At 32.3% G+C, this 57,671-nt stretch carries 49 protein-coding genes and 1 tRNA gene (2 of these 50 only partly in view); 21 read left to right on the plus strand and 29 right to left on the minus strand.

The window, feature by feature from the left end:
• From AB3G33_RS13375 to AB3G33_RS13430, 12 genes are all read right to left on the minus strand, one after another.
• Window positions 1–1,285: the 5' portion of a GH92 family glycosyl hydrolase gene (locus tag AB3G33_RS13375; RefSeq protein ID WP_367770366.1), read on the minus strand. 962 nt of this gene lie to the left of the window's left edge; 1,285 of the gene's 2,247 nt are visible here — the first part of the coding sequence; it begins with the start codon at window positions 1,283–1,285; the stop codon falls past the left edge of the window.
• 14 nt (window positions 1,286–1,299) lie between these two features.
• Complete coding sequence (locus AB3G33_RS13380) at window positions 1,300–2,784, minus strand: alpha-L-fucosidase (RefSeq protein ID WP_367770369.1); 1,485 nt, start codon at window positions 2,782–2,784, stop codon at window positions 1,300–1,302.
• 44 nt (window positions 2,785–2,828) lie between these two features.
• Window positions 2,829–5,138, minus strand: a complete 2,310-nt coding sequence (locus AB3G33_RS13385; RefSeq protein WP_367770370.1) for a GH92 family glycosyl hydrolase — start codon at window positions 5,136–5,138, stop codon at window positions 2,829–2,831.
• A 3-nt stretch (window positions 5,139–5,141) separates the two neighbouring features.
• On the minus strand, window positions 5,142–7,463 hold the full coding sequence (locus tag AB3G33_RS13390) for a family 20 glycosylhydrolase (protein WP_367770372.1): 2,322 nt from the start codon (window positions 7,461–7,463) through the stop codon (window positions 5,142–5,144).
• A gap of 2 nt (window positions 7,464–7,465) precedes the next feature.
• On the minus strand, window positions 7,466–10,612 hold the full coding sequence (locus tag AB3G33_RS13395; RefSeq protein WP_367770373.1) for a glycoside hydrolase family 2 TIM barrel-domain containing protein: 3,147 nt from the start codon (window positions 10,610–10,612) through the stop codon (window positions 7,466–7,468).
• Between the two features lie 13 nt (window positions 10,613–10,625).
• On the minus strand, window positions 10,626–11,642 hold the full coding sequence (locus AB3G33_RS13400) for an isoaspartyl peptidase/L-asparaginase family protein (protein ID WP_367753500.1): 1,017 nt from the start codon (window positions 11,640–11,642) through the stop codon (window positions 10,626–10,628).
• Window positions 11,643–11,655: 13 nt separating this feature from the next.
• Window positions 11,656–13,890, minus strand: a complete 2,235-nt coding sequence (locus AB3G33_RS13405) for a GH92 family glycosyl hydrolase (protein ID WP_367770375.1) — start codon at window positions 13,888–13,890, stop codon at window positions 11,656–11,658.
• 7 nt (window positions 13,891–13,897) lie between these two features.
• Window positions 13,898–14,983 (minus strand): putative glycoside hydrolase, encoded by a 1,086-nt coding sequence (locus AB3G33_RS13410; protein WP_367770378.1) that lies wholly within the window; start codon window positions 14,981–14,983, stop codon window positions 13,898–13,900.
• Window positions 14,984–14,990: 7 nt separating this feature from the next.
• Window positions 14,991–16,058 (minus strand): carbohydrate-binding family 9-like protein, encoded by a 1,068-nt coding sequence (locus AB3G33_RS13415; protein ID WP_367770381.1) that lies wholly within the window; start codon window positions 16,056–16,058, stop codon window positions 14,991–14,993.
• 8 nt (window positions 16,059–16,066) lie between these two features.
• Window positions 16,067–17,032: a glycosidase gene (locus tag AB3G33_RS13420; protein ID WP_367770384.1), complete on the minus strand. Its 966-nt coding sequence runs from the start codon at window positions 17,030–17,032 to the stop codon at window positions 16,067–16,069.
• Window positions 17,033–17,123: 91 nt separating this feature from the next.
• Window positions 17,124–19,001 (minus strand): sodium:solute symporter family protein, encoded by a 1,878-nt coding sequence (locus tag AB3G33_RS13425; RefSeq protein ID WP_367770387.1) that lies wholly within the window; start codon window positions 18,999–19,001, stop codon window positions 17,124–17,126.
• Window positions 19,001–21,250, minus strand: coding sequence for a GH92 family glycosyl hydrolase (locus tag AB3G33_RS13430; protein WP_367770390.1), 2,250 nt, complete (start codon window positions 21,248–21,250; stop codon window positions 19,001–19,003). Before AB3G33_RS13430 ends, AB3G33_RS13425 begins: the two co-directional genes overlap by 1 nt.
• Before the next feature lie 128 nt (window positions 21,251–21,378).
• Between AB3G33_RS13430 and AB3G33_RS13435 the strand changes: the two genes are divergently transcribed.
• Together AB3G33_RS13435 and AB3G33_RS13440 are read left to right on the plus strand one after the other, a co-directional pair.
• A complete protein-coding gene (locus AB3G33_RS13435) occupies window positions 21,379–22,437 on the plus strand; it encodes a sensor histidine kinase (RefSeq protein ID WP_367770392.1) in 1,059 nt (352 codons plus the stop codon).
• Window positions 22,438–22,505: 68 nt separating this feature from the next.
• Complete coding sequence (locus AB3G33_RS13440; RefSeq protein WP_367753516.1) at window positions 22,506–23,219, plus strand: LytR/AlgR family response regulator transcription factor; 714 nt, start codon at window positions 22,506–22,508, stop codon at window positions 23,217–23,219.
• A gap of 309 nt (window positions 23,220–23,528) precedes the next feature.
• On the opposite strand, the gene nagB is transcribed toward AB3G33_RS13440, so the two are convergent.
• The 4 genes from nagB to AB3G33_RS13460 form a co-directional block, all read right to left on the minus strand.
• On the minus strand, window positions 23,529–25,460 hold the full coding sequence (gene nagB, locus AB3G33_RS13445; RefSeq protein WP_367753518.1) for a glucosamine-6-phosphate deaminase: 1,932 nt from the start codon (window positions 25,458–25,460) through the stop codon (window positions 23,529–23,531).
• Window positions 25,461–25,575: 115 nt separating this feature from the next.
• The gene (locus AB3G33_RS13450) at window positions 25,576–27,705 is read right to left on the minus strand and encodes an alpha-L-fucosidase (protein WP_367753520.1); all 2,130 of its coding nucleotides are present in this window, start codon (window positions 27,703–27,705) and stop codon (window positions 25,576–25,578) included.
• 624 nt (window positions 27,706–28,329) lie between these two features.
• Complete coding sequence (locus AB3G33_RS13455; protein ID WP_367770394.1) at window positions 28,330–28,539, minus strand: hypothetical protein; 210 nt, start codon at window positions 28,537–28,539, stop codon at window positions 28,330–28,332.
• Between the two features lie 47 nt (window positions 28,540–28,586).
• On the minus strand, window positions 28,587–29,564 hold the full coding sequence (locus AB3G33_RS13460) for a hypothetical protein (RefSeq protein WP_367770396.1): 978 nt from the start codon (window positions 29,562–29,564) through the stop codon (window positions 28,587–28,589).
• A 453-nt stretch (window positions 29,565–30,017) separates the two neighbouring features.
• Between AB3G33_RS13460 and AB3G33_RS13465 the strand changes: the two genes are divergently transcribed.
• The 5 genes from AB3G33_RS13465 (at window position 30,018) to AB3G33_RS13485 (ending at window position 34,235) form a co-directional block, all read left to right on the plus strand.
• Window positions 30,018–30,740 carry a sensor histidine kinase gene (locus AB3G33_RS13465; RefSeq protein ID WP_367770398.1) on the plus strand — a complete coding sequence of 241 codons (723 nt, stop codon included), beginning with the start codon at window positions 30,018–30,020 and terminating at the stop codon, window positions 30,738–30,740.
• Window positions 30,713–31,423, plus strand: coding sequence for a LytR/AlgR family response regulator transcription factor (locus AB3G33_RS13470; RefSeq protein WP_367770400.1), 711 nt, complete (start codon window positions 30,713–30,715; stop codon window positions 31,421–31,423). The genes AB3G33_RS13465 and AB3G33_RS13470 overlap by 28 nt, the downstream gene beginning before the upstream one ends.
• Window positions 31,424–31,541: 118 nt before the next feature.
• Complete coding sequence (locus AB3G33_RS13475; RefSeq protein WP_367770403.1) at window positions 31,542–31,898, plus strand: hypothetical protein; 357 nt, start codon at window positions 31,542–31,544, stop codon at window positions 31,896–31,898.
• Window positions 31,899–32,192: 294 nt separating this feature from the next.
• Window positions 32,193–33,329 (plus strand): saccharopine dehydrogenase family protein, encoded by a 1,137-nt coding sequence (locus AB3G33_RS13480; protein WP_367770406.1) that lies wholly within the window; start codon window positions 32,193–32,195, stop codon window positions 33,327–33,329.
• A 195-nt stretch (window positions 33,330–33,524) separates the two neighbouring features.
• Complete coding sequence (locus AB3G33_RS13485; protein WP_367770409.1) at window positions 33,525–34,235, plus strand: GYF domain-containing protein; 711 nt, start codon at window positions 33,525–33,527, stop codon at window positions 34,233–34,235.
• 64 nt (window positions 34,236–34,299) lie between these two features.
• Here the strand turns inward: AB3G33_RS13485 and AB3G33_RS13490 are convergent, their stop codons facing one another.
• From AB3G33_RS13490 to AB3G33_RS13500, 3 genes are all read right to left on the minus strand, one after another.
• Window positions 34,300–34,893, minus strand: coding sequence for a 2OG-Fe(II) oxygenase (locus AB3G33_RS13490; RefSeq protein ID WP_367770412.1), 594 nt, complete (start codon window positions 34,891–34,893; stop codon window positions 34,300–34,302).
• A gap of 158 nt (window positions 34,894–35,051) precedes the next feature.
• Window positions 35,052–36,515 (minus strand): AAA family ATPase, encoded by a 1,464-nt coding sequence (locus AB3G33_RS13495; RefSeq protein ID WP_367770415.1) that lies wholly within the window; start codon window positions 36,513–36,515, stop codon window positions 35,052–35,054.
• Between the two features lie 126 nt (window positions 36,516–36,641).
• The gene (locus AB3G33_RS13500) at window positions 36,642–37,760 is read right to left on the minus strand and encodes a VWA domain-containing protein (protein WP_367770418.1); all 1,119 of its coding nucleotides are present in this window, start codon (window positions 37,758–37,760) and stop codon (window positions 36,642–36,644) included.
• 145 nt (window positions 37,761–37,905) lie between these two features.
• On the opposite strand from AB3G33_RS13500, the gene AB3G33_RS13505 reads away from it, so the two are divergent.
• Complete coding sequence (locus AB3G33_RS13505) at window positions 37,906–39,138, plus strand: ATP-binding cassette domain-containing protein (protein WP_367770421.1); 1,233 nt, start codon at window positions 37,906–37,908, stop codon at window positions 39,136–39,138.
• A 125-nt stretch (window positions 39,139–39,263) separates the two neighbouring features.
• Here the strand turns inward: AB3G33_RS13505 and AB3G33_RS13510 are convergent, their stop codons facing one another.
• Genes AB3G33_RS13510 through AB3G33_RS13520 form a run of 3 tightly spaced genes read right to left on the minus strand, consistent with a single transcriptional unit; the run spans window position 39,264 to window position 40,053 of the window.
• Entirely contained in the window at window positions 39,264–39,641 is a 378-nt protein-coding gene (locus tag AB3G33_RS13510) for a YchJ family protein (protein ID WP_367770424.1), read from the minus strand.
• Between the two features lie 23 nt (window positions 39,642–39,664).
• Window positions 39,665–39,895: a hypothetical protein gene (locus tag AB3G33_RS13515; RefSeq protein WP_367770426.1), complete on the minus strand. Its 231-nt coding sequence runs from the start codon at window positions 39,893–39,895 to the stop codon at window positions 39,665–39,667.
• Window positions 39,896–39,900: 5 nt separating this feature from the next.
• Entirely contained in the window at window positions 39,901–40,053 is a 153-nt protein-coding gene (locus AB3G33_RS13520; RefSeq protein ID WP_367770428.1) for a hypothetical protein, read from the minus strand.
• Between the two features lie 497 nt (window positions 40,054–40,550).
• Between AB3G33_RS13520 and AB3G33_RS13525 the strand changes: the two genes are divergently transcribed.
• Both AB3G33_RS13525 and AB3G33_RS13530 read left to right on the plus strand, forming a co-directional pair.
• The gene (locus AB3G33_RS13525) at window positions 40,551–43,241 is read left to right on the plus strand and encodes a PAS domain S-box protein (protein WP_367770431.1); all 2,691 of its coding nucleotides are present in this window, start codon (window positions 40,551–40,553) and stop codon (window positions 43,239–43,241) included.
• The gene (locus AB3G33_RS13530) at window positions 43,238–43,633 is read left to right on the plus strand and encodes a response regulator (RefSeq protein WP_367770434.1); all 396 of its coding nucleotides are present in this window, start codon (window positions 43,238–43,240) and stop codon (window positions 43,631–43,633) included. The genes AB3G33_RS13525 and AB3G33_RS13530 overlap by 4 nt, the downstream gene beginning before the upstream one ends.
• 6 nt (window positions 43,634–43,639) lie before the next feature.
• Here AB3G33_RS13530 and AB3G33_RS13535 read toward each other — a convergent pair whose 3' ends face one another.
• Complete coding sequence (locus AB3G33_RS13535) at window positions 43,640–44,182, minus strand: hypothetical protein (RefSeq protein WP_367770437.1); 543 nt, start codon at window positions 44,180–44,182, stop codon at window positions 43,640–43,642.
• Window positions 44,183–44,269: 87 nt separating this feature from the next.
• On the opposite strand from AB3G33_RS13535, the gene AB3G33_RS13540 reads away from it, so the two are divergent.
• The 6 genes from AB3G33_RS13540 to AB3G33_RS13565 all read left to right on the plus strand — a co-directional run bounded on the left by AB3G33_RS13540 (window position 44,270) and on the right by AB3G33_RS13565 (window position 47,171).
• Window positions 44,270–44,518: a hypothetical protein gene (locus tag AB3G33_RS13540; protein WP_367770440.1), complete on the plus strand. Its 249-nt coding sequence runs from the start codon at window positions 44,270–44,272 to the stop codon at window positions 44,516–44,518.
• Window positions 44,519–44,681: 163 nt separating this feature from the next.
• Window positions 44,682–45,122, plus strand: coding sequence for a KTSC domain-containing protein (locus AB3G33_RS13545; RefSeq protein ID WP_367753544.1), 441 nt, complete (start codon window positions 44,682–44,684; stop codon window positions 45,120–45,122).
• A gap of 164 nt (window positions 45,123–45,286) precedes the next feature.
• Window positions 45,287–45,520 (plus strand): hypothetical protein, encoded by a 234-nt coding sequence (locus AB3G33_RS13550; protein WP_367770443.1) that lies wholly within the window; start codon window positions 45,287–45,289, stop codon window positions 45,518–45,520.
• 232 nt (window positions 45,521–45,752) lie between these two features.
• Entirely contained in the window at window positions 45,753–46,508 is a 756-nt protein-coding gene (locus AB3G33_RS13555) for a DUF4369 domain-containing protein (RefSeq protein WP_367753546.1), read from the plus strand.
• A gap of 39 nt (window positions 46,509–46,547) precedes the next feature.
• Complete coding sequence (locus tag AB3G33_RS13560) at window positions 46,548–46,913, plus strand: TlpA family protein disulfide reductase (protein ID WP_367774151.1); 366 nt, start codon at window positions 46,548–46,550, stop codon at window positions 46,911–46,913.
• A 176-nt stretch (window positions 46,914–47,089) separates the two neighbouring features.
• A tRNA-Tyr gene (locus AB3G33_RS13565) sits at window positions 47,090–47,171 on the plus strand.
• A gap of 126 nt (window positions 47,172–47,297) precedes the next feature.
• Here AB3G33_RS13565 and AB3G33_RS13570 read toward each other — a convergent pair.
• Both AB3G33_RS13570 and AB3G33_RS13575 read right to left on the minus strand, forming a co-directional pair.
• The gene (locus AB3G33_RS13570) at window positions 47,298–47,987 is read right to left on the minus strand and encodes an SIMPL domain-containing protein (RefSeq protein ID WP_367770446.1); all 690 of its coding nucleotides are present in this window, start codon (window positions 47,985–47,987) and stop codon (window positions 47,298–47,300) included.
• Between the two features lie 55 nt (window positions 47,988–48,042).
• Window positions 48,043–48,681 (minus strand): rhomboid family intramembrane serine protease, encoded by a 639-nt coding sequence (locus tag AB3G33_RS13575; RefSeq protein WP_367770448.1) that lies wholly within the window; start codon window positions 48,679–48,681, stop codon window positions 48,043–48,045.
• A 114-nt stretch (window positions 48,682–48,795) separates the two neighbouring features.
• Here AB3G33_RS13575 and AB3G33_RS13580 point away from each other — a divergent pair, with 114 nt between their 5' ends.
• On the plus strand, window positions 48,796–49,680 hold the full coding sequence (locus AB3G33_RS13580; RefSeq protein WP_367770450.1) for a lysophospholipid acyltransferase family protein: 885 nt from the start codon (window positions 48,796–48,798) through the stop codon (window positions 49,678–49,680).
• 65 nt (window positions 49,681–49,745) lie between these two features.
• Window positions 49,746–51,314 carry a YdiU family protein gene (locus AB3G33_RS13585; RefSeq protein ID WP_367770453.1) on the plus strand — a complete coding sequence of 523 codons (1,569 nt, stop codon included), beginning with the start codon at window positions 49,746–49,748 and terminating at the stop codon, window positions 51,312–51,314.
• A 39-nt stretch (window positions 51,315–51,353) separates the two neighbouring features.
• Here AB3G33_RS13585 and AB3G33_RS13590 read toward each other — a convergent pair whose 3' ends face one another.
• The 4 genes from AB3G33_RS13590 to AB3G33_RS13605 form a co-directional block, all read right to left on the minus strand.
• Window positions 51,354–52,841: an aminotransferase class V-fold PLP-dependent enzyme gene (locus AB3G33_RS13590; protein ID WP_367770455.1), complete on the minus strand. Its 1,488-nt coding sequence runs from the start codon at window positions 52,839–52,841 to the stop codon at window positions 51,354–51,356.
• Between the two features lie 176 nt (window positions 52,842–53,017).
• Complete coding sequence (locus tag AB3G33_RS13595; protein WP_367770458.1) at window positions 53,018–53,599, minus strand: porin family protein; 582 nt, start codon at window positions 53,597–53,599, stop codon at window positions 53,018–53,020.
• A gap of 50 nt (window positions 53,600–53,649) precedes the next feature.
• Window positions 53,650–54,426, minus strand: coding sequence for a membrane metalloprotease (locus AB3G33_RS13600; RefSeq protein WP_367770461.1), 777 nt, complete (start codon window positions 54,424–54,426; stop codon window positions 53,650–53,652).
• An 87-nt stretch (window positions 54,427–54,513) separates the two neighbouring features.
• On the minus strand, window positions 54,514–55,557 hold the full coding sequence (locus AB3G33_RS13605; RefSeq protein ID WP_367770464.1) for a hypothetical protein: 1,044 nt from the start codon (window positions 55,555–55,557) through the stop codon (window positions 54,514–54,516).
• 400 nt (window positions 55,558–55,957) lie between these two features.
• On the opposite strand from AB3G33_RS13605, the gene AB3G33_RS13610 reads away from it, so the two are divergent.
• The 3 genes from AB3G33_RS13610 to AB3G33_RS13620 form a co-directional block, all read left to right on the plus strand.
• Window positions 55,958–56,473, plus strand: a complete 516-nt coding sequence (locus AB3G33_RS13610) for an RNA polymerase sigma factor (protein ID WP_367770467.1) — start codon at window positions 55,958–55,960, stop codon at window positions 56,471–56,473.
• A gap of 61 nt (window positions 56,474–56,534) precedes the next feature.
• Window positions 56,535–57,449 carry a FecR family protein gene (locus AB3G33_RS13615; protein WP_367770470.1) on the plus strand — a complete coding sequence of 305 codons (915 nt, stop codon included), beginning with the start codon at window positions 56,535–56,537 and terminating at the stop codon, window positions 57,447–57,449.
• Window positions 57,436–57,671: the 5' portion of a carboxypeptidase-like regulatory domain-containing protein gene (locus AB3G33_RS13620; RefSeq protein ID WP_367770473.1), read on the plus strand. 2,293 nt of this gene lie beyond the right edge of the window; 236 of the gene's 2,529 nt are visible here — the first part of the coding sequence; its start codon is at window positions 57,436–57,438; its stop codon lies off the right edge, out of view. Before AB3G33_RS13615 ends, AB3G33_RS13620 begins: the two co-directional genes overlap by 14 nt.

Raw genomic sequence — 57,671 nt, forward strand, 5'->3', positions numbered from 1 at the left:
TAAAAGTTTCGGTAGAATTCAATTCCCATTTAGGCAACCATGCATTTTCATCATACATTTCTAACATGCTTTTAATCATATTGGATTGTTGCTGTGGATAAGCCAATGACATTAATTGATGTAAATTCCGATACGTATCCCAAAGTGAAAAAACGGTATAACGAGTCCCATCTGTCTTCCCTATTTTCTCTCTTTTTATTTCAGGATATTCTCCGTTGACATCATTTAAAATATTGGGATGAATTAAAGTATGGTACAATGCGGTATAGAAAATAGTCTTATTCTCTGTGGATCCACCTTCTACTAAAATTTTAGAAAGTGCCTCGTTCCATTCGTCATAGGTTTCTTTATAAACCGTTTCAAAGGATTTGTTTGCAGTTTCTTTTTCTAAATTTTCACGCGCATTTGCAATACTTACATACGAAACTCCAATTTTAACTTCGACTGTTTCGGCTTTTTCAAATTGATAAGTAAAATAAGTTCCTATACTGTCCCCTACAACCATTTTGGTGGTATTATCCATCATTCTAGTTTTGCCATTGTAGGTCATCCATTGTGCTTCTACACCTTCATATTTGGATGGTTTTTTCCAAACTCCGAAAGTAGCTGCTGGCTTAGAAAATTTTGCAACAAAATAAACGGGATAAGCAGCTTCTGGACTATTGTAACAAAACGAACCAACGGAACGCATTCCTTCAATTTCAGTATTTGACACCACTTTTACCATCGCACCTTCTTCATTGGTTAAACCTAAACCTAGATTTAATAAAATATTGGATTGTCCTTTGGGAAAAGTAAACTTGCTTACTCCTACTCTTTTGGAAGTTGTAAACTCCGCTTTGATACCGTATTTGTCAATATTAAGTCCATAATACCCCGTTTTTGCCACTTCCTGAGAATAAGTTGAACCGTATTTTAAATGATTGATTTCTACAGCTCCAGTTGTAGGCATAATCAGTATTACCCCTAAATCGGGACAGCCTACACCGCTTAAATTTACTTGACTAAATCCTGTTAAAAATGTATTTTCATGAACATAGGAATTTGATAACCATCGACTGTCTTTTTCTAAAGGCAAATTTTGTGACCCAGCTACGTTGAACGGACTGATACTTGCCATTCCTCTAGGTGCAATAGGACCCGGAAAAGTAGCTCCATAATTAGAAGTCCCAATAAGTGGGTTTACAAAATCTGCTGGTTGTTGCCCGTACACACTACTACCACCAAAAGTCAGCAGTAAAATAAGCAGTGTATTGGGTATAGTAATTCTATTTTTAAAAAACATACATTTTAATTTTTCTATCGGTTAATCTTTTCAATTTTTAAAGTCCAAGCTTCTTTACAAGGTAAATTATTTCTTAAACTTTCTGGAATGATAACTCTAAATCCTTCGCCTAGTTTTGTCCATTTTAATTTTAATGAAGAACCTAACATTGTAATTTTTGTTCCTTTTTTTGGACTAATTGATTTTACCACAAGTTCTGAAGGAATTTTATTTTCTCCTGTTTTTGCCATATAAAACAAGAAAACATTTCCTACTTTGTTTTGAGTCATACAAATATTATTTTCCTTGTAAGGAGCAATAGGTTTCGTATTATAAATAGCAGTACTATTTACTTTCATCCAAGCTCCATATTGTGCTAATAAATCATAAGCTCCTTGCTGCCATTCTCCATCAGGACCTGGAGCTACATTTAATAACAAGTTTCCTCCTTTAGCTACAACATCTATCAACATTTGAATTCCTTGCCTTCCTGTCATGTATTTTGCGTCCGGAGTATAGGACCAACCACCACCAGAAGTGATACATGATTCCCAAGGATAAGGCAACGTTTTTTCGGGAACACGATTTTCAGGTGTCAAATAATTTTGATTTTTACCGTGAACCGCTCTATCTACTACAATCAATCCTGGCTGTTTTTGACGTGCTTCCACGACTAATTCATCCATTTTGATGTCTTGGTCAACTACTCTATGTTTTATAAATCCGTTTCCTGATTCATTCTCTGCAAACTTTTCAACATACCCTTTTTTCACTTCATTTTCTGGTGTTTTAGCAACCCAACCACCATCAAGCCATAAAATATCTACTTTACCATAATCAGAAAGCAGTTCTAAAATTTGGTTATGAGTAAAATCAGTATATTTTTTCCATTTATCTGGGTAAGTAGCTGGATCATAATTTACATTTCTGTCAAAAGGCGGGAAATAAGGATTCCAATAGTTTTTGTTATGCCAGTCCGGTTTAGAAAAATAAGCTCCAATCCACATTTTTTCTTTTCGAAAAGCATTAAAAACTTCTTTTGTAATGTTTGCTCTAGGGTTTGTACTAAAAGCACATTCGGAATCGGTTACTTTATAATCAGAATATTTAGTATCAAACATATTAAATCCGTCATGGTGTTTTGTAGTAAATACCATGTATTTCATACCAGCAGCCTTAGCTACTTTGGCCCATTTTTCAGGATTAAATTTCACTGGATTAAAAGTCTTTTTTAATCCTTCGTAATCTTTTACGTAAGTATTATAATTTGCTGGATCGCTTCCCTTTGTACGTTCACACCATCCATAATCTTCCGGGCAAATTGACCAAGATTCTACAATTCCCCATTCACTATAAGTTCCCCAATGCATCAACAAACCAAACTTTTTTCCTTGCCATTCATCTAGATTTTTTAATACTAATGGATCTGTTTCTGGTACATATCGTTCATCTTCATATATGGCCTGCGAAAATAGTTGTGCCGAGAACAACATCGCGAGTATTACTATTCCTTTTTTCATCTTTCGTCTATTTATAATTTTTAATCAACTTTAATTTTAAAATCTTATTTAGTTTCGTTACTTAAAGAATAAGGCACATTTTCAGGTTTACCTGCCCAATCTTTATTAGGAATATCTCCTAAATTAAAATCTAATTTCCCTCCTTTTTGAATGTCTTCAAATTTTAAATAACTATTAGAATACGTCTTCCCGTTTAATGAAGCAGACTGAATATAAAAATTGCTTTGAGAGTTGTCTTTTGCATCAATCTCAAATGTTTTTCCATTTTCTAAATGAAGTATTGCTTTTTTAAACAATGGGCTTCCTATTACATATTGATTCACTGCTGGAGTCACTGGATAAAAACCAAGTGAACTAAACACATACCAAGCCGATGTTTGTCCGTTATCTTCATCACCACAATATCCATCAGGAGTAGCAGCATATAATTTAGTTAACACTTCTCTTACTTTTTGCTGTGCTTTGTAGGATTGATTAGCATAATTATACAAATAAATCATGTGTTGTATTGGCTGATTTCCATGAGCATAATTCCCCATATTAGCCACTTGCATTTCTCTAATTTCGTGAATAGTTTGTCCGTAGTATGAATCATCAAAACTTGGTGGCATTGAAAAGACTTCATCTAGTTTTGAAGCAAATTTATCTTTACCGCCCATCAAATTAATTAAACCTTGTACATCATGAAAAACAGACCACGTATAGTGTAAACTATTTCCTTCTGTAAATGCATCTCCCCATTTTAATGGATTAAAAGGACTTTGAAAATCACCTTCTTTATTTTTACCTCTCATTAAATTTACTGATGGATCAAATACATTTTTATAGTTTAACGATTTCTTTAAATACGTATTGGCAATATCAGTTTTGCCTAATTTTTGAGCCATTTTACCAATAGTAAAATCAGCAAAAGCATATTCTAAAGTACGTGCTACATTTTCGTTTATTCTTACATTATAAGGAACATATCCTAAACTATTATAATAATTAAGCCCTTCACGACCAACTGAACTTACGGGTCTTCCTTTCTCAACAGTTGCATTTTTTAACATGGCTTCCAACAGCAACTCTCCATTGATATTTTTACCACCTTTTAGAAATGCATCTGCAATAATCGTAGCCGAATTTGACCCAACCATACAATCTCTATGTCCTGGACTTGCCCACTCTGGTAACCATCCTGACTCTTTATAAGTGTTTGCTAGACCATCCATGATATGACTATTCAATTCAGGGTACATCATATTAAAGAATGGAAATACTGCCCTAAAAGTGTCCCAAAATCCATTATCAGTAAACATATAACCTGGATTTACTTTTCCGTTATAAGGGCTATAGTGTACTACATTGTTATTCTTATCAAACTCGTAGAACTTTCTTGGAAATAACAATACACGGTATAAACTAGAATAAAATGTTCTAATGTGATCTATATTATCATCTTCTACTTGAATTCTACTTAATTCTTTTTCCCAAGCTTGTTTTGCTTTTTCTTTGGTTTGTTCAAAAGTATCAGTACCAATTTCTTTATCTAAATTCAATTGCGCTTGTTCTGGACTAATAAATGATGAAGCTACTTTTACATGTACCACTTCGCCTTTTTTAGTTTTAAAACCAATAATTGCACCTACATGTTTCCCCTCACTTTCAGTAGAGTTTTCCATTAATTTCCAACCATCAGTCCATGTATCGTTGATTTCAAAATCTTTATCAAACTCGGCCACAAAATAATTATGGAAGTTATCCGGAACACCACCACTATTATTACGACAGTATCCAATTATTTTGCGTTCAGCTGGAATAATTTTCACCATCGATCCTTTAAAAAAGGCATCTAACATGATGTATGAAGTTTTAGCTTCTGGAAAAGTAAATTTAAAATGAGCTGCTCTTTCCGTTGGGCTCACCTCTGCAGTCACATCATAATCTGCTAAATAAACAGAATAGTAATATGGTTTTGCAATTTCGGCTTTGTGAGAAAACCAAGATTCACGCTCGTCTTCTTTATATTTTAAATCTCCTGTTACTGCCATCAATGAAAAGGCAGCGTAATCATTAATCCAAGGACTTGGCTGATGTGTTTGTTTAATCCCTCTAATTTTATTATCATCATACTTATAACACCAACCATCACCCATTTTTGATGTCGTAGGGGTCCAAAAGTTCATTGCCCAAGGGGTCGCAATTACAGGATAAGTATTTCCATTAGATAAACTATAATCAGAATCAGTTCCCATCAACGGATTAACATAATCTACAACATTGACTGCTTTTTCTGTTGTTTTTAAAAATTCAATTGTCTTATTCGAACAAGAAAAACACAATAAATAAACTAAAAATTTTAAATATTTCATATCTTAATTAATTACAATTTCATCAAAAAACATAAATACACTTTCTCCTTTTGGAGATTTCTTCAAATTGGTTGCTATTACCTTTACAAATTTGGCATTTATAGCATTAAAATTAATTATAAAATCTTTTAATTCCGATTTTGAATTGGTAACAAATGGATGTAAAAGTTGCCCCATTTCTTTATAAGTAACTCCGTCATTTGAAACTAATACTTTTATTGCTATTGGAAAAAATATACCAGCACCTTGATTTTCAATCGAACCTAATCTTACCTCATTGATACTTTGAGCAGCTCCCAGCTCAATAACAGCTTCCATATCATTAGCTAACCAAGCTTGCCATTGACCATCATGAAAATCCTTAGTACCTCTAATAATATTTACTAAGCTTAATGGACTGTTTCCTTTATAATTGTCATTATACGACGTTTTAAAACTTATTTTACTGCCAAACCCTTTATGAAATTGAATGGTATCTATAAGGACTTTTCCTCTTGATTTATCATTTTCGAATAGAGAAGCTTTTAAGATTGTTGTTTTATTAAGAACAATCGAATCTGTATATTTGATTGGATTATGAGTTAAACTTTTATCGCCAAAAACATAACGAATATCTTTTTTTTGCAATTCATTTTTCAACGCCACTTTCACTGTTTTATTTTTTAAATCAGCAGTTGAAGAAGAAATTATTAGATAAGCACTTTTAGCATAATTTATTCCTAAATAATCAAAACGATTCAATAAACTAGGTAATCTATTAATAAAACTTTTCCAACTTCTCACTTCTTTTGGGCTCCATACGGCTTCCGCCAAAGCAGCTAATCTTGGAAAAATCATATATTCTGATGCTGATGGAGTAGTAATATATTCCGACCATAAATTAGCTTGACCACCTAAAACATGTTTAGCTTCAGCAGGAGTCATTGATTCTACAATAGGATCAAATTCATACACTTTACTCAATGGAAGAAAGGCATCAAAAGCTAATGGTTCTTCGTTTTGCGGACCTTGATAAAAGTTAATATAACAATGAGAATCTGGTGTCATAACTACATCATGTCCTTGCTCTGTAGCTTCAATTCCACCTTTGGTTCCTCTCCAACTCATAACAGTTGCATCGGGAGCTAGACCTCCTTCTAAAATCTCATCCCAACCTATCACTCTTTTACCTTTAGAATTGATGTATTTTTCCATTCTTTTTACAAAATAACTTTGTAATTCATGGGTACTTTTCAATCCTTCATCTTTCATTCTTTTTTGGCAAAACGGACAAGTTTCCCAATTAGTTTTGGTTGCCTCATCTCCTCCAATATGAATATATTTAGATGGAAAAATAGCAAAAACTTCATCTAATACATTTTGCAAAAATTCAAAAGTAGAATCTTTACCTGCGCAATAAATATCAGTAATTGGCCAAACTCCTCCAGAAGGAACACCAATCTGTTGGTTAAAACAAGCTAACTCAGGATAAGAAGCAATAGCACTACTTACGTGTGCGGGCATCTCTATTTCTGGAATTATTTCAACATTTTTTGATTGTGCATATTTTACAATTTCTTTTAGTTCCTCTTGTGTCAAAAATCCACCATAAGTCCCTTTTTCATCTGCATTGACCTTACGTCTTGAATTCCAAAATAGATTTTCTTGATTTACTCTCCAGCCTCCTACTTCGGTTAATTTAGGGTATTTTTTGATTTCAATTCTCCATCCTTGATCATCTACTAAATGCAAATGCAATACATTCATTTTTAGCATCGCCAAGCGATCAATTGTTTCTAGAACATATGCTTTATCGAAAAAATGACGGGATAAATCCAGCATCAATCCTCTCCATTGAAAACGGGGCTCATCAGTGATAGTCACATTAGGTACTTCCCATTTTACATTAGGAACAATGGACTTACTTTCGATCGCAGTTGGCGATAATTGTCTAATAGTTTCAAGAGCATAAATAAAACCTGCATTTTCCTTAGCTGTAACAATTATAGCTTTAGCATTAACTTCCAATTTATATGCTTCTCTATTAAGGTTTTTATCTACTTTAAACAAGATATAATTGCTTTTTGGCACCTTTGTCGCAAATTGCGGTTTCCAGCCAGCTGCAGCTTCAAACTTGTTGATTAAAGCAGTTGCAATCTCTTTTTGAGAATTTCCATTTACGATAAACCTAGTGGAATTAGAAAATTGAAATTTTCCCTTATTCACAATCATCTTAGCAGGTACAGGGATAATATGAATATCTTTCTCTGTGAGTGCATTTTGACTCACACAAGATCCAGAAATACCTAGCAGTATTGCTAAAATTATTGTTTTTAATCTACTCATTTTTATTGGTTTAAGGTTGGTGTAATTTTAAATTGGTATTGGTAGATTTTATCTAAAAGTCTATATTTCTCCATTGGCCAGGACTGCCAACTGTCAATTCCTCCAATTCCCATTTGTTTGAAATCAATCTTTAAACTCGTCAAATCTCTTTCCATAATATCAGCGGCATTTCTCTGATCTTTTTCTAATCCATCATCACAGTCATCCATTAGATAATGCAAAGCGGTAATCCCTAATAAATCTTCTGATTCTACTTTTAATTGTATTTTATCATTCGATAAATTCAGCCAGCGAACATCTGTTTTATTTCCCGTTTCTTGTGGACGTATATAGGGATAATATTGTTCCGATACGGTTTGCTTGTACAAACCTACATGCGAACTGTAATTTCTATCTATATAATTTTCATGTGGTCCTCTACCATAATATTCCATGGTGTTGAATGTTTTTGGTACTACCAATTCCATCCCAAAACGAGGCAACATAGGTTCTTCCTTGGTTTTATCAATATTCAAAACTTGCTGAACACTCAATTCTCCGTTACTATTGATTTCATAATTCAAAGCTAATTCAGCAGCAACCTCTGGCAAACTATAAGTTGCTTTTACAATTATTTTATTGTCTTTTGTAATTGTAAAATTCCAAGATAACAACTTTGGATTTTCCATTGCCTCTTTCCATGGCAATAGTCTTTGTTGCAATCCTGCTCCAAAATCATTGTCATTTGGCGCACGCCAAAAATCTGGTCGCAATTGATAGCCTTCTTTTAAAATAGTCTGATTATCATAAGTATAACCCGAAATAAATCCTGTTTTTTTATCGAAAATGATCTCCGTTTTATCACTTTTAAAAACTGTGGAATTTGGATTTTTTAAAACTATAATTTTTGCAGCTCCTACAACTTTTGCGTCATTTTTCCACCGCCCTACTAAAATAAGTTGTTCAGTAGCTATTTCGAAATCTTTCGGTAAAAATGGTTCCTCTTCTTGTAACGTATAACTTACATTTACGAAAGCTTCTTGAAACTTTTTCCCTTGTAGATTTATAAGCAAAACATACTCTTTAGATTGTTGTGGATTAATATCCAAAGAAGCAATTGTACCATTACTATCTTCTACTCCATCCAACATTAATTTCCAATGCAGATTCACATTTGATAAATCTTTGAAGAAAAATTCATTAAAAACTTTTATAGTTGTTGCCTCTTTATTACTCCAAGAAGTTCCAATATTTTGATATACATTTCGCATTTCAAAAGCATGAGGATTTGGTTGGCGCTCTGGGTTAAAAACACCATTGTTCAAAAAATTATTGGCACTAGGAACATCTTTTGGACCAAAATCTCCACCATAAGCAAAAACCTTCTTTCCGTCTTCCCTTGTTTTATATACAGATTGGTCTATCATATCCCAAACAAAACCACCTTGAAAATTTTTATGTGCGCGAAATACATCCCAATAATCCTTGAAATTCCCCATTGAATTCCCCATGGCATGTGCGTATTCACTTAAAATATAAGGGCGCTCCGGATTTGGATTCGCAGCAATATATTCTTCCATTGCTGTTGGTGCGCTGTACTGCGGATCAATAATATCTGAATCCCAATCGAATTTCATGTTTTTACCATCCCATCCTGCATAGGAAGCTCTTTCGTACTGAATAGGTCTTGAAGCATCTCTATTTTTCAACCATAAATAGGCACGATAAAAATTATAACCATTTCCACCTTCATTACCCATACTCCAAATAATTATCGAAGGGTGATTTTTATCTCTTTCGACCATTCGGCTTATTCTTTGAAAATGTGCTAACTCCCAAGCGGTTTTGTTTCCTAGGGTTTTATCAACATCATAGCCCATTCCATGTGATTCTAAATTGGCTTCATCAACCAAATAAATTCCATATTTATCACACAATTCATAAAAATATTCATCATTAGGATAATGAGACATTCTAAGCGCATTGATATTGTATTGCTTTAATATTTGAATATCTTGCTCCATGCGGGCTCTAGAAATCGTTTGTCCCGTTGTAGGGTCTGTTTCCATACGATTGACACCTTTTATGTAAACCGCTTTACCATTTACTAAAAGTTGTCCTCCTTTGATTTCTACTTTTCTAAAACCTACATTTTGCGTAATCACTTCGACTACATTCCCTTTTTTATCCTTTAAAATAAAATTGAGTTGGTATAAATTTGGAACTTCAGCACTCCATTTTTTTGGATTATCTACAGCAAGATTAAAAACTAATTTATTGGTTGTATTTAGTTTTTGCGTATTCGAAAGAATAGTTTTCGCACCTTCTTTCAATTCTACTTCTAAGAAATAAGAATCTTTTTTATTATAGCCAGAAAATTCAGTTGCAATTTTTAATGTCCCGTTTACATACGAAGCATCTAAATCCGGCGTAACTTCAAAATCTTTAAGATGCACTTTATTCCTTGCATACAAATAGCTTTCTCTAGTGATGCCACTCATTCGCCAAAAATCTTGACATTCTAAATACGAGCCATCACTCCATTTCATCACTTTTAGCGTAATGGTATTTTTTCCTGTTTTTAGAAAAGAGGTAATATCGAATTCTTGAGGTAATTTACCATCTTCGCCATAACCAACATACTGTCCATTTATCCACACAGTAAGATTGGATTTGGCTGTTCCTATGTGTAGAAAAATTTGTTTCCCATCCCAATTTTTATCGATGGTAATTGCTCTTCTATAAACGCCTGTAGGATTGTATTTTGTTGGGACAAAAGGGGGATTTATAGCAATATATTTAGCAAAATCGTAGGTTGTATTGGTATAAATCGGATAACCATAACCGTTTACATCCCAATTGGCTGGAATTTTAAAATCATCCCAAGTTGTATCATTAAAATCACTTTTTTCAAATCCGCTAGGCAAATCATTCGGACTTGCTACATATTTAAATTTCCACAATCCATTGATGTCCAAATAATTTTCGGAAAGTTTCCAATCATTTTTGGCTAACAAAGCTTCATTTTCATACACAAAATAGGAAGCGTGCATAGGTTCTCTATTATCGGCATTGATTTTTTCATTTAACCAAAAAGGTGTTTCCCCCTGTGCAAAAGACGGAGCTACCGACGCAAGTATAAAAGTGAATATAAAGAGTGTATTTCTCATTAAAAGTTACAAATTATTTATCCCAAGTCATTTTGAATTTAGCATCTTCCATTCGGTTTCCTTTTTCATCATCGCAAACTGCATAGTTGAAACCAGAACGCAAACTATATCCAGAATACTCCCCATTTTTATTAAGTGCGATAAAACCAACTTGCAAGTACTCCATATCTTTATGTTTTTTATGCTTGTTGTAAATGCGCTCGGTGATTTCTTTACAAGCATCAAAGGGTGATTTTCCTTGACGCATTAATTCTACTACCATGGCACTTCCTGCAGTTCTTATTACCGCTTCACCTAATCCAGTAGCTGCTGCTGCACCAACTTCGTTATCTAGAAAAAGACCCGCACCAATGATTGGGGAATCACCAACGCGTCCGTGCATTTTCCAAGCTGCGCCACTTGTAGTACAACCTCCTGCCAAATTACCCTCTTCATCAATCATGAGCATACTAATAGTATCATGATTTTCTATATTGATAACTGGTTTATATTTCGATTCATTTAGCCATTTTTTCCAATCCTTTTCGGATTCTGGAGTTAACAAGTTCTCCTCTACAAATCCTTCCGATAAAGCAAATTGTAATGCTCCTTGACCTGATAACATAACATGTGGAGTGTTTTGTAAAACTCTTTTGGCTACCGAAATAGGATGCATTATCCCTTCCAAAAAAGAAACTGAACCACAATTACTATTGTGATCCATAATACAAGCATCTAGCGTTACTTTTCCTTCACGATCAGGATATCCCCCATAACCCACGCTTCTAATATTGGGATCAGCTTCAGGAATTTTTAAGCCCGATTCAATCGCATCTAATGCAGGTTTTCCTTGTTTTAATTGTACCCAAGTTTCAGCATTGGCAGGCAAACCATGATTCCAAGTAGAAATGATTACTGGTTTTTTAGTTTTTTTTAAATCCGTTACTTTTTCTTCCTCTACTTCATTAGCAACACTTTTAAAGCTAAAAAAGGAGCCTACAGCAAGTGTTCCTAAAGTTGTTCTTTTTATAAAATCTCTTCTGTTTGACATGATTTTGATTTTTTTAATTATAAATTTTAGAGGATAATGCCATGCTGTTATTGTTGCTTTTAGGCACATTACCCATTGTAAAAATTAAAGTCCCTCCTTGCATAATTTCATTATGCGTAATATAATTTCTATTCATTTTTTCACCATTCAATTCAATAGATTGGATATAAATATTATCTTTAGAATTATTCTTTGTCTTAATAACAAATGTTTTATTATTCTCTAAATTTAAAGTAGCGGTGTCAAACATTGGTGCACCAAAACTATAAATACTTTGTGCTGGATTTACTGGATAAAAACCTAATGAGCTCAATATATACCAGGAAGACATTTGTCCACAATCTTCATTACCACAATGTCCATTTGGCTCGTTTTTATATTGCGTTTCTAAGATCTCTCTCACTAACTTTTGGGTTTTCCAAGGTTTATTAATATAATTATATAAATAAGCCACATGATGACTTGGTTCGTTCCCGTGCGCATATTGCCCAATCATCCCTGTGCTAAAAATGGGTAATTTGTCTTCTGGGAATGGTTTTAAAGTGAACATAGAATCTAACTTTTTTTCAAATGCATCCTTTCCACCAACCACTTTAATTAAACCTTCAATATTTTGAGGAACAGACCAGAAATATTGCCATGCGTTACTTTCGCAGAAATAAGGAGTATAATCTTTTGGTATAAATTCTTTTAAAAACTGCCCGTTCTTAAATTTTGGACGCATAAAATTACTTTTTGAATCATAAACATTTCTCCAATTCTCTGAACGTTTTATGAAATATTTATAATCGGTTCCTTTATTTAATGCTTTTGCAAATTGAGCCAAACACCAATCATCATATGCGTATTCCATCGTTTTTGAAACCGACCAGTTATCGCCGCTTTCATCAGCTGGAACATATCCTAAAGTTTTATAACTATCATATTGTCTTGAATCAACCATGGAGCTTTCTTTACACGCTTTATAAGCCAACTCTACATCAAAATTTTTAATTCCTTTAAAATAAGCATCAACAATTACTGGAATAGCGTGATTTGCAATCATCATATTGGTTTCATTTCCTTGCAAAGACCACACGGGCAATAATCCTGTTTCTTTATAATGAGCTAATAAAGAATTGATCATACTTGACACCCTTTTTGGGTGCAAAATAGTGTACAATGGATGTGCAGCTCGGTACGTATCCCATAATGAAAAGGTATCGTACCGATCAAAAACCTGAGCATTATGAATTTTACCATCAGCACCTTTGTAATCCCCATAACAATCACTTAAAAGTGTGGGTGCTAACATGGATTGGTACATCATGCTATAAAAAACCTTCTTCTTATTTTCATCAGCGGTGGTTACCTCTATTTTTTGTAATTCTTTCTCCCACAAATTATTTGCTCGTTCTTTGTATTTTTCAAAATTAAAATCGGGTGCTTCCACTTGTAAAGACTTATAAGCTCCCTTAATAGTAGCCGTTGAAAGCCCTGTTTTTAAAATGATTTCCTCATTATCAGTTGTCTTATAATTTAAAACAATTTTTGTTTTTACGGCTTCAGCAGGACTCGTTGTCAATGAATCATTTTTGTAAATTTGATAGGATTCAAAAGGTTTAGAAAGTTTTATTACAAAATATGCCCTTTGGTCTTTTGCCCAACCAGTAGATTTTCTATACCCTTCAATAGTGGTATTATCGACTACTTTTATATATGTTTTTGTGGGAGCATCCCAATTTAAAGCATACCCCAAATCGATATGAATTTGTGAAGCATTATCTTTAGGAAATGTATATTTATGAATACCTGTTCTGGCAGTTGCAGTTAGCTCCGCTTTTATACCAAAATCCAATAAATCTACAGCGTAATAGCCTGGAAAAGCTTTTTCTTTTTCATGTGAAAAACTAGAAAAAGGCATGAAGTTATTATCTTTTATTCTATTTACAAATCTACTGTTGGTGGGCATTATTAGAATATCATACAAATCGCCGGCACCAGTACCCGTTAAATGCAGGTGTGAAAAACCGGAAATAATAGAATCTTTATAATAATAACCAGCAATTCTATCCCAACCTGGAATCCCAATATCTGGACTTAACTGTACCATTCCATAGGGCACAGTAGCTCCAGGATAGGTATTCCCCGGACCATCTGTGCCTATAAAAGGATTTACATAATTGGTTAATTGAACATGGCCTGATTCATACCGACCGCAATTATATATTAGGGCTAGAAAAACTATATATAGTAGACCATGTTTCATTATACTATTATTTTAAACTTTCTTTAGTTTCTTTAATCGTTCTTAATTGTTCAGGAGTTATAGCGGGTCCATCATAGAAACAAACTCCTTTAGCTCCATTTTCTTTTGCTAATAAAATAGCTTCTTTCAATTCTTCTGGAGATTTAAAAGCGGGTAAATAAACACCTGTATTTATTTTAGTTTTTTTTCTTAGTAAGTCCGAAACACCTTGTTTAGTTGCATAACCAACCCAATCTACTTCTTCATTGTAAAAACCATGATAAATCATAGGATAAACCTCATCAATATCCCATTTATCCCAGCGTTGACGTACCATGTGATCAGCCATTTCTGGGTAAGGAAATACGGCAGCCGTTAAATTTTTATGGTATTTGTGAACAATTTTGTAAGCATCATCAACAACTGCTTTTATAGCATTTAGTCTGAAATTTTTCCATTCCATATCAATTGATGTGTTATGGCTTTCTTTTGGATTTTTATGATGTATTTTTTCAAAAGCTTTTATACATTCATCACAATAACAGAAATCATATTGGGGTAGCTCCTCGTCTTGCACCAAATTGTATTTGGGCAACAAACCAATTGGTAAGAAAATATCGGGGAACCGAATGTAGTCTAAATGTACACTTTCGATTCCGTCTACTTTAGCTAATTCTTCTACTAAACCTAATACGTGATTTCTAGATTCTTTTCTAGTTGGACACAACCATTGGTAATAATCTACGTATGGACGATTATCAAAACAAGACTTTCCTTCTTTACTAACAGCATACCAGTCGGGGTGCTGAAGTGCTATAGAATCACCTGGTCTGTTCATGGCCATAATCCAAGCATGCACTCTTAACCCATTTTCTTTTGCGATTGGAACTAATCGTTTCAACAATTTTGGATCGGTTCCTGTATTAATTAATACTTCATCAATTCCAGCATTTTTATACTTCGCAAATTCTTGAGCATAATCTGCATTTGTTCTCTCCTTATGTGCCGTTATCCATACCCCAAATTCAAATGGAGTTTTTTCATCTTCTTTTTTACTAGCACATGAAATGATACTCAATGCTAAGATAAAAAGTAATAATTTAGGTAGTCTCATCGTTTTTTTAGTTTGATATAATTTTCCCATCTTGTTTAATAATTAACGTTTTATTTGAAAAAGGACTTTTTATTGTAATATTAAATCCTGTTGAATGATTTTCTAAAACAGGTTTTACCATTTTACCATCAACAACAATACTAGATTTAGTTAGACTATCTAAAGATTTAGCCCATGCCTTATGAGTTTGGTAATATTTTTTTTGAGCTCGGTAAAGGCTGTATAATTCCCACTTTAATTTTTCCTCTTGTGGAATAATAAAACTATCGGTTCCCGCTTTTGAAGAAAAATAAACATAACCCCATTTTTCAGGTTCATGCATATTGATTACACCTTGTGGAGACCATACCCAATTATACTCTTGTAAAAATTTCCCGTCTGAACCTTTCTTTCTTTTGTATGTTCCATTTGTTAAAGAATGTTGCCAATTTACCCTAGAGAAATTTACTCTCCAAAATTGATCTACTGGAACATTATTTTCACCAAAGGACTTTCTATAAGCTGCCCAAGGAATTGCCATTTCCAGCACCCAACCTTCATCGGTATCATTGGGATTATTGATTGTTCCGTTTATTTTAACGGCCGATTTTAATCCCGATATATTCCAGTCATTCAATACTACATTATCATTCTCACGATAGGGTTTTGTCAAGAATAAATCCCAAGCTGTATTTAAAGCGTTTATTTCTAATTCGTAATAATTGAATGTATCACCATCCGGATCAATAAAAACCTCAAAATCATTGTTGTAAAAAATAATAGTGTCGCGCTGTTTTAGATTAGCCCAAACATGTGGTTCTTCCATCTTAGCGAGAATGTAAAAATTAGTCTCATCCCATAGCATTTTCACCTTAGTGTTGTACTTTGGTTTTTCCACTCCTTCTATGTCGGTAAAAGGATCTGACCAATCCACTTTTGACCATGAAGCATCCGATTCATCGCCATCGATAACGATTGTATCAAATACTTTATGAACAACATACGATTTAGGGATAATTCCTTTTTTTGATTGTGAAAAACCAATAACAGAAATTAGACTAAATACAACTGATAACCATTTCAATTTCACAGCCATGCTTTTTTTTATAAACTATTGTCTTTTGTAAACTGAAGTACTTCGCTTAATTTACCAAATGCCATCGCTACAACAGTATCAGCAGCACCATAATAAACGGCCAATTTATCTTCTTCCATATCATGTAAAGCAGCACAAGGGAAAACTACATTTCCTACGTCACCCACTTGCTCATACAACTCAGCAGGAGCTAATAAATAAGGTTGTGTTCTATACTTTACAATATCAGGCTGATTTGTATCTAAAATAGCAGCTCCCATACTATAACGGAATCCATTACACGTATTGATTACACCATGATACAACATTAACCAACCTTCATCAGTAAGAATAGGAATAGGTCCTGCTCCAATTTTTGTACATTGCCAAGCACTGTCTTCAAAAGGAGTTGGCTTCATTACGCATCTATGCTCTCCCCAATATTTCATATCTGGACTGTAACTAATCCAAATATCTCCAAAAGGAGTATGTCCATTATCACTTGGACGGCTTAACATGGCAAATTTACCGTTGATTTTTTGTGGAAACAATACCCCATTTCTGTTGAAAGGCAAATAGGCATTTTCACATTGAAAAAATTCCTTAAAATCAAATGTATATCCAATACCAATTGTTGGTCCATTGTATCCGTTACACCAAGTAATCCAATAACGATCTTCAATAAAAACGACACGGGGGTCATATTTATAATCTGATTCTATCATTTCAGTATTACCCGCTTGCATTACAATAGGCTCATGATTGATATCCCAGTCCATTCCATTCTTGCTAAATCCAGCAAAAATATTCATTTGGACTGCTTTGTTGTCACATCTAAATACACCTGCAAATCCATCTCCAAAAGGAACGACTGCACTATTAAAAATACTATTTGATGATGGTATTGCATACCTGTCAATAATTGGATTTTCTGAATATCTCCAAATTACTTCATTGCTGTTTTCTGGTCTATCTTGCCATGGAATTGTACTCACTATATTTAATTTATTTGTTAAACTTAACACTATCTTAGGTCTAATTCATTTTTAATAATCACACCCGATTTAAACTTATACTATTCTTCTTTTAATTTTTTATTTTTCTCACTTTATCCAACCACGTATATTTTAAAATAATCGAAGTAATCAAGAAAATGACTAGTGATACTATCGTTTTGGGATAATCTCTAATTATAAAAAATATTGGAAGGACAATCATGCTTGATTGCCATATAATTCCAATAAGACAGTTCAGCATATCTTTTGTAAAATCATTATTTTTTTCAAAAGTTAGATCTTTACTTTTTAGTTCATTATAAACTGGTTTCCACCATCCCCAAGGTCTTACATTAGTATAAAATGATTTTAACACTTCTATATCTGTAGGTTTACTAAAGAAAGTCCCTAGCAAGCAACCCAAAGTAGAGAAGGTCAATATAACTGGAAACAAATAGATAGCTTGCATTTCAGACAAATCGTATAGAAATGTTCCAGAAGTGAAGTTCCCTTTATTTTGGTCTAAAACAAATTCTAAAGACGCAACCACTAATCCAGAAAACATACCCCAAAAATACCCCCAACCATTGAAACGCCACCATATCCATTTTAAAAAGTTGGCTGCTACATAACCCCCAAACAATGCACTTGTTATCCATAAGGTCAAGGAATTAATAGAATCAGCAAAGAAGCCCATAAAAACACCCAAACCAACTACTAAGAAAGAAGCAACTTGACTTATTTTAATATAATGAGAACTAGACTCATTTGGCTTAAAATATTTTTTATATAAATCATTAACAATATAGGCTGGTCCCGCATTTACAAATGCAGAAAAAGTAGACATAAATGCCGCTAACAATCCAGCTAATAACAGTCCTTTTATTCCAACGGGAATATGAAGATTAATTACTTTTGGCATTAATACTTCTAAATCGGCACCACTTAAATTTGGATTAATAGCCATTTCAGGAGCTAAGGTTACCAATGCTATTACAACGATTCCAGCAATTAATAAATATCTAGGAATAAACAAAATAAGGTTTGTAAAACCACTCATGTATGCGGCCTCTTTTACAGATTTAGTGGAAAGAATTCGTTGCAAATCATAACTTGGTGTTGGTCCAGCTATACTAGCAAAAAAACCTTTAAACAAAGACATTCCCACTAATGAACCAAACATTTTATAGCCTTCAGTATTAATTAAATTATCAAAAGCTTTGAATTTTGCCCCCCAGTGTGATCCTAATTCCGCAGAAAAGAATACATTTTTCCATTCAGGAGTAATTACAGAATTAATTTGAACATCAGTGTAATTAATCAATGTATAGCCAGCAACAAGTACTCCTGCTATCACCATAATCCCGTATTGCAATACTTCGGTTGCCACCACCGAAAACATACCTCCTTTTATCGTGTAAATTGTTGTTAAGAAGATAACCAATAAAGCATACGATTGCTCCGAATTTAATACCATCATATCTCCTATTTGAAGGGCTAAATTCCAAGGTAAAATAATGGTCATAAACTTACCAATTCCTTCAAAAAAGTAGGCGATAAAACCTATCGTAGAAACAATGGCAAAAACAGCTACAATTATATGAGAAGCTTTACCTGCATTGTCGTTACCAAAACGGGTTAAAATCCATTCAGATCCTGTCATGGTATTTGATTTACGGATCCAAACTGCCAAAAACATCATGACAAAGATTTGGTTCCAAATAGGCCAAAGCCACATAAACATAAAACTTTTGACACCATATAAAAACAATACCCCAACCATCCAAGCCGTTCCAGATACGTCAAACATACCTGATCCGTTACTTAAACCTAGATAATACCACTTTATAGAATTTCCCCCTAAAAAATAATCATCTAATCCTTGCGAAGCTTTTCTAGAAATCCAAACTCCAATACCTATGGTTAATATTATATAAAATACAATTATTGATACATCAATGCTATCCATTACTTTACTGATTTAATAGTTAAACCCCATTTTTTATTAGGTTCAGATCCCATAACGAAATATAAAATACCACCTTGTAAAAGTTGTTGATGTGAAATTGTTGTTTGGTTGAATACAACTCCATTTAGAGTAGCCGATTGAATGTAGAAATTCTTGTTGGAAACATTTTCTGCCTGTATAACAAATGTTTTTCCATCTTGAAGATGAATTGTTGATTTTTCAAAAATTGGACTTCCTATTTCGTACTCACCAGAAGCTGGATTCATAGGATACAATCCCATTGAACTAAATACATACCAAGCTGACATTTGACCGCAATCTTCGTTACCACTCAATCCATTAGGTGTAGTATTGTATTGTGTATCTAAAATATAATGCACCCAATACTGTGTTCTCCATGGTTCATTAGCATGATTAAACATATAGGAAATGTGATGACTTGGCTCATTACCATGTGCATATTGTCCGATTAATCCCGAAATATCTGCAGAAACATTATCTCCAGTTATCTCTGAACTTTCAGTAAATAATTGTTCTAAACGTTTTACGAAAATGTCGTTGCTTCCATTTAATGCAATAAAGTCATCTACATTTTGTGGTACAAACCAACTGTGTTGCCAAGCATTACCTTCCGTATAATCAGTATGTTCTCTATGATTAGAGTGTTTTGGATCAAAAGGTGTATTCCACGTTTTTCCGTCTTTTGATTTTCCACGCATAAAGCCAGTTATTGGATCAAATAAATAGCGATACGCTTGAGAACGTTTCAAGAAATAATCATAATCCTCATTTTTTCCTAATTCTTTAGCCATTTGAGCTACACACCAATCATCATAAGCATACTCTAAAGTTATTGTTACTGATTCATCCAGTAAGTCATAAGGAATATAACCGTATTGTTTGTATAAATTCAATCCGCGTTCGTCTTGCATCATGGTTGCTTTCATAGCGGAATAGGCTTTTTCAGCATCAAACCCTTTTATTCCGTTTTTATACGCATTAAGAATCACAGGAATCGAATGGTAACCTGTCATCGTATTGGTTTCATTCCCGTATAAGGTCCAAACAGGCAATATTTTTTTAGTTTCGTAATAAGCTAACATAGAATTTACAATATCCGAAGACTTGTCAGGAGCTAATAAAGTCAACAAAGGATTTTCGGCTCTAAAAGTATCCCAAAGCGATAATGTAGAATAAGCCGTGTAATTAGTAGCAGTTATAATTTGGTCATCCTCTCTTCTAAACTGTCCGTTCTTATCACTATAAGTAACTGGCGCTAATTGGGCATGGTAAACAGCAGTGTAAAACATCGTTTTTAGCGAATCAATTGGAGTTTCCACTTCAATTTTGGATAATGTATTACCCCAAATTGTTTTGGTTTCTGATTTTGTAGTTTCAAAATTTCCAGTATCTAAATTCTCTTTGGCATTAGCCAAACTAACCGAAGACAAAGCTACTTTTACAAACAACTCATTGTTTTTATTATTAACAAAAAACAATTGCGAAGTTACTTTCTCTCCCGAAGTTGTAGTTCCTTTTATAACTTTTCGGTCAGCAATTAATTCCTGTCCTGTAATAGACTTAGAAAATTGAGCCACAAAAAATACTTTTTGATTTTTAGCCCAACCTGTGCTGTAACGATAACCACTTATGGTATTATCATTTTCAATCGTAATCCCTGTTTTTGTTGATTTGTCCCAATTGATTGCAAAACCAAGATCCACTACTACAGACTGCATGTCATTTTTAGCAAATGTATATTTATGATAAGCAGTACGTTTTGAAGCCGTTAACTCCACATTAATTTTAGGGGTTTCAAGAAAAACTTGGTAATATCCAGGTATTGATGTCTCATTAGAATGGCTATATGTCGACTTATAGGCAAGTAAATCTCTAGAAGTAGGTTGTGCTTTTAAATCTACCTTTTTATTTATTGGCATAAATAATATATCGGCCAAATCACCAATACCTGTTCCGCTTAAATGCAAATGGCTAAAACCTGCCACTATGGAATCAGAATAATGGTAGCCCGAACACCAATCCCAGCTAGAAACACCATTATCAGGACTTACTTGAAGCATTCCAAAAGGAACGGTTGCTCCTGGATAAGTATGCCCGTGCCCACCAGTACCAATAAACGGATTAACATGTTCGATAAAAAGTAACTTAGAGCTATCATTTTTATCTATCTTTATCTTACAACCTGTAAGTAAACCTGCAGCTAAAATAAATAAGGAAATTTTCTTCATAGGAATCTATCTGTATATAAAAATAAAATTATTTAAATTTAGCCTTTTTTAAAACTTATTTAGACAGACGACATATAAACTGAGCTAAACATCAAAAAAAACAGTTTCAAACACTCATTCTTTAGAAAATGAATTTCAATTCCAGCAAATTTTACAAAATACCATTACATTATCATATAATATTTTGGTTGATTTATTTTTTATTCAACACCTTTCGATGGGGAAGTTATTTCAATGATTATCTCTACTCTTTTAAAACAAATTTATTGGGTTTCCCAATTCACATTACCCTGTGTTATTTGAATATTTTAATTCTGATGCCTAATTTGGTGTATCGAAAAAAATATACACTATATATCCTTTCGGTTATTGCCGCATTATTTATTATGGTTTTGGTAAAGTTTAATCTTACTTATCTTTTAATTAGCCATAATGTTTGGCCAGAAGGCCCCGAACAAATAGAAAAATTATCGTTTAACTATTTTATAGACATGATGATTGGCGAACTTTATGTAATTACATTTGTTACAGCCATAAAAATTACATTTGACTTTTTAAATGAACAAAAAAGAGTAACCGATCTTGAAAAATCACAATTAGAAACGGAGTTGCTTTTTTTAAAATCTCAAATATCTCCGCACTTTTTCTTCAATACACTTAATAACATATACTCGCTATCAGTAGAAAAATCAAATAAAACGCCAAAAGTGGTAATTAAACTTTCCGAGTTAATGCGTTATATGTTGTATGAAACAAAAAATAAGAGACAAACCTTAGAAAATGAAATTCTATGCATTCAAAACTATTTGGATTTAGAAAGAATCAGAAATGACGACCGATTAGAGATTAATATGTCCATTTCTGGAGATATTCATGATAAAGAAATAGGCCCCATTTTATTACTGACATTTGTTGAGAATGCTTTTAAACATGGCGTAAATAAAAATATTGGAAAAGTAAAAATTGACATTAGCTTCGAAGTTAAAGAAGATTTTCTTTATTTTACCATTAAAAATCCAATGCCTGCAATTACTAAACACAAAGACAATTTAAACAGATCAAGTGGTATTGGTATTGAAAATGTCAAAAAAAGACTGGAATTAGGATACAATAAAAATGATTATAAGTTAACTTTTAAAAATAAAAAGAATAGTTTTGTCGTTAAGCTTATCATTAAAGTGTCTTAGCAAATGATATCTTTTTTTTTAGAATATACCCCTATAAATTATTTCGCTTAAAAAAATAATAGATTGAGATGAAAGTAAATTGTTTGATTATAGATGATGAGCCATTGGCTATCAATGTTATTAAGAATCACTTAGAACATATTGAAAATTTTGAATTAATAAACAGCTTCAGTAATCCTATTGAAGGTTTTAATTTTTTAAAAAACAACAGTGTTGATGTCATTTTTCTAGACATAAACATGCCTGTCCTTGATGGAATTAACTTTATAAAAAGTTTAGAAAACCCACCTTTACTAGTTATTACCAGTGCCTACGACCAGTTTGCTATTGAAACCTACGAATTAGATGTTTTAGATTACTTAGTAAAACCTATTGAATTCCCTAGGTTGATGAAAGCGATAAACAAGATCAACAAAAGATTGGAAGGTACTTCTAAAGCTCCTCAAGAAAACAGTAAAGAAAATCCCTTCATTTTCGTTAAAATTGATAAAAAGAAAATGAAGAAAATCTTTTTAAATGAAATTTTAGTCATAGAAAGTCTAAAAGATTATTTAAAAATAAATACATTAACAGGGAAATACATCATTCACAGTACGCTTGCTGATTTTACAAACTTATTACCTGAAAGAGATTTTATAAGAATACATCGATCTTACACTATTGCTATCGATAAAATTGATGCTGTTGAAGGAAATAGTATAGAAATAGAAGGACTTAGATATGTTATTGGAAGGTCATACATCGACGAAGTAAAGCAAAGAATTCTAAACTCATCGATCTAAAATTCAAAAAAAGAGGTATATACTTAAAGTACTCGAAGAGCTACTTTAAGTCAAATTACAACTATTTTTAATTTAAAATTTGGTGAAAAAATTAAATTTTCAGTACTTATTTTTGGCATTTACAGATTGCTAAAGACATGAAAAAAACATCTAGTGCTCCTTCGCTTTCATGTTACATTCTTTTTATTCATTTTTCACAAAATTTATTACAAAAAAAATGCAACCAAAAAGATGATTGCATTTTAAAACCAAGGTAACTAACCTAAACAAATTATAAACCAAATAATTTACTGTATTATAACACCAAAACTAGAAATGATAGCGTTTAAAAGCTTCTATGGCTGAATAATCCGCCAATCCCAAATCATGATATTTTTTTGCTGTTAATCTATTTCTATCTTCTGCGCGTACCCAAAACTCTCTGCTATCGTCCCCTTGGAACATCACTCCATCTTTTTGAGATTGGTGATAAAAAATAGCATGACGTTTTTTAAGTACTTGATCCGGACTCATTGGTACTGCCATCTCAATTTGATACGATTCCCATTCATGCCAAGCTCCACGGTACAACCATACCCAACAATCATCCATATAACTATTATGTTTCAGTCGCTCTAAAGCTTCAAACAAACTATCCAAACACACCTTATGTGTTCCATGCGGATCAGCTAAATCGCCTGCAGCATAAATTTGATGTGGTTTTATGTCTTCAATGAGATTACACATAATATCTATATCAGCATCTGTAAGATTCCCTTTCTTTACTGTTCCAGTTTCATAAAAAGGAAGATCAAGAAAATGAACATTTGAATCCGCAACTCCTAAATATCTTGTAGCACCTAAAGATTCACTTCTTCTAATTGAGCCCTTTAATTTTCGAACTTCAATCGTATCAATATCATTTTTAGACTTATTTTTTAAAAATTTGATGATACTATCAGATTCACTAGACACTGAATTTAAAACCGTAGAAACTTCGGCAAATTTTAGTGCTTCATCATTTGAAACAGCTATATTACCTGAAGTTTGATAGGCAACATGTACATCATGTCCTTGCTCAACTAATCGATCAAAAGTTCCTCCCATTGAAATAACATCATCATCGGGATGTGGGCTAAAAATGATGATTCGTTTTTGCTCTGGTCTCGCACGTTCCGGTCTATAAGTATCATCCTCATTGGGTTTTCCACCAGGCCATCCGGTAATGGTATGCTGCATTTTATTAAACATTTTTATATTTAAATCATATGCAGTCCCTTCTTCTGTTAAAAGACTAGACATTCCGTTATCGTTATAATCTTTATCCGTTAATTTAAGAAACGGCTTCTTCGTTAATTCACTCAACCAAGCAACAGCCTTCAATTTTAACTCTTCGGTCCATAAACATGATTTTACCAACCATGGTGTTTTTACACGTGTTAACTCCGACGAAGCCTCAGTATCTAAAACAAACGTTGTGTTATTATGTTCTTGCAAATAGGTCGCAGGAACTTGAGAAGACACATCTCCTTCAATTGTTTCCTTTATGATTCCTGCTTTACTAATTCCCCAACCAAGAAGTACAATTCTTTTGGCATTTTTTACAGTACCAATCCCCATTGTTATTGCTTTTCTAGGAACATTATCAATTCCTAAAAACGCAGGTGCAGCGTCCATACGTGTTAAATGATCTAGCGTAATACTTCTAGTACCAGAATTGATATGCGAGCCTGGTTCATTAAAACCTATATGCCCAGTCCTTCCAATACCTAAAAGTTGAAAATCTAACCCACCATAGGATTTAATCTTCATTTCATAATCTATACAGTATTGTTGTAGTTCTTCATTACTAACTTTTCCATCTGGGATATTTATATTTTCAGGGTTAATATCTACATGATCAAAAAGATACTCATGCATAAAGTGATAATAACTCTGAATATTATTTTTATCCATCGAATAATACTCATCTAAATTAAAGGTTACCACATTCGTAAAGCTCAACCCTTCTTCCTTATGCAATCTAACCAGTTCTTCATACACTTTAATAGGTGAAGATCCAGTTGCCAAACCTAAAATACAAGGCTCATTCAATTCTTCTTTTCTCTGAATTAAATTTGCTATTTCTTGCGCTACTAATACTGAAGCTTCTTTCGATGAATCAAAAATTACATTATGAATTTTTTCAAAACGTGTTTCTTCAAACTTTCCTGCTTCCTTGAAGCCTATACCCTTTTTAAAACTTATACCTTCTTTAATCATTTGTCAGTAATTCATTTAATTAATACTATAAAATTAAGTATTTGCTAGTTGTTCAAAATAAAAATTCGACTAATAACCAGTAGTCTTCGGCAAAGAACATAATTATCAACTTTAATCAATTGTTTTTATAATCTCCTTTATTAGTCTGCTGTTTTTCAATTACATTTATTTCTGCAATTGATACTGTTTGTATTTTACCAACTCCCGCTTTAGCTACAAATCGAAGGTATTTAGCTTTTACACTTTCAAATGTCTTTACTTGCTCTATCGGATTATTTTTAATATTTGAAAATTCTCCTTCTGATTGCTTATTCCATTGATTACCATCAAGACTGGTATAAAATTCATAATAGGAAATTAAGTTTAGATTATTTCCTACTTGTTGCGGCACATAAGTAAACCCGTTTATAGTAAGAATGCTTCCCATATCTAACACCACTTCTTGCGGTAATTTATTCGTTCCATCTCCAAAACTATAATCTGTAGTTGGGTTCCCATCAATTATTCTGTTTGCTCTATTTAAATCACCACTTGAAATAGAAACTATTCTCCATTTTTCTTTAGACTGTCCATACTTTACCTTTTTAATGGCACTACTTATATTCTCCTTAGTGTTTCTGGTAAATGCTTTTATTTCGACTGCCGCATCATATTTAAAAGCTCCTTTATACAGGGTACTATTCATCGTTGGAACAGAACCGTCGACTGTATAAAAAATACTATTCCCTACATCAGATTTCATGGTTACTAACCCCTTATTATCCCGTTGAATATTTGGCATACGAACAAATGTAGGTGCGTTAAATGCTTCAATATTAGCAATTACTATACTTGCTTTTGAATCTGTAACATTGACTCTAAGCGCCGAAACTACAACCCTATCAAATCTTAAAATTCTTTTGTATCCTATAGTAGTTTGTTTCGCAATTGTTTTCCATTGTCCACCTACTTTAGCTTCTACATTAAAAGCTTTCACTCGTTGTCCTAATTTTATGTATTCCTGAAGTAAAATTCGATTAACAGCTGTGGGCTTATTAAATTCAAATAGTAATGAAGCTTTTTTAACATTATCATCGGTAGCCCAATAGGTATTTTTATCTCCATCAATCACGTTTTTAGCAGCATATTCACTTTCGCTTCCTCTATAACTATCAGTACTAACTGTACTAGCTGCTAATAATTCTATTTTAAAATCGGCTTTAATAACTGCCGAAAACTCTTGTAATCTTGCGACATCATTTTCGTTGATTAATCCTCTTTTATCTGGAGGCAGGTTCAATAAAAAAGTCGAATTACGACCTACTGATTGATAATAAAAATCAACCATTTCATCTAAGGAATGTACTTTATCATCTTCTATAGTGTGGTAAAACCATCCTGGTCTTATCGACACATTTGTTTCTCCAGGTACCCATTTTTCTCCATCTTCATGCCCCGACATAAAATCTGTATATGGCACTTTTCCCGCTAACTCGTCCTTTTGACGCAATAAAGACCAGTTAGTTTCATTAGCATAACCCTCTTCATTTCCTATCCATCTTGCTTCTGATGGACCTACACCCCAAACCAATGTTTTTGGAGCAATTTTATAAATTAATTGATAGGTTTCGTCCCAGTTATAATATTCCAGTGTATTAATCTTTCTGGTTTCATTAGCACCTCCATAGTATCCATCACCACCATTTGCTCCATCAAACCACATTTCGAAAACATCACCATAATTAGTCAACAACTCTTTCAACTGATTTCTGAAATAAGTTATATATTCTGGTTTGCCATAATCAGGATTGTTTCTATCCCAAGGAGAAAGATACAGTCCTAATTTCAAATTGTATTCTCTGCATGCCTCTGCTAATTCTTTAACAACATCTCCTTTTCCATTTTTCCATGGTGAATTTTTCACAGAGCGCTCCGTATATTTTGAAGGCCACAAGCAAAAACCATCATGATGTTTGGCCACCAATATGATTCCTTTCATTCCGGCCTCTTTTACAACACGAGCCCATTGATGTGTATCCAATGCAGTAGGATCAAACAATTGAGGTGATTCGTCTCCATAACCCCATTCTTTATTGGTGAATGTATTTAACGAGAAATGTATAAAAGCATAAGATTCCATTTCTTGCCAATTGATTTGTTTTTGGGTCGGTAATGGACCATAAGGTTTTGGTGCCTTCACTGATTCTTTACAACTAGTACACAGTACGATGAACAAAAAACTTATAAATAGCGAAACATCTTTCATCTGAAGAATATTTAATTTTTTAATTAAACTATTGTCGCACAATAGTAACCTAAATTTATGTTTCAATAAATACTATTTCGACCAACAACAATTATAGAACAGTATTGGTGATTTAAATGATTTAATTCATTTGCTTTATTGGATTAGTGTCTTCAAGGAATTATTATAGTATCCACTATAGCACACCAGCTTGCACTATTCCTATTTCTTGCAGGTGCTACTGTAATTAAACTATTTTTATCTAAAATATTAATCAATAAGAATTCTGCTTGAGTTAGTATCCATTCAGTCAATAGTTTTCTATATTAAACACTATACTATTTATCTAGATTTTGATTCTTAATTAAGCCTTAATCAGCAAATCTTATAAAGGTTTTAGAATCTAGTTCAGAAATTTTACCAATTCTTTTAATAGCCTAATTAACCTATTTACTATAGCAATCGAGACACAATAATCTGGCATTCTTCAATCACTATTAAAAGCTCCCCAAATAGATAATTAGTTAGCAATAATCAATTCAATTATTATCTATTAGGTTAGACCAATTCAAAATAAAAAACCACCAAAATAATAATTTTGATGGTTTTAGTATTCTATGAAAAGACTTGAAAATTAGAATAATATTATTCTAATTTTATGCATTGATACCCAATACTATTTACATATTCTACAATTTTATTACTATCTAATTTTTCCGCTTCAATTCTGAGTATTTTATCACAATCTTCCAAATCAAAATTGACTTTATAATCTGGGAAATGAGTTTTAAAAATTGAAATTATATAATTCGTAACCGCTTTCTTTTGCACATTTGTTTTAAAAACCTCTACCATAATTACTTTTTTAAACACTACTTATTAATTTAAATAAAAGAACATTCCTAGAATAATTTATACGAAACACCTAATCTAAAATAAAACTGAGGATCTACTTTTTGATCGTAGATATATTTATTTGTACGCTCTCCTTTTTTTGTAATACGAGTATTGATCACGTTATCTAATCCCGTTTTAAACAACCCATATAATTTTGGAGTAAATCGAAATTCATAAGTGATTCCTGATTTTAACTCTAATTGATTTAATTCATAAATTCCTTTCAATTCGGGGGTGTTAAGATCTAAATAAAAATTCTCTGAATTCAATTCGGTTCCAAAAGAAACTCGCCCATTTTCTAATAATTGTCTTCTAAACAAAAGACGTTGAGGAAGAACAAAATCAATATCCCATTTTGTATTTTCAAATTTATGATTATAGGTAAAAATAGGCGTTACTGGAATTATCGAAGATGGATCTAAAGAGACCAGAGCACCAATAGTCATGGTTGTAAATTCGGTTTTTTTGATTACTAAATTTGCAGTAATCAATCCTTTTACACGTTGCGCATTTTTTTCATTTCCATCAACAGTAAAAGTTGCATTATAAATTATAGGCTTTTTAAAAAGCGTCGATATATAAGTAGCACTTATTGATCCTGATAAATAATGAAACTCTTGCTTATCGTTTGAAAATGGACCAATGGGATTTGTGTTAGCTGAAGTCCCAAGATCGAAAGTTTCATATTTATAGCGCAACGAACTTGTTAAAACAAACCGTTTCGAGTTTGAAACATAAAAAGGTAAATTAAATGCCACTTTAAATCGGCTATGATTATCAATTCTACCATTTTCAAATGGCAGATCAAAGAGCTTTGAATTAAAATTAGTCGTTCCTAGTTGCTCATACTGAACATCAAATGTTCGTGTTGTTGGAAACTTATCGGTTATTGCTTTACCAAAAGTTTTTAAACTTGTTTTTTCTTGAGCAAATGTATGCAATGAATTACATAGAATTAAAATACAAATAATCTTTTTTATCATAATTGAGGAGCTAATTTATAATTGTCGTTTTCTATTGAAACTAATGCAAAAATACTCTAGAAGCATCAAATACAATCGACTAATTATACTAACGGCCTACAATTTATACTAATGGCGTTCAAATAATTTTACAACAAAAATAATTGTAAAACACAATATTCCTTTATTTTTGCAGTTATGAAAATCCTTAAAATATATCAAAACTTTTTCCTTAGAAACCTCTTTCTAAATATAATCGTTTTAAGCATTCTGTTTTTAAGTATATATGACGAAGTACAACCGCTGAACCACAATTTTATCTATATTTTAAAGAAAATAGCACTGGGTTATTTGCCTTGTATCCTCTGTATCACCTTTTTTAACTTTTTTTTAATTAAACAATTATTATTCAAAAAAAAATATAGAATTTTTCTTTTTCTTTTTATTGTTTATTGGGTCAGTTTTTACATTTTTATGAATTGGTATTTTCCTGCAGTTGGACTTGGTAGATTAAGAACATTTTCTATATTATCTTTTATTGTAAACGGAGTTGCTTTTTATTTCCTGCATATTGTAATCACAAAAAAAATTACAGAAACAGATAAAGAAATTATTAATTTCAAATCGGAACTTTCATTTTTAAAACAGCAACTCAATCCTCATTTTCTTCTTAATGCAATGAATAATTTATATGGAGAATCCTTAACCAAGCCAGAAAAATTGCCAGACAGAATATTAAATCTTTCAGACATGCTTCGTTATCAAATTGAGGCAACCAAAAAAGATTTAGTACCTTTAAAAGAAGAAATAAACTTTGTAAAAAAATACATCGAATATTATACTTTTAGAAATGAGCGACTTGTTATTACCCAAAACTTTGAAGGCGTTTTTGATAAAATTGAAATACCCCCTTTATTCTTTTTGCCATTGGTAGAAAATGCAATTAAATTTTCTGGAGAAATGTCTGATCCTACAATAGTTTTAAAATTAAAATTAAAAAACGGAAATCTATCTTTTAGTTTACAAAACAATTGTTTAGAAACCGATTCCAATCTTTCAAGTACAGGAATAGGAATCGAAAACCTTAACAGACGTTTAGAAGTTTACGGATTGAAACATGAGCTTAATTTTAAAAAAGAAAAAAGTACATTTAGTATAAAATTAAACATATGGAACTTACCTACCGTTGTCTCATAATTGATGATGAAACGCCAGCTCATAAGGCTTTAGCGTCACATATTGCTAAGTATGAAGATTTAGAACATTCTGGAAGTGCCTATAATGGAAGAGAAGCACTTAAAATGCTGAATGAAAATAACTATGATATTATTTTTTTAGACATTAATATGCCTATCATTTCAGGAATTGAACTGATGGAAATGCAACCTAATAGACCAATAACAATTGTAACAACAGCCTATTCTGACTTTGCTCTTTCCGCATATCAAAATGATGCCATTGATTATTTACTAAAGCCAATTTCATTTGAAAAATTTGAAAAAGCAATTGAAAAAGCAAAAACCTATTATTCTGGAATAAGTTTAAAAAAAGACGAAAATAAAAAAGACGAAGTTCTTACTTATCGTCTTAACGGTCAAATAGTGGAATCCCTGCTAGACGATATTGTTTATATTGAGAGCCTAGGTAATTATATAAAGCTATACAGTACAAAAGCAAAACTACCAGTGATTATATATGGTTCTTTATCTAATATAACCATTGAATTAAATAATGCTAATTTTCTGCAAATACATCGCTCCTATATCATTAATACAAATAAAATTCAATCTACCTCTCAAAAATCATTAACGATGTGTGATGGGAAAATTATTCCTATAGGTCGAAAATATCAAATTTTACTGCACCGCTATTTCAAATAAAATAGTACCATTTGTAAAATGTATTAAAAGCTATGATCCGGCAAGATTTGAATACAAAAAGTCGAAAAAGAAAAATCACTCGTTGAAGCAATAATAAAAACATCAAGTATAATAAAAAATGACAATTCAAGATTTAGTAGGTACCTACACTATTGAAGGTAGAAATCAAGACGGCATTGCACAACTCAGTTACAAAGGGGTACTCACTTTATCTCTTGATGAAAATAACCGAATTGTAGCCCATTGGTTAATAAGTGATCAAGTGCAAAACGGCACTGGTTTTTTCAAAGACAATATCCTAGTTATTAATTTTAACTACCGTAGCGAAGACGAAACCATCTACAAAGGTGTTGCCGTCTACAAATGCATCAACAAAGACATACTCGATGGCTTTTGGTCCGAAAAACACGGGAATCCTTTGTATTTAGGAACAGAACAGTGTTTTAGAATAACATCTAAAGAATTTTTAAACTAACAAAAGATAAACTTAACATTCAAAACTTCTTCTAAAAATAAGTTGGCTGTCCAAGCAGGCTATTCACTTCAAGTCCGCGGTATTCAGCCCATAAAATATAAGCCCAAAAACGAGCTTCCTTTGGTCGCAGTTTTGGGCTTTGTTTTATAAAAGGCTTCATTCCTTGCGGGCTTTTCGTTACTATCCTTGACAGAAAGACTACTTTACAAAATAATATTTTTACATCAAACTACTTACTATTAAATTAAATAACTAACATTCAGCAATTTAAATAAAATTCACTAACTTTAATAAATGAAAAAGCATTTCCATATTATTATTGCTGGTGCGGGAGGCATTGCTGAGGCTGCTGCTTTATTATTGATGGAATGGAGCGAAGTTACTCCCAGCATTTTTATAGGAAATAGATCGATACCCAAAGCTATAAAAGTAGCCCATTGGGTAGAAAACGGATGTACAAAACCATGCACTATTAAACCGTTTCTATTGCCTGAAGATGGAATTACACCTAAAATGATAACCATTTTAAAGCAAGCCGATATTATTTTGGATTGTCTACCAGGAAGTCAGGCGCCCAGAATGGCACAACTCGCTAAAGAATACAACCTTCATTACGCCAATCTTACGGAATATGTTGACGAAACTAATAAAATAATTGCCTTAGCCAAAAATTCACAAACAGGATTTATTCTTCAGACTGGCTTGGCCCCAGGTTATATAGATTTATTAGCCAATGGATTATTTCAGCAATTTTGTATTGATTACAAAGTCAACTCCGTTCATACCTTAGAATTCAAAGTAGGTGCATTAACTAAAAATGCTGTTGCTCCACATTATTATGGTTTTACTTGGAGTCCCGTAGGTGTAGCTACTGAATATTTGAAAGACACCATTGTGCTGCGTGATTACAATAAAACGACACTCCCTTCTCTATCTGAAAGAGCTACAATTATAATTGATGGTATTACCTACGAGGAAGATTTAACCTCTGGCGGTGCTGCCGATTTGCCTGATGCCTTAACTGGAAAAGTAGGTACACTCGATTATAAAACGCTGCGCTTTCCTGGTCACTATGCATGGATAGAAAAACAAATTAATACCAAAGACAATACTACGACAGCAATTCAAAAACTTCAACACAAAATGGAAGTAGCTATTCCACATGTTGAAGACGATCAAATTGTATTATATGCTGCTGTAGAAGGCAAGGATATAGAGGGTGTATTGCGCCGTCGAGAAATAGCTAAAACCATATTACCTCTTCTAGTAGGGAAACATTATTTAAGAGCCATACAAACTACTACGGCAGCTCCTCTAGTACAAGCAGCACAACTATTACTGGAGACTAATCCACAAGGTGCTATCTTGCAAAGTCAAATTGATTCCAATGCCTTTCTAAAAGGAAATTATGTTTCAAGAGTATACGGTTGATTTTTTGTGAAAACAAATAAATAAAAAACTAACTTTAAACAAGTCCATAAACTAATTAACGAGAGTATTTTGTTAATTATCTCTTGATGTGATAGCAGTGAATTTCAAAACAATTCAACTCACGAAATTAAATAGGAATACTATTTTTTTTGTAATATTACGCTGTACTTTTACATAGAAAATTGTAGCATATCAATGAGAACGTATTACATTAATAACGGCAATGAAAATGGCGGACCATTTACGCTAGAGGAACTAAAAACCCAACAAATAAAGGAAACCACATTAGTCTGGCATCAAGGTATGGACGAATGGAAACATGCAATTGAGATAGCCGATTTGAGGCCTTTTTTTAATATTGTTCCTCCACCTATAAAACGAGCTAGTCCTACTCAAAAAGTAGAATCTACCGAAACATCTAAAACTATTTTAGGCCTAAAGAAAAGTTATTTCTTTTTGGCTATAGCTTTTTTAGCTATTATGATAATTGTCTTAGTACTGAATATCATTCAGAATAATAAAAGAAATGAATTAGACATAAAAAACAAACAAACAGAGTTTGGTAACGAACAAATTAATCTACAACAAAAAGAATCGAACGAACAACGCATTCAGGAAGAAATACAAAAAAGAATAGAATCTGAAAATAATAACAAAAGAAGAAAAGATTCCATTACTACTCGTCTTGCCGAAATCAAAAATTTACTTATTGAAGATAAAAATCAATTGGTCGAATCGAAAAACAACCTAATTGATGCCGAAGATTTTAGATTATTACGATCAGAAAGTACTAAAGACGAACAGATTCGTTCCATACAAAATGATATAGAAAACTGGAGAAAAGAAATTGATCAACTAGAAAACGAAGCCAATAGATTGTATCTTGAACTAGAAACAATACACTAAAGCTATTTAGAGATTGAACATTTGACACTCTCCTAATAATAATAATAATAATAATAGATCAATACTAATCACATTTCAACCAGCCCGTAATACTCATTCGGGTGTTTTGAGTTACTAAGACTTCATGAAGTAACTCATCACTTTTGAAGAAAACTGTTTTGCCTTGTGTGGGCGCAATTTTCTGGTTGTTATTATCCTGGTGAATTAATAACTCTCCTCCATCTGCAGGCTGCCAATCGCTATTCAAATAACTAATCATCGAATATTTTCGACTCGGGTTATTTTGAAACTGATCATAATGTTGCAAATAAAAATCTCCTTTTTCATACAAGGAGTAATGAAATTCATAACCCGTAATTCCGGTATAACAACTTTCATTTAAATAATTGATAAACGCTTCCATTTGTTCAAAAAATTGATTTTCAAACACATTATTATTCTTTTTATCTAACCAATAAATAGAATCACTGCGCACTGCACTATCATAAGCAATCGCTTCTGAGTTTCCTGTTCCAGCAGTAATCAATAAATCTTGTTGGTTTAACGCGAGTAAATTTTGCTTTAAATTATTAGCTAATTCATCACTTAAAAAAATTTCAGATATACCTACTTTATTATCAATATAAGTGGCAATCAAAGCTTCAAAGCTATTTTCCATTAGGTTTTCATTAACCGCAAGGACGGCTAACTGTTGTAAGGTAGTACATATTACATCACTTATAACATACTATTCTCATTTTGCCTTAATTATGAAATAAAAAAAAGCGCTTAGAAAACTACTTCTAAACGCTTTTTAAATAATGATAATAATAGCTATTAAAGCTTACTAATATAACTTCCGTAAATATCTTTGAACTGATATCCTTCTGATATACGATCTTTGCTCAGTTTATTGTACTCTACCAAAGCCCAAAGAATAAACTCCTTCATAAATAACTTATCCTCCTTAGCCAATTCTGGTTGGTATTTTTTAATTAAAATTTCAAGTGGGACAATGGCTCCCAATATTCTTTGGTACTCTTCATCGCTTGCATCATCTAATAATTCGAAACCACTTTCGGCAAAAAACCATTCTATTAAATCCGTATAAGCTGTTTTCTCATTTGGTTTTTCTAGCTTTTCAATTTTTGGAAAATAAGCTGGAAAAAAAGTATGAATAGCCGAGCCCAACAAGTTTTGCGCCACAGCTGCTGCTCCCTCCTGCTCTCCTTCGTAAACCAACTCTACTTTTCCAGTTATAGCGGGGATTATTCCCATAAAGTCCGACAAACGCAAACTTGTTTTATCAACACCTGCTCTTAAAGCGCGACGTTCCGCAGTACTCAATAAGTTTTCATAAGCCGTAATACTCATCCTAGCACTCACTCCACTTTTATTATCTATATATTCGCTTTCACGTGCTTCAAAACCTATTTGTTCCAGTAAATCTTTGGCCAATGAAGGAACATAAACCATATCACTTTGCACCGCATCAAGCTTCGCTTCCTGTTCCGTAATAGTACGAGCAATTTTTATGGTTTCTGGGTAATGCGTTAATATTTGAGAACCTATTCTGTCTTTCAAAGGCGTTACAATACTACCACGGTTGGTATAATCTTCTGGGTTTGCCGTAAATACAAACTGCATATCTAGTGGCATACGCAATTTAAATCCTCTAATTTGAATGTCTCCTTCTTGCAAAATATTAAACAAAGCCACTTGAATACGCGCTTGTAAATCAGGTAACTCATTGATAACAAAAATACAACGATTAGCACGCGGAATCATTCCAAAATGAATCACACGATCATCAGCATAGGAAAGCTTTAAATTAGCGGCTTTTATTGGGTCAACATCACCTATCAAATCGGCTACCGTAACATCTGGTGTTGCTAACTTTTCTGAAAAACGATCGTTTCTATACAACCATGAAATTGGAGTATCATCGCCTTTGATGTCAATGATATCTTTGGCAAAACGAGAAATTGGATTTAAAGGATCATCATTAATCTCCGAACCCGTCACAAACGGTATGTATTCGTCTAATAAATCAACCATTTTGCGCGCCAACCTAGTTTTGGCTTGACCACGAAGCCCTAACAAATTTATATTATGGCGAGATAATATAGCACGTTCCAGTTCTGGAATTACGGTGTTTTCAAAACCATGAACCCCTTCAAATGCGGATTTTCCAGATTTAATCTTTTCTCTTAAATTAGTACGCAATTCCTCTTTAATCGAGATACTTTTATATCCTGCTGCTTTTAATTCTCCTAATGTATGTATATTCTCTATTTTCATATTTATTATTTAAAAATTGAATGATTTAAAATTCAACTTATTTATTATTTTAACTTTGAAACACTTAAACTTTGTTACTCTGTCTCTTTGAAACTTTAAAGCTTTAAAGCTTTGAAAATTTGCAACTTACTTCACTCTCTTCTTCCTATTCGTCTCATAATCTTCAAATATCATTTCACCTAAACCTTTCAGTCCGGTATAAAATGCTTTTCCTTGATTGGCTTCGGTGAACTTATTGACAAATTTTTGTAAATATGGATCATTAGCGATCATAAAAGTGGTTATGGGAATATGCAGTTTTCGGGCTTGCTGTGCTTGACTGTAACATTTATCCACAATGTACTCATCAAGCCCATTACTGTTCATGTAATACGATCCATCTCGCTCTCGTACACAACTCGGTTTTCCATCCGTAATCATGAAAATTTGCTTATTCGTATTTCGTTTTCTACGCAGTAAATCCATTGCTAGTTGCAATCCAGCAACAGTATTGGTATGAAAAGGACCTACTTTTAAGTACGGCAAATCCTTAATGGCAATAGTCCATGCATCATTTCCAAAAACTAAAATATCCAAAGTATCTTTCGGATAGCGTGTAGTAATTAATTCAGCTAATGCCATCGCCACTTTTTTGGCTGGTGTGATTCGATCTTCTCCATACAAAATCATACTGTGACTGATATCAATCATCAGCACCGTACTCATTTGGGATTTGTATTGGGTTTCTTCGACAACCAAATCATTTTCGGTTAACATAAAATCAGTCACACCGTTATTAATTTGGGCATTACGCAAACTCTCCGTCAAGGAAATGCGTTCTAAACCATCACCAAAATGAAATTCTCTAAACTCTCCAGTGTGCTCATCACCGTTTCCAGAGTGTTTCGTTTTATGATTACCACTTCCAGAACGTTTTAAATTACCGAAAATTTGGTCTAAGGCTTGTTGTCTAATTGCACGTTCTGTCTTAGCAGTAATTCCCAATCCTGAAGTTCCATCCTCTTTAACTTCATCTTTGATATACCCTTTTTTCTTTAAATCTTCGATAAAATCATCAATGGTATAGTGTTCATCGGTGAGTTTATATTCCTTGTCTAATTCCCGCAACCAATCGATCGCTTCATCAAAATCTCCCGAAGTATGTGTAATTAATTCCTTGAAAATTCCAAAGAGTTTGTCAAACGGAGATTGATTTGGCGCCTCATATTGCTTAAAATAAAAACCTTTTTTATTATCCTTTTCCATAGACTTTAAAATTACATCATTTTAAAATAAAGCCTTGACAAACGATTACTAATTTTTAGTTAAAATGGATTTTTTTACAACAATTCATTTTAATTGTATCCTATTATAGGAAATAAGTTTAATTTTATATTTTTAAAAATTAAAAATGCAACAACACGAACATTGGGATATACTTTTGTCCAATCAAGTAGATAAAAAAGCGTTTATAGAAACAATTCTAACTGGAAAATCCATTGGAAAATTAAGCTCTTTTAATTCTAAAAATGGGATTCTATTTTCAGACATTGCCATTGCTAATTTCATCAAAAAAGAATACCAATACAATTCCATTGAAGCTGCAACTGACACTACACGAAAATTAAGTAGCTTTTCATCGGGGGAACGAAAAAAAGTATTTTTAAATTATTGTATCAAGCAAGAACCTGATTATATAATTCTCGATAATCCATTGGATCATTTGGATATAAATTCAAGAAAATCAATTACAATTGCATTAGAAGAACTGGCCAAAAAAGTACTATTAATCCAAATTGTAAATCGCAATACCGACCTACATTCCTTCATCCTCAACAAAGCACATATTCAAAACAATTCGTTTGTGTTAGAAGATTTAAAACTAGCTGAAGAAACGACAACCACATATTTCAAATCAATTCCGGATGCATTTGACCCCATTGTATATCAAGATACCATATTAATTCAAATGAACGGAGTCAATGTGAGTTACTTGGAAAAACCGATTTTAAAAACCATAAACTGGACCATTAAAAAAGGAGAATTTTGGCATTTATTAGGTCCAAATGGTTCGGGAAAAAGTACTCTATTATCGTTAATTACTGGAGAAAATGCTAAAGGTTACGGTCAAGACGTTTACCTTTTTGGGAAAAAGAAAGGCAGCGGAGAAAGCATTTGGGACATCAAAAAGAATATTGGTTATTTTTCGACTGCTATGCTCGATTTGTTTCAAAAAAGAGACACTCTTGAACAAATGATTTTGTCTGGTTTTTTTGACTCCATCGGTTTGTACACGCAACCTACTAGTTTACAAAAAAAGCTAGTGAGTCAGTGGTTGGAACTAATTAATATGACTCATTTAAAAAACAACATCTTCAATCAACTTTCAATAGGACAACAAAGGCTTGCTTTGATTGTAAGAGCAGTACTCAAACATCCTCCTTTATTAATTCTAGATGAACCTGTGGAAGGTTTGGATGATGAAAATGCAGCTTTAGTTACTCAATTAATTACGGTTTTATCTCAAAAAACTGATATGGCTATTTTATATGTTTCTCATAGAAGTGAACCCAATTTAAAGCCAAATGCTATCTATGAATTAACACCACAAACTAATGGATCAACTGGCGAAATTAAAAATTAATTCTAAAAAATTTGGGCGTGACCACAAGGGTCGTGCTGTACGTTCTCAATCCACGCAAAAAAGCGTGGGATTTCCACTGCCATCACTCACGCAACTCGCACTTATAATTCAATCTTGCTTATAAATTAATGAAATGTACCATCTACATAAAACCATTTTCCGTTTTCCTCTTTAAACGCGGAAAACTCATGATGAATTTGCATTTGGTGATCGCTGTCCAAAAAATACGCTTTAAATTCAACTGTAGTAGCTGTTGCATTTAAAACCTCCAACTTTATCCATTGATTGCTTTGAGACCAATCAAGAATAGCACTTTTAGAATGAAGTTTTCGAGTGGAACTATGTGTCGTAGCTACTAGATAATCTGCATGCTGTGTAGCATAAGCAGAGTAACGTGAACGCATTAGAACAACTGCTGTTTCTGCTGTTTTAATCTCTTTTAAATAAGGTTCACAACATTCCTCATACGAAAGTGAAGAACAACAATAACAATTTAATTTCATCTTTAATATATCAAACTTACCACTTAAACTAGACCATCGAGAGCCAAGATTTTTTCATGAAGTTTATTCAATAAAACTTGATACCTACTGATTTCTCGTAGATCTTCATCCTCATCAGAATGGTCCAATAATTCATCCAATTGTTCACTAACATCCACCAACTTATTATTGGCTTCAATTGCATTACTACTTGCAATCAAATCAATAATTTCCTGAACATTACTTTTTAACAACTCAAATTTATCGTTTTCCATAAATTCTATTTTTTATCACTAGCATTAGCTTCGTTAAACATTTTAACGATTTGTTTTAACTTCTCTTTACGAGTTATTTCAGCTTGTTTCACTTTATCCTGCGCTTTATGCAACTTGTCGTTATGCTTTTTAATATTTCTTTCGTTATTCCTGCTCATTTTTTTTATATTTAAGTCTAACTTTAAATAGACTCCATTTTTTTTAGCACTAAATTTTTCATAAACATCCTTAATGAAATATAAAAAGGAAAATTCCTGAATTTAACTCGTGCAAAGTTCGTGAATTTAATTTAGAATTGCATTAATGCATTCTTATGATCTTCCTTTATTAAAATAAATTTAGTTGAGAACCTTAAATTTAAGCAAATCATAGATTTAAATGATTTTAGTTTTAAGCTTGAATTTTATGTTAGTTACAAATATTTACTTGTTAATTAAAAACATAATAATTACATTTAGCTTTTAAATATAATGGGTTTATCTAAGACCAAGAAAAAGAATAAATGAAATCTGAAATAAATTGGTCGAAATTGATTAACTGGTTTTTAAATAAACCCAAATCAACAGGCTTCATAGTATTTCTAAGCCTAAGTGTTGTGTTTTCCTATATCTCTATACAGCAATATCATATAGAAAAACAAAATAAAAAGGATGAGATGGATAATACTCTTAAAGTATTACGACAAAACATAGAACAATCTCTAAAAAACTGTTATACAACTACACTCACACTAGCACTTACTATTAATGATGATGGAATTCCTGAAGATTTTAATTCCATTGGTCAACGTTTAATAGAATCCAATAATAGTATCGAAGCTGTACAATTAGTACCAAATGGAATTATTAGGTATATCTACCCAATGAAAGATAATGAAGCTGCTATGGGGTTGAATATTTTGAAGTCAGCATATCTTAAGAAAGAAGCCTTAAAATCCATCTTAAATCAAAAAATGTACTTTGCAGGACCTCTTGAATTAAGGCAGGGGGGACAAGGAATTGTGGGCAGGCTTCCTGTGTACATAAAAAACAAATTTTGGGGATTTTCGGCAGTCATTATTAAATTAGACAAACTTTTAAAAACTTCTGGTATAAATGCTATTGATAAAACTAAATATTATTTTCAAATCTCTAAGAGAAATCCAATTACTCAAAAAGATGTTTATTTTTTACCTCAAAAAATAAAATTATCAGAAAATAGTTTCGTAACCAATACAATTCCTGATGGGGACTGGAAATTATATCTAATTGATACAAAATCAACGAATGCGCTAACCTCTTTTATTGTATCAATTATTTTAAGCTTCATCTTGGCACTAACCTTTGGTTTTTTAACTCTTCTATTGTTGAAAAAACCAGCTGAGTTACAAGTCTTAGTGGATAAACAAGCATCTAATTTAATTGATAACGAAATTAAATTCAAGACTATTTTTGATCAAGCCGCAATTGGTATCTCTAATGTTGATCCCATCACAGGTACATTTTTGGAAATAAACAATCAATTTTGTAAACTTTTGGGATATACTCAAAAAGAGATGAAAGAAAAGAACTATCAATCTATTACACATCCAGATGATTTAAAAGATGACATTGCTACCGTAAAGAAAATTAATAACGGAACGATCAATGACTATACCGTAGAAAAAAGGTATCTAACCAAAAAGGGAGATGTTATTTGGGTCAATTTATCTGTAACTCCACTTTGGAAAAAAAACGAAAAACCCACTAGCAACATTGTAATTATTGAAGATATTACACAAAAAAAAGAAGCGGAACAACTTATTAAACAAAGCCAAATTAGATTTAAAAGTCTTTTTGATGATTCTCCTCTTCCATTGTGGGAACAAGATTATTCACATGTAAAAAAATATCTGCAAGAATTAAATCTAATCAATGAATCCAAGGAAAATATTAGTTCATATTTAAAACAACATCCTGAAGTAATTAAAAAATGTTTTTCTTTAGTTCATATTATTGATGTAAATAATGAATGTTTAATACAATATGATCCCAAAACTAAATCGGAACTATTAAATAATTTTGACATTATTTTTAGTGATGTAGCAATCCCCTCATTCACAAATCATATCATCGCAATTTGCAGAAATGAAAATAGTTTAATAATGGATGCTAAAATAAAAAATCCAAAAGGGGAAATAAGAGATGTCAATTTTATTTATAGTGTAATGAAGGGGTATGAAGATACTTTAGAGCGAGTCATAATTTCAACTGAGGACATTACCGAACGAAAAAAACAGGAAAAAATAATCCTCAATTCGCAAATAAGAATCGAATCTTTAATCAATACTATTGATGGAATCGTTTGGGAATGCGATGCACAAACATTCCAATTTACATTTATTAGTAAAAAGGTAGAAAATATTTTGGGATATACTACTGAAGAATGGTTATCAAGTCCTACTTTTTGGGCAGATCATATTTATACTGAAGACAAAGAAGAAGTAGTAAAATATTGTTCAAACCAAACTAATTTAATGCTAGACCATGATTTTGAATATCGAATGATTGCCAAAAATGGCAATATCGTTTGGTTGAGAGATATTGTTAACGTAATAACAAAAAATAATAAAGCAGTCAGTTTAAGAGGAATTATGATTGATGTTACTAAAACTAAGGAAATCGAAAAAGATCTAAACAGTTCCTTTTTTTTAGTTTCGGAACAAAATAAAAGATTGCTGAATTTTTCCTATATAGTGTCACATAATTTAAGATCGCATACCAGTAATATTACATCACTGACAGGGCTTATTGAAACTGCGGAATCTGATGAAGAGAGAGAACAAATGGTTCAATTATTAAAAACTGTATCTAATTCCCTTAATGAGACTTTATTTAACTTAAATGAAGTTGTAAATATCCAAACTAATATTGGGTTAGTTTCTGAAAAAATAAATTTAAAAAAGTACATAGACAATACTTTCAATATCCTTGCAGAACAAATCAAAATAAAAGGGGCGCATATCACTTCTAATGTTAGTGACGATATTGAAATTAATTATAACCCAGCTTATCTAGAAAGTATTCTTTTTAATATAATATCAAATGCCATCAGGTACAGTCACAAGGATCGAGAACCAAAAATTTTAATAAATTTTCTAAAAGAGAATAACCTTAAAGTAATTGAAATTTCAGACAATGGAATTGGAATTGATTTGGAGAAAAATGCAAACAAAGTTTTTGGTATGTATAAAACATTTAGTGATAATCCTAATGCTAAAGGTATTGGGTTATTTATTACTAAAAATCAAATTGAAGCCATGGGAGGAAGTATTACAATAGAAAGCAAACCTGGTGTAGGAACTACCTTTAAAATTTATATAACATGAAAACAAGAAAAATCTGGGTAATTGATGATGATATAATTTATAAAACCATCATGAAAAAAATTATCCTTAAATCCGAAATTTTCACTTCAACTGTTACTTTTTCAAATGGAAAAGAAGCTATAGATGCTTTAAAAAAAGCAATAGAAAGTAATGATGACCTACCCGAAATTATTCTTCTTGACATTGAAATGCCAGTTATGGACGGATGGGGTTTTATGAGTGAAATGGCCATTCTAAAATCAAAACTTCAATCTAAAATAATGATTTATATTTCAAGCTCATCCATTGCTGTTGATGATAAATTAAAAGCTAAAAACAATAGTGATATCCAAGGCTATATGTCAAAACCAATCAGCCTAAATGATTTAAAATTAATAGCTTCATCAGATTAGAAGAAATTAAATTAAATTTTTAATTTCTTCTAAAGTTGTATTGGTATATATCAATTGATCAATGATGCTTTTTCTCAAAACATTTAAATCATCATATTCATAATATTTTGCCCAAGAAGTCAAATTAAATAAATTTCGAATTTGTTTGATTTTTTTGGTAGTTTCAAAACTGGTTCTTAGTACAGCTTTATTATCGTAATTGGGATTGTTTCTATGTTGATAGTTTACCGTATTTGTTGTATAATCTGCCTCTAGATAATAGAGTTTATCAGTATCATTATCTGGGTAAAAACTTTCCCAACTAGCAAACCCTAATTTAAATTTTGATGCCGTTTCAGGCTCTAATGGAATTAAACGCCATTTACTATTAGCTAATCTTCCCCAATGATTAGAAACTCTATACATACCTAAATTAGTATAATAATAACTACTTCCCGCCTTACTTTGATATTGTAATTTAAGGTCTTTAATTTTTTCTAATGATTCTTCATTAAAAATACAAAACGTATTTTTAAAAGAATTTGGGCTTGGGCGAAAATTTTTTTCCATGCGCAAATATAATCAGAAAGTAAAGAAGAGAAAAACCATTAAATAAATCATTAACTTTGCAACTTAGAATATTTTAAAAATTACATTATGACTAAAGGTTCCGAAGAAAAAATGTTGCAAAAAGGGGTATACACTGGGATAATTGAAAAAGATGAAAACAACAATTTTTTTTGTGGTATTTATCTTTTAGATTATAAAATGGTTCAAGCAAAACATATTGTAGGTGATTGGATTACAATAAAATCTATCATTGAAAACCCAAGTGATATTAGTTATAATAAATATCCTAAAAAGTCAAAAAACTTTGACAAAGCAAATAACAAACCCGAACAATAATTCTTGTATTTCTTTTTTAAAATTAAATTAAAAAAAGACAAATAGTGATTTTTTTTTTATGACAAAGTAAAAACTTAAAAAAAAGTGTACCTTTGCAAAAAATTGTTGTTTTTGAAATTAAAAAATATAATTTCATATTAAAAAACAAGTAGTTACCTTATTTATGAAAAAAATAGTTGAATACCGCAAGTTGCTAAATGTAGACAAAACTGCAGAATTAAAAGATTTAAAAACCATTTATCGCAACGCGATGAAAGAAGCACACCCTGATAAATTTCAAGGAGATGAAGCTGGTTTAAAAGCTGCAGAAGAAAATAGTAAGAAAATTATTGAAGCATATCACTTTTTGGTAAGCATCAATCCAGAAACTACTAAAATAAACTTACCAGAATACACCGAAACAATATCAACATCAACAATTACTGATTATAAATTTGTTGAAGGAAGATTGATCATTAATTTTTCAAATGGTAGTGTTTACGAATACATTAGTGTTCCTAAAGCTACTTATGTAAAAATGGTAAATGCTGACTCTCCTGGAAGATTCGCAAAAAGACACATCCTTAATTCTTTTACTTGGAGAAAAACAATTAACCAAGATTAAGTTTTAAAACTTCTATATAAATCAGCACTCTTAATAAAGAGTGCTTTTTTTTTATCATAACTTTTTCAAAAGTAAAAAAAATCATACAATACTAATTTTAATTGTGTAATATACTTATTTTTAGTATTTTAGCCAACCTTAAAAAATAACCAAACCAACTAACCATGACCAAACCATGCAATTTGTATAAATCTCAATACAATAAAGCCACCGAAACACTTAAGACACTATTAAAACAAAGAGAAGAAATTGATTCAAAACTAAAAACTAACCCAATAAGTTCTGATTTACATAAAGACTTAAGAACAATCAATTTAGAAATAAAAATTACAAATAACGAGATTGAACAAGCTGAATCTGATATTTTAGAATGCGAGTCAACTGAAAACGTATCGTGAAAGCTAATTGAATCTCTAAAACAAGTACAATTCAATAAAAATCACTCTCATCAAATACTGCTGCTCATTATTTTAAAAATTCCATTGTCTTTTTTAACAACTAAAAAGAGATACATGCACTAACTTATACTAAAAATAAATTAAATTATAACAAAAATTTAGGTTATAAAATTATTTATACTTTAATAAAATTAAATACTTTTGCAGACTTAACTTAATTAACTAATTAATAATGAAAAAAATAATTTTATTACTTTCTGCTGCTGTTGTTTTAATTTCTTGCAGCAAAGTTGGAAAAGACGAATACATCATTTCTGGTACTGCAAAAGGTATTGAAAATGGAAAAACAATTATCCTTGAGACACAAAACGATATGGGAATGGTTGCTATTGATACTGTAAAGGTTGAAAATGGTAAATTTGAAATTAAAGGAAAAATTACTGAACCAGCATTTCATACATTACAATTAGAATCTGCTACAAGTAAAATTCCTTTTATACTAGAATCTGGAGAAATCTCTATTGTTATCGATAAAGACAGTATTCAAAAATCAAAAGTATCAGGTACTTATAACAATGATGAGTATGTAAAATTTAATGAGGAAATAAAAGTAGTTCAAAAGAAACTTATGGATTTCCAAACTAAAAACATGCAAGCAATGAATACAGCACAACAAACTAAGGATACTGCTGTAATCAATTCATTAATGAAACAGTTTTCAGAAATACAACAAGAAGTTGGAGAAGCGTCTAAAGCTAAGTATGTAACTTATGCAGAATCTCATCCAAAATCGTTCATAAGTGCCTTAATTATTCAAGGTATGGCTAACGATCCAAGTGTTGATTCTAAAAAAACAGAAGCAATTTATAATAGCTTCGATGCATCATTAAAAAACACTAAACCAGGTAAAGCAATAAAAACTAGACTTGATCAAATGAAAGCGCCTGCTGCTGGAGCCACTGCCCCAACTGCTGGTGACGCTAGATGAAGTACCGATTTTTCGGCACCCAATCCTGAAGGAAAAGTAATTTCTCTTAAAGAAAGTTTAGGAAAAGTAACAATCGTTGATTTTTGGGCCTCATGGTGTGGTCCGTGTCGAAAAGAAAATCCAAATGTTGTAGCTATATACAAAGAGTTACATTCAAAAGGACTTAACATCGTAGGTGTCTCTTTAGATAAAGACGCAGCAAAATGGAAAGAAGCTATTGCTAAAGATAAATTAACTTGGACACAAGTATCCAATTTAAAATTTTGGGATGAACCAATAGCTGCTCAATATAAAGTAGAAGCTATTCCAGCCACTTTCATACTTGATGCATCAGGTAATATAGTTGCAAAAGACTTAAGAGGCGATGAACTTAGAGCAAAAATTATTGAACTTTTGGCTAAATAATCCAATTCTTAGAATAAAATAAAAAAATCTCCCTAGTGGAGATTTTTTTATTTTATTCAATACCAATACGTTAAAAATAATAGTGAAATTAAGTGCAAAATTAGTTTGCATAAACCAAAACAGTTTCTATATTTGCAACCGCTTACAACAACATAAGTGTTGTACTCAAAGGCCTCGGGGAGATACTCAAGCGGCCAACGAGGGCAGACTGTAAATCTGCTGACTACGTCTTCGTAGGTTCGAATCCTACTCTCCCCACAAAACGCTGCAAGTAATTGCAGCGTTTTTTTTGTTCCATATACTTTGTAACAATTTTATAATATCAAAAAAAAGTCCCGTCTAATTATTAAATTAGACGGGACTTTTATAAAACCAATATTCTATTTATTCCAAAATAAAACTTACACTTACGTTAGCCGTTATTTTAATTTCACCTACTGCTAGTGTTTCTCTAGGCGCACCCATATCACTCATCTCCGTTTTCATCATTCTCGCATAGACTGGCTGCGGATTGTAATTTTGTGAATTGTCGGATATTGTCATTGCACGGCCTACTTTTTGTCCTAAAACAGACACATAATCCTCTGCTTTCATCTTCGCATCCTTCATTGCTAATTTTCTAGCTTCTGATTGGTATTTTGCTATGTTTGAAGACTGAAAAACTACATTGTCAATTCTATTTATCCCTTGGTTAACTAAACCCTCCATCAATTCATCATATTTAGAAAGATCACGCACTATGATTTCAATTGTTTGAGTAGCATTGTAAGTCGTTTTCTTTTTTTCGTAATCATATTGTGGATTTAAAGCAACACGTTGCGTCTTATAATCAGCAGGAGCTAAATTCATCTTTTTTATCAATTTCAAAACAGATTCAATCTGTTCGTCATTTTGTTTTTTTACTTCTTTAGCATTATTCCCTTTAGTTTCAACCGTAGCCGAAATAGTTGCTTGATCTGGTACTACTTTAATCTCCCCCTCTCCAGTTACACTTATTTGAGGAATTTGTTTTACTTCTTGAGCGTATGACATTGTCATAAACAACATCGAAAGAATTAATAATGATTTTTTCATTTTTAAAATATTTAAATTATTTATTTGCAATAGTATTCTTTCAAAAGTTATGCCATTAAATTTTTCCCATTTTGGCCATGGCAAAAAGAATTACTATAGGAATCATTAATAACACTACCATTAAGGTGTTTTCTATAAGCAAATGAGGGTTTGTTATAAGTGTAATTAAAAAACCCCCAATAGCGCCTCCAAAATGCGCCGTATGACCTATATTATCATTCTTAGCTCTCATACCATAAATAGAATATAGCAAATATAAAATTCCAAAAATATATGCTGGGATAGGAATGATAAAAAAGATTCCTAACATCATATTAGGCTCCAGTAATATAGCCGAATATAAAATTCCAGTAACAGCGCCAGATGCTCCCACAGCCCTATAATTATAATCATTTTTATGAAAAAGAATAGTCAATAAACTACCAAAAATTAAACTACCAAAATAGATGATTACAAATGAAAAGGTTCCTAAATAACCAATTACAACTGGTGCAAAAAAGTAAAGCGTAATCATATTGAAAGCCAAATGCCCTATATCAGCATGAAGGAAAGCAGACGAAAGTAATCTTATTTGTTCTCCTGATCTAATACTTCCTATGTGGAATTCGTATTTTCTGAAAAATGTATGATCATTAAACCCTTTATAACTAAACAATGCATTTGCAACGATTATTGCAATCAAAATGGTATTCATAAAATCTATTTATAGTGAATTGTAAATGTAGTGATTCTCTAAGATTCGTCTAGTATGTCTTTAAATTTTATCTGTTTATTCATTTTTGACTTATATTTGCAAAAAAAATAGTGCATGCAATTTCTCATTTTTATTATAGCTTATCCCCTACTTTGGTTACTGTCTATTCTTCCTTTTCGCATTTTTTATTTATTATCAGATGCTATTTACTTTTTAATCTATTATATAATAGGCTATCGTAAAAAAACAGTACGAGAGAATCTAGCTATGGCCCTACCCAATCTTAGCGATGAGGAACGTCTTGTGATCGAAAAAAAATCATACCGCCATATGTGTGATATGTTCATGGAAATGATCAAGACCATGACCATTTCATCCAAAGAAATGAATAAACGATTTGTTATCACAAATTTGGAAGTTATTAAAGAATATGAGGCAAAAGAAAAAAGCATCATGTTATTAGTATCACATTACGCCAGTTGGGAATGGCTTATCACTCTTAATCAAAAAATAAGCTATAAAGGTGTAGGAGTTTATAAAAAAATAAATAATAAATATTTTGACAAACTCATTAGAGACATTCGATCAAAATACAATACCGAATTAGTTGTCTCAAATAAAACAATACCATTGATTGCGGACAATAATCGAAAAAACATTCTTTCCATATATGGCATACCAAGTGACCAATCGCCCGCAGCAAACAGAATATTTCATTGGGATAAATTCATGGGCATAGAAGTTCCTGTGCATACTGGAGCCGAAATGTTAGCCAAAAAATATGATTTAAATGTCATTTATGTAAAAGTAAAAAAAGTAAAAAGAGGGTATTATGAAGCCACATTAATTCCTCTAAGTGACAATGCAAAGTCAATTCCAGATTTTGGAATTACACACGACTATTTACAGGAAGTTGAAAAACAAATTCACGAAGCTCCTGAGTTTTATTTCTGGACACATCGAAGATGGAAACACAGACGAAAAGACATAAATGCCTAATTAAGTTTTAATTAACGGTTGTTCCCCTAATATTTCATTAATTTTGATACTAATACACTACCCAAATGAATTTAAAAATCAACAATAGGTTTAGTACAGAATTACCAGCAGATACTGATGAAACAAATGTACCACGCCAAGTGCACAAGGCTTGTTTTTCCTATGTTACTCCAAAAATCCCATCCAAACCTCAACTCATTCATTTTACGGAAGAAGTTTTGGATTTGATTGGAATTTCTAAAGAGGAAGCACAGTCTACTGTCTTTACCAATGTGTTTTCTGGAAAAGAAATACTTCCCAATACTCGCCCCTATTCTATGAGTTATGCAGGACATCAATTTGGCAATTGGGCTGGACAATTAGGTGATGGGAGAGCTATTATTCTTGCCGAAATAGAAAACAATCAACAAAAAACATATACCTTACAGCTAAAAGGAGCAGGAATGACGCCTTATTCCCGTAGAGCTGATGGGCTGGCCGTCTTACGTTCTTCTATTAGAGAGCATTTATGCAGTGAAGCCATGTTTCATCTGGGCATTCCTACTACCCGCTCGCTATCTTTAATTCTTACAGGAGACCAAGTTTTACGTGACGTGATGTACGATGGTCATCCTGAGTATGAAAAAGGAGCCATAGTTTGTCGCGTTGCCACTTCGTTTATTCGTTTTGGGAATTTCGAACTTTTCTCTTCCCAAAATGACTTGAAAACCTTAAAATTATTGGCTGATTTTACTATCAAATATTATTTTCCTGAAATAAAAGGAACTCCCAAAGAAAGCTACATCCAATTTTTTAATGAAGTGGCTAATAAAACCCGCGAAATGGTGTTACAATGGCAACGTGTGGGCTTTGTACATGGCGTGATGAATACCGATAACATGTCCATTTTAGGACTTACTATAGATTATGGACCTTACGGTTGGCTTGAAGATTACAATCCAAATTGGACTCCTAATACGACCGATCGTGAAAACCGCAGATACCGTTTTGGGAATCAACCTCACATTGCCCTTTGGAATTTATACCAACTCGCCAATGCATTATTTCCTTTGATTGAAGAAGCTGCTCCATTAGAAACCATTTTACATGATTATCAGTCCCTATATGAAGCGGATTATGCCGATATGATGCGAAACAAATTAGGATTGGTTACCCAAAAAGAAAATGACAATCAACTCCTACATATTTTAACCGAAAATCTTCAACTGACAGAAACGGACATGACTATTTTCTTTCGAAAATTAAGTCAGATAAAGAAAGAGGAATCCGTTGAAAATGCATTTTCAGTGATTACTGACTCATTCTACACTACCGACGCAATTACTTCCCAAATAAAAGACTCTTGGTTGTATTGGTTTACCCAATATTTAAATCGTTTGCAACAGGAAGACACAACTGATGCCGATCGTCAACTAAGTATGGATAAAGTAAACCCAAAATATGTGCTGCGTAATTATATGGCTCAAGTAGCAATTGAAGCGGCAGAAAAAGAGGATTATTCGATACTAGAAGAATTGCATGTTCTATTGAAAAACCCCTATTTAGAACAAGAAAAATTTGAAAAATGGTTTGCCAAAAGACCCGATTGGGCCAGAGAAAAAATTGGAAGCTCTATGTTGTCTTGCAGTTCATAACAGACAACATAGCTCCTATTTTTTTAAGTAAAATTGTTTTTACAAAGAAAACCACTCTTTTACTAATTCATCTTCTAAAGGTTGTGCTTTCTTATGCACAAACTCATTCGTATCTCTATTGTAATCGTAATCTAAAGCCCAAGATGCATGATTTTTGGCCAAATCCTTAATTGCATTACATACAAATTCAATTTCAGCAGTAGTAGTTGTAGGATGAATGGACATTCTAATCCAACCCGGCTTTCTTATCAAATCCCCTAAACTAATTTCATCAATCAATTTATGCGACGTTTCTTGATCTACATGCAGTAAAAAATGTCCATAAGTACCAGCGCAACTACAGCCACCGCGAGTTTGAATTCCGAATTTATCATTCAGTAACTTCACTCCCAAGTTAAAATGTAGATCATCAACATAAAAAGAAATGACACCTAATCGATCTTGATGTTGACCAGCCAATATTTTAATATTAGATACATTTCCCAGTTCTGAGAATACAAAATCAACAATTTCATGTTCTCTTTTTAGTATATTCTCAATTCCCATTTTCTCTTTTAACTGAATCGCAAGTGCTGTTTTAATCACTTGTAGAAAACCTGGAGTTCCACCATCTTCCCTATCTTCAATATTATCGATAAATTTATGTTCCCCCCAAGGATTGGTCCAGGAAACAGTACCACCACCTGGATTATCAGGAACTAAATTTTGATATAATTTTTTATTAAAAACTAATACTCCAGAAGTACCAGGACCACCAAGAAATTTATGTGGAGAAAAGAAAACGGCATCTAAATAGCTTTCTGGATCTTTAGGGTGCATGTCTATTTCTACATATGGACCAGAGCAGGCAAAATCAACAAAACAAAGTCCGCTATGTTGATGCATAACTTTAGCAGCTTCATGGTAAGGAGTTCGTATTCCGGTTACATTAGAACAAGAAGTGATTGAAGCAATTTTAAAGCTTCGATCTTTATATTTTTCAAGTAGTATTTCTAAATTTTCAATACTAAACAACCCATCTTCAGTAGAAGGAATTACCTCAACATCAGCAATCGTTTCCAACCAAGAAGTTTGATTCGAATGGTGCTCCATGTGCGAAATAAAAACAACAGGTCGTTTTTCGGCAGGGATATTTATGAAATCTTTCAAATTCTCAGGAACTTTCAGTCCTAATATTCTTTGAAACTTATTTACTACTCCAGTCATTCCAGTACCATCTGTTATCAAGATATCATTGGCATTCGCATGAACATGATTTTTAATAATATGACGTGCTTTATGATAGGCTTTGGTCATAGCCGTACCAGAAACAGTTGTTTCTGTATGCGTATTGGCTACAAAAGGTCCAAAATCATTCATCAACTTTTCTTCAATAGGACGATAGAGACGTCCACTTGCTGTCCAATCTGTATAGATGATTTGTTGTGGTCCGTATGGGGATAAAAAATCTTGATCGATTCCTATAATATTCTTACGAAATTGTTGGAAATATTGTTCTAATTGAGTTGGTGTATCTGTAACGGTCATGATATGCATTTATTAAAGCGTAAATATATTGATTATTGTGGATTCTACAATTTATAAAATTATCAAAATCATCACTGTCCATTCATAAATAAATCGAATTTAAATCACTCTCGACTAAAAAACCCTCTCAAAGTAGTACTCTGAGAGGGTTTAAATATAGTAGTTAACTAGTACGATTATAAATCAAATCCTACTGAAAATTGCCAAACACGATTGTGTGCTTTATCATTATCATACAAATCTCCTAGACCTAAATGATAACGTACTCCTAAGCTTATTCCAGAATCTGTTTTAAAACCAGCTCCAAAATTCATTCCCCAATCAAAACTGTTTGGGTCGTACTGCTGTGAACTATTGAATAACCCTTCATAAACTTCCTTGTGAGAAACTGCCAATCCAATTTGTGGACCTGCTTCCAAAAAGAAATTTTTAGATGGATATGCTTTAAGCATAACGGGTAAATTGATATAATCTAATTTTTGAGTAAAAGTACCATTAGCATCTTTTATCTCATATCCTTGTTGAGAATACATTAATTCTGGTTGAATAGAAAAGCTTTCACTAATGAAAGATTCTCCATAAACTCCCACATGAAAACCATGACGTTGTCCTGTTTCTCCATTACCATCATAATTGACAGCGGCTAAATTGTATCCTCCTTTTATCCCAGCATTTGATTTTGGAACTGAATGGTCTTGTGCACTCATTGTTGATAGTACACCAAAAAATAAAGCAAGTGTTAAATAGGTATTTTTCATTTTGTTTGTTTTTTATTATTTATTTTTAATAGTATTCAAATTTTAAGTTTTTACTTTCCTCCGTTTGCTTTCAGGTCGGCTAAACATTGTGCATCTAGTTTTGGTGCTGTTCCTCCCGAAACCATATTAGTAATTCCGCTTCCTGATTCGGCTGACCAATACATCAAACAACTCTCCACATTACAATGTTTTGCATGATCTAAATCTTCATGGTTGCTTTGCAGTTTTGCTCCTAAATTAGTTAGTCCTAAAATGTGACCAAACTCATGTGTCATGACCGTAGTTTCTAATAAACTTCTACTGGGCTTAAAAGGACTATCACTTAACCCTTGAATCTTTTTTTCGTAAATAACGAATGATGTATTTCTATAAGCCGTTCCCAGAACCAGTCCTGAACTGGTATTACTCGCTGATTCTCCATCTACAAAAAATGCCCACACAGCAATTTGATTTGAAGTATTGTATTTTGTTCTGTTCCCATCTTCAATGGCTATAATTTCTTCATTGGTAAAAGTGGCTTTACCTGAGGATGCAATTGCTCTTTTAACAATACTAATTCCCTGTGATTTATTAACTCTTTCATTAAGAAAACTGACAAAATTATTAATTGCAGCAGTCGATGGCTCATATCCTTGAACGTATACCACTTCAACAACCATACTTTTAAAAGTATCCTCAGCCAATAAATCATAGGAAGAACTTCCTGTTGCTTTTTTATTATTGGAAACTAAATTCCCTCCAACTGTAATATCATTTGAAGCATCTTGTTTAGAACAAGACAGCGTTAAAGCAAAAATCATGGCCAAGACTGCAATTCTTTTTTTCATTTTTTTTCTTTTTAATTTTTTATTTCAAACAACAGTTCCTTAATCAAAGTGAACTGTTGTTCAAAAATGTACTAATTCAATTAGTGATTATATTTGGTTTAAAACCAATGTTACACCCGCATTTGTAGTGCTTTGCAAAGTGATTGATGACGCACTGAAGCTTGATACTTTCCAAGTGTTATTCAATAAATTGAAAGAAGCGTTCCCTGTGAAATTCAATTTCAAGAAAACATCTACTTGCGAACTCATCGCATAAGTTCCTGTTGCAGTTGTACTCAAGGTGTTTACCACTTTTATTGACATATCGTTTGCGAAATCAATGGTATTGTCTTTGTAGGTATTAGCTGAATCTACTCCTGCACTTACAAAAGACTGTACTTTAAAAGCACCATTCACTAATATAGTTTCCAGTTTTTTTGAATTTTGAACCGCTTCCTGCATTGTAGCTTCCGTTTTAAGTGAAGCGTTTATAGCAGCTTGAAATTCAGCATCACTAGACACAGTTGTTTTTGTTCCGTCAATTAGAGTTACTGTCATTGGATATTTTACCGAGAATAACTCTGAACTACTCATTGTAGACATATACGCATATAATTGTTGTTCGGATGTAATAACAATACTTCCTGTTTGTTCTAAACTTATGTTATAAGTTAAAATAGTAATAGGAAAAGTAATATTTACAGATGAAATAGCATCTTGACCAGAAGATTGTGCCGTTGTACATGCATTTACAATAGCATTGTATTCTGCTTGACTATTTACAGTAACTTCTGTATAGTTACTCATTTTCACTTTTAATGGAAATTGAAGTGTAACTGAATCTTGATCATTGTTAAACTGTCCTAAAATCGATATTACTTGTGTATAATCCAATTGGCTTAAAAGAGTAACCTTTGTATCATTTACTGTTGCAGTTACAGGTAAAACAATGGAAGAACATGAAGCACCATCAATAAAATCATCAAATGAACCATCATACATCGAAGTACGTTTTAGGTTATTAGCTGTTGTTGAGTTAGCAGCATTTGTGTTTGGGTTTTGACCTTGAACATCATTAACTTCACTTTGACATGATGTAAAACCTAATATTGACATTAATGCGATTCCTGTAATAATTCTTAACTTTTTCATAATTTTATTTTTAATGTTTTGTATCACTATTGACGTTTTTTACGCCTTTCTATTAGTAAGACAACTAACATTATTTTTACCCTACCCAAATTTTAAAAAAAATATAAAAATTTATAATATCCCTTTATACTTCCTATTGGTTTGGAAGCAAAATTATCCAAAATATCTTTTAGAACTATTATAAAATTATCTTTAGAACTTACACAATTATTGGAGAAACCAAAAACTATATCAAATAGCGTAATGAAATATATCCCATATTTTACGGTTCTTAATACAGTTCTTTTTTTCTATTGTTTCCTACCGATTATCCATAAAACAAATTGGGAATTTAAAATCAAAACAATAGATTCAAAAAATATTTTACTTTTACAATCTATTAAAAACGAATTTGCATGCAATGACCGACGAAAAAACGAATCTTTGTGACGAAAAGTACTTCAATCACTTTTATCTTAAAAATGTGCAATCGGCTACGAATTTTGCTTATTACAAATGTGGTGATAGCGATGCCGCTTTAGATTTGGTTCAAGATGCCTTTACCAAAATATGGGAGAATTGTTCCAAAATTGATTTTACAAAAGTGAAAACCTATTTACTTACAACTGTAAATAATTTATTTTTAAATACTATTAAGCATAAAAAAGTGGTTCTGGCTTACGCCAAAGAATCTCCCAATCTTGATATTACGAATCAAAGTCCTGAATACCTATTAGAAGAAGAAGAATTCAAAGAGAAACTTCAAAATGCTATTGCCTCATTAACAGAAGCACAACGTGAAGTGTTTTTAATGAATCGAATTGACGGTAAAAAATACCGCGAAATTGCAGAACTACTTGATATTTCACAAAAAGCAGTCGAAAAAAGAATGTCCAGTGCACTCAAAATATTAAAAGAGCAGATCGAAAACATATAAATAATTGATTTGTAGTAGGGTAATTCCATAATGAGTTGTCTTACTATTATAGAGGTTCAAAATGAAAAACGAAAAAGAAATACTAAAATGGCTCAATGGGGAACTCTCCAATCAAGAAATTGAAGATTTAAAACAATCGGAAGGATCGGACACGTTGGAAAAAATCGCTCATTATTCATCACTTTTGGAAACTCCAAAAGTAGATGCACAAAAAGCATTAGACCAATTCAAAGCCAGAGACAAATCTAAAAACGAAACCAAAGTTCGAACACTACACTTTAAAACCATTTATAGTGTAGCTGCTGCTATCGTTGTGTTATTAACAGGCGCCTACTTCCTGTTTTATAATACTACAACCGCATTTGAAACACAAATAGCTCAAATCAAAACGTTCCACCTTCCGGATGATTCTGAAGTATTATTGAATGCGGCTTCAAAAATAACTTTCAAGGAAAAAGAATGGGAAAACAAACGTGACTTAACCTTAGACGGAGAAGCGTATTTTCAGGTAAAAAAAGGACAAACCTTTAGCGTCAACACTGCTGATGGTGTTGTTCAAGTGCTAGGAACACATTTTAACGTAAAGCAACGCAAAAATTATTTCGAGGTGAGTTGTTTTGAAGGCTTAGTTAGTGTAACCCATAATAACGAAACCGTTAAGCTACCACCAGGAAAAACCTTTAGATTGATCAATAATAAAATTGAAGATGTACCTGATTTTAATGCCCAAAATCCTTCGTGGATGCAAAAAGAATCCAGTTTTGACCGCATTCCTCTAGATCAGGTTATAGCCGAATTAGAGCGCCAATATGATATTAAAATAAAAACCGAAGGCGTGGATACTTCTAAATTGTTTACTGGAAGTTTCACACATACGAATCAAAAAATAGCTTTAGAAGCAATTACAATTCCGCTTAAACTAAGTTACAAGCTACAAGGGAAAACCGTTATATTTTACAACTATGGAGTGCAATAAATGGGTCTTTTATTTTTTATTGCTCCTAGGAAGTATAAGTTATGCGCAAAAAGCGACTGATAAAATTCCGCTTACTCAAGTTATTAGTACAATCGAACAACAGTTTAATGTGAAATTTTCTTATGCTGTTGAAGATGTCGCTGGAATTACTATCGAAAAACCAGCAACTACACTTTCATTACCACAAACAATTGATTACTTGAACGCTAAAGTGCTGTTGAA

The organism is Flavobacterium sp. WC2421 (assembly GCF_040822115.1).
Classification (GTDB): Bacteria; Bacteroidota; Bacteroidia; order Flavobacteriales; family Flavobacteriaceae; genus Flavobacterium.

Bases quoted from the DNA above. Each gene is read 5' to 3' on its own strand.
- AB3G33_RS13380 (WP_367770369.1), bottom strand. From the start codon at position 2,784: ATGAAAAAAGGAATAGTAATACTCGCGATGTTGTTCTCGGCACAACTA.
- AB3G33_RS13385 (WP_367770370.1), bottom strand. From the start codon at position 5,138: ATGAAATATTTAAAATTTTTAGTTTATTTATTGTGTTTTTCTTGTTCG.
- AB3G33_RS13390 (WP_367770372.1), bottom strand. From the start codon at position 7,463: ATGAGTAGATTAAAAACAATAATTTTAGCAATACTGCTAGGTATTTCT.
- AB3G33_RS13395 (WP_367770373.1), bottom strand. From the start codon at position 10,612: ATGAGAAATACACTCTTTATATTCACTTTTATACTTGCGTCGGTAGCT.
- AB3G33_RS13400 (WP_367753500.1), bottom strand. From the start codon at position 11,642: ATGTCAAACAGAAGAGATTTTATAAAAAGAACAACTTTAGGAACACTT.
- AB3G33_RS13405 (WP_367770375.1), bottom strand. From the start codon at position 13,890: ATGAAACATGGTCTACTATATATAGTTTTTCTAGCCCTAATATATAAT.
- AB3G33_RS13410 (WP_367770378.1), bottom strand. From the start codon at position 14,983: ATGAGACTACCTAAATTATTACTTTTTATCTTAGCATTGAGTATCATT.
- AB3G33_RS13415 (WP_367770381.1), bottom strand. From the start codon at position 16,058: ATGGCTGTGAAATTGAAATGGTTATCAGTTGTATTTAGTCTAATTTCT.
- AB3G33_RS13425 (WP_367770387.1), bottom strand. From the start codon at position 19,001: ATGGATAGCATTGATGTATCAATAATTGTATTTTATATAATATTAACC.
- AB3G33_RS13430 (WP_367770390.1), bottom strand. From the start codon at position 21,250: ATGAAGAAAATTTCCTTATTTATTTTAGCTGCAGGTTTACTTACAGGT.
- AB3G33_RS13435 (WP_367770392.1), top strand. From the start codon at position 21,379: ATGAATTTCAATTCCAGCAAATTTTACAAAATACCATTACATTATCAT.
- AB3G33_RS13440 (WP_367753516.1), top strand. From the start codon at position 22,506: ATGAAAGTAAATTGTTTGATTATAGATGATGAGCCATTGGCTATCAAT.
- nagB (WP_367753518.1), bottom strand. From the start codon at position 25,460: ATGATTAAAGAAGGTATAAGTTTTAAAAAGGGTATAGGCTTCAAGGAA.
- AB3G33_RS13450 (WP_367753520.1), bottom strand. From the start codon at position 27,705: ATGAAAGATGTTTCGCTATTTATAAGTTTTTTGTTCATCGTACTGTGT.
- AB3G33_RS13455 (WP_367770394.1), bottom strand. From the start codon at position 28,539: ATGGTAGAGGTTTTTAAAACAAATGTGCAAAAGAAAGCGGTTACGAAT.
- AB3G33_RS13460 (WP_367770396.1), bottom strand. From the start codon at position 29,564: ATGATAAAAAAGATTATTTGTATTTTAATTCTATGTAATTCATTGCAT.
- AB3G33_RS13465 (WP_367770398.1), top strand. From the start codon at position 30,018: ATGAATTGGTATTTTCCTGCAGTTGGACTTGGTAGATTAAGAACATTT.
- AB3G33_RS13470 (WP_367770400.1), top strand. From the start codon at position 30,713: ATGGAACTTACCTACCGTTGTCTCATAATTGATGATGAAACGCCAGCT.
- AB3G33_RS13475 (WP_367770403.1), top strand. From the start codon at position 31,542: ATGACAATTCAAGATTTAGTAGGTACCTACACTATTGAAGGTAGAAAT.
- AB3G33_RS13480 (WP_367770406.1), top strand. From the start codon at position 32,193: ATGAAAAAGCATTTCCATATTATTATTGCTGGTGCGGGAGGCATTGCT.
- AB3G33_RS13485 (WP_367770409.1), top strand. From the start codon at position 33,525: ATGAGAACGTATTACATTAATAACGGCAATGAAAATGGCGGACCATTT.
- AB3G33_RS13490 (WP_367770412.1), bottom strand. From the start codon at position 34,893: ATGGAAAATAGCTTTGAAGCTTTGATTGCCACTTATATTGATAATAAA.
- AB3G33_RS13495 (WP_367770415.1), bottom strand. From the start codon at position 36,515: ATGAAAATAGAGAATATACATACATTAGGAGAATTAAAAGCAGCAGGA.
- AB3G33_RS13500 (WP_367770418.1), bottom strand. From the start codon at position 37,760: ATGGAAAAGGATAATAAAAAAGGTTTTTATTTTAAGCAATATGAGGCG.
- AB3G33_RS13505 (WP_367770421.1), top strand. From the start codon at position 37,906: ATGCAACAACACGAACATTGGGATATACTTTTGTCCAATCAAGTAGAT.
- AB3G33_RS13510 (WP_367770424.1), bottom strand. From the start codon at position 39,641: ATGAAATTAAATTGTTATTGTTGTTCTTCACTTTCGTATGAGGAATGT.
- AB3G33_RS13515 (WP_367770426.1), bottom strand. From the start codon at position 39,895: ATGGAAAACGATAAATTTGAGTTGTTAAAAAGTAATGTTCAGGAAATT.
- AB3G33_RS13520 (WP_367770428.1), bottom strand. From the start codon at position 40,053: ATGAGCAGGAATAACGAAAGAAATATTAAAAAGCATAACGACAAGTTG.
- AB3G33_RS13525 (WP_367770431.1), top strand. From the start codon at position 40,551: ATGGATAATACTCTTAAAGTATTACGACAAAACATAGAACAATCTCTA.
- AB3G33_RS13530 (WP_367770434.1), top strand. From the start codon at position 43,238: ATGAAAACAAGAAAAATCTGGGTAATTGATGATGATATAATTTATAAA.
- AB3G33_RS13535 (WP_367770437.1), bottom strand. From the start codon at position 44,182: ATGGAAAAAAATTTTCGCCCAAGCCCAAATTCTTTTAAAAATACGTTT.
- AB3G33_RS13540 (WP_367770440.1), top strand. From the start codon at position 44,270: ATGACTAAAGGTTCCGAAGAAAAAATGTTGCAAAAAGGGGTATACACT.
- AB3G33_RS13545 (WP_367753544.1), top strand. From the start codon at position 44,682: ATGAAAAAAATAGTTGAATACCGCAAGTTGCTAAATGTAGACAAAACT.
- AB3G33_RS13550 (WP_367770443.1), top strand. From the start codon at position 45,287: ATGACCAAACCATGCAATTTGTATAAATCTCAATACAATAAAGCCACC.
- AB3G33_RS13555 (WP_367753546.1), top strand. From the start codon at position 45,753: ATGAAAAAAATAATTTTATTACTTTCTGCTGCTGTTGTTTTAATTTCT.
- AB3G33_RS13570 (WP_367770446.1), bottom strand. From the start codon at position 47,987: ATGAAAAAATCATTATTAATTCTTTCGATGTTGTTTATGACAATGTCA.
- AB3G33_RS13575 (WP_367770448.1), bottom strand. From the start codon at position 48,681: ATGAATACCATTTTGATTGCAATAATCGTTGCAAATGCATTGTTTAGT.
- AB3G33_RS13580 (WP_367770450.1), top strand. From the start codon at position 48,796: ATGCAATTTCTCATTTTTATTATAGCTTATCCCCTACTTTGGTTACTG.
- AB3G33_RS13585 (WP_367770453.1), top strand. From the start codon at position 49,746: ATGAATTTAAAAATCAACAATAGGTTTAGTACAGAATTACCAGCAGAT.
- AB3G33_RS13590 (WP_367770455.1), bottom strand. From the start codon at position 52,841: ATGACCGTTACAGATACACCAACTCAATTAGAACAATATTTCCAACAA.
- AB3G33_RS13595 (WP_367770458.1), bottom strand. From the start codon at position 53,599: ATGAAAAATACCTATTTAACACTTGCTTTATTTTTTGGTGTACTATCA.
- AB3G33_RS13600 (WP_367770461.1), bottom strand. From the start codon at position 54,426: ATGAAAAAAAGAATTGCAGTCTTGGCCATGATTTTTGCTTTAACGCTG.
- AB3G33_RS13605 (WP_367770464.1), bottom strand. From the start codon at position 55,557: ATGAAAAAGTTAAGAATTATTACAGGAATCGCATTAATGTCAATATTA.
- AB3G33_RS13610 (WP_367770467.1), top strand. From the start codon at position 55,958: ATGACCGACGAAAAAACGAATCTTTGTGACGAAAAGTACTTCAATCAC.
- AB3G33_RS13615 (WP_367770470.1), top strand. From the start codon at position 56,535: ATGAAAAACGAAAAAGAAATACTAAAATGGCTCAATGGGGAACTCTCC.